The following is a 57,671-nucleotide window of genomic DNA, read 5'->3' on the forward strand; positions in this document are numbered from 1 at the left end:
TGTGACAAGTGGATCGGTAGCGTGGAATTTATATCGGATTATCGATTCTGCCTTAATGGGACTAAGAAAAGCACTTGAGATGTCAAATGTGATATCAGTGGCAATTGACAGTTGGGGGGTCGATTTTGGAGTATTCACAGTTTCGGGTGAATGTTCAGGGGTAGTTTCTTGTTATAGGAACCCAAAAAACGAAGAATACGTACAGCATATTCGAAGGAAAGTGCCAGAATCGTTGGTATACAAAAATACAGGTATACCTATTAGCGGCATTAACACTTCGACTCAGCTTGTGAGAATGCTTGATAATCATGAGGTGGTTGAGGGTAGAGTCCTTTTTATCGCGGGAATATTAGCAAACAAGCTGTGTGGAAGTTGGGCAGTGGAACGTTCGATTGCCAGCACTACTCAACTTTACAATCAGCATATAGGCGAGTGGGACGGGGCCTTGGTGAGCGCGTTGGGTATCCGAGACATCATACTACCGGACATCGTAACACCCGGCTCTGTCTTGGGTGAACTAACTATACCCGAGCAAAGGACTCGTGCTAAGGTCATCTCAGGGTTGGAACATGATACGCAAGCGGCGACGTTCTGTCTAGGGCCTGATTCCGAGGAGTTGTTCATCTGTTCCGGAACTTGGTCGCTCGTCGGAACGACCCTAAGTCGGCCTGTACTCTCTGAAGCCGCAATGAACGCGAAGTGGTCGAACGAAAGAGGGTTTTGGGGAATAGATTTCCTGAAAAATCTTCCTGGAATGTGGATCATGGAACGGCTGTTTTCAGAGATGTCTATGCCCCGCGAGGGGCTGGATGACATCATACTTAAAGCAGCTGCGTCCGATAAATTTCAGTTTTTATTTGACATTACAGATCCTCGCTTCTTTTCACCAAGCAGCATGATATCTGAACTGAAGCATTATGCGAAGGAAATGGATCTAGCGCTTCCTGACGAAATACCTGTTTTGTACAGATCTTTTTTAGAATCCTTAGTGATGACGTATAAAGACGCTATTAGAGAAATGATTGAACTTACAGGAGAGATACCCAAGAATGTAAGACTTATGGGAGGGGGTGCAAAGAATCGATTGCTAGCAAAGATGATCGCCGATGCGACGGGTTTGCCCGTCGTGAGGGGCCCGGCTGAGGCGAGCGTCGTCGGAAACGCATTGGTGCAGCTAGTCGCGAATGGGCTTGTCGATGCATCAGATGTTTCGGCAGTCGCATCGAGTGTTGGAGAATTGGAGGTTGTCGAGCCATCTCCTTCAGAAAAGCAGATTTGGGACGACATGTACGATAAATATTGGACAAAAAGGTATCGAATAGAGGGGTACCATGGATAACATAGACGCTCTGTGTACAGTACTGAGAGTTCTAGCGGACAATGGTTTCGTCTACGGGCCGGGAGGCAATGCAAGTATTCGACTAGACGACAAGACCATAGCGATCACCGCATCAGGATCCTCGTTCGACTCATTGGTTAGGGATAATTTTGTAAAGGTGAATCTTGAATCAGGTGAGTGCTGTGTAAGTGGGGCTCCTCGTCCCAGTTCCGAGACGTCTATGCATCTAGCGATTTACAGGACGCATCCAAAAGTGAATGTTGTTCTACACACACACCCTACCTACTGTATCGCTCTGTCCACGGTAAGTGATGAGTTGCCCATTTTATTCCCGGACCAGGCTGCGCTGGTAGGCAAGACGAAAGTGCTTCGATACATGTTGCCGACTACAGAGCAATTTGGGAGATCGGTGGCAATGGAGCTGGTGAAATCTAATGTTTGTTCATTGATTTTGCAAAACCATGGTCTAGTGGTGACCGGAAGCACTGTCCTGCAGGCTTTCTATCGAACACAAATTGTTGAGCAGGCATGTAAAATCTACTTAAGTGCGCTCTCTACCCGTGAGAAGGTGCGTGAGTTATCTCAGGAAGAAATTTTGGAGATACAAAACCTAGAAGCTGAGAGATATCGAAACCAAATGTTGACTCAGTACAAGCGGTTTTGGACCGAGGTGTGACAGGTGCTAAGAGGTGTGCCAGCTGCCTTGACTTCCGACGTAGTTTATGTGCTCCACTGCATGGGACACGGTGATGAATTGGCGATATGTGATGCCAATTTCCCAGCATATGCTAACGGCTGTAAAGTAATCGATACGGGATATTCGTCTGTTCCTGAGCTTTTAGGTTATGTCCTAAGGATCTTCCCATTAGATGATTATAGTCCAGTCAACAGCGCAGTGATGATGAAGGAGGAGAGGGATCGTCAGCTTCCTACTCCTGCGCGTGATCGGATTATCTCTCTGTTGCAAGAATACTGTGACGGTGAGTCACGAATTGAGGAGCTACCGAGAGAAGCATTCTATGAAAGATCGAGAAAAGCTTATGCCATCATTCGAACCGGGGATACCAGCTTGTATGCCAACGTGATTATCAAAAGGGAGTCCTTACTGAGGTATAGGCAGAGGAAGTGAACCGTGCGAATGCTCCCAGCCGAACGACAGCGAGCCATTCTCCAATACCTGAACGAACGCGGCAGCATCCGCGTGAAAGAACTCAGCCGCATGTTCTCCGTGACCGAAGAGACCGTGCGACGGGATTTACACATCCTCGAGATGGAGGGCAAACTGCGCCGCAGCCATGGCGGCGCAGTTCGCATTGACGACGATACGCCAGCGGAGACATCTTATTTGATTCGAGAGTCCGAGCACGTTCCGGAGAAGATGGCCATTGCGCGAACCGCCATCACGTATGTCGAGCCGGGCGACAGCATCATCCTGGACGCGAGCAGCACCGCGCTGCACGTGGCAAACGCGCTGCCTAACATTCCGATTACGGTCTTGACCAATTCGCTCAAGGTCGCGATGGAGCTCGCGTCCAAGGACAAAATCGAAGTGATTTCCACAGGTGGAATTCTTCGAGCGAGCTCTCTCTCGTACGTCGGGCCCATGGCGGAAGAGGCCATCAGCCGCTTTCACGTGAACAAGGCCTTTCTCTCGTGCAAAGGCGTCCACGTCGAGCACGGCTTCACAGAGTCGAACGCCCTTCAGGCTCTCGTGAAGCGGAAGATGGTCGAGATCGCCGACACGCTGGTTCTGCTCGCGGATCACAGCAAGATTCAGGCGCGGGACTTTACGAAGGTCGGCGATGTGGACGAGATCGATCTGCTCATCACCGACCAGGAGACGAGCGAGGAGGACGTGCGGACCTTCGAGGCCGCTGGGGTGCGCGTGGTGCGCGGCCGGATGGAGTGACGGGGCAGCAAACACAGCCGGGGGCGTCTTGCCAGCCTCCCGGCTGTCCCCGTTTATGGCGATGTGCGGTCGCGCAGAAGGAAACAGATCACACGGGCGGGGCCGTGCACGCCAATGGTCTGATCGTTCTCGATGTCCGAGGATCGGCTCGGGCCGCTGATGAAGTGCACGTACGCGGGGAGGTGCCCGCCGAGGGCGCGATCGCGGAGGCGTGCCATCACGTCGCCCAGGCTCTGCACAACCTGGCTCTCCCGCATCACCACGAGGTGAACGAGCGGGACCTGGTGCACCGTGCGGCCAGCCGCCCCGCCGGTCTCCACGACGATGGTCCCTGTGTCCGCGACGCCGAAGCTCGCGCCGGTGATGCCGACGTCGATCTCCACAACCGGGGCCTCGCCGAATCGCCGCACGCCCCACCGTTCGATCACGTCCTCCACATCCGCGGGCCAGGGCGCCTCCTTGCCCCAAGCGCCGACGGTCCGTGGGTTGAGAGCCTCCAGCGTCCGGTCGAGGGCCGCACACAGGGCCGCCTCGTCTTCGCAGCGGATCACCTCGCCCGCGAGCGCCTCGAACTTCGCGCAGAACGCCACGATCCGCTCCTCCTGGCTCGTCCTGCGATCCGCCCAGAATTCGGGCGCCCCGACGGCCTCGCGGGGCGCGGGGGCGGACCCGGGCTCGCGGCCGAGCCGCGCGGCGATATGCGCCAAAAATGCTGACTTATCCACGCCTCGTCCCTCTCTTTCGCGTCATCCACCATTCGCGAAACGTCTGGCTGCCAAGCGCGGGGAAGTCGCGCCTCTCCGTCCAGCCAGCGAGTGGACCAATTTTCGCCCGAATGACGCCATCGCGCGCGAAACCACCCTGCAGGCGCCGCGCCACGCGGATGGCGCCGAGGTAACGGCGGTGATCCGCAAACGTGACGGCGTAGGCGGTGAACGCCGCCTTTTCGCCCGTCTTGCCGCCGGTATTGGCCACGAAGCGCTGTCGCTCCTTGACGAGCATGTCGTGAAGCGGAATCTTGACCGGGCACGCCTCATAGCACGCGCCGCACAGGCTCGAGGCGTACGGCAGATCCTGATACGCCTCCCCGCCCTCAAGCAGTGGCGACAGCACGGCGCCGATGGGCCCGGGATAGACCGATCCGTACGCGTGGCCGCCGATCTGCCGATAGACGGGGCAGACGTTCAGGCACGCGCCGCAGCGGATGCAGTGGAGCACGGCCTGAAAGTCGGGATCGCCCAATTGGCGGGATCGGCCGTTGTCGAGGATGATGACGTGCATCTCTTCGGCGCCGTCGGCATCTCTGTCCCGGCGCGGGCCGGTGACCATCGACAGGTAGGTGATGGTGTTCTGGCCGGTCGCGCTCTTCGGCAGGAGATGGGCAAACACCTCGAGGTCCTCGAGCGTAGGCAGAACGCGCTCCATGCCCATGAAGACGATGTGCGTCTTCGGCAGGTTGGCGACCAAATCCGCGTTGCCCTCGTTCGTGAAGAGCGCGATGGAGCCCGTCTCGGCGATCCCGAAGTTGCAGCCGGTGATGCCGATGTCGGCCGTCAGGTACATCTCGCGCAGCCGCTGGCGGGCGAACGCGACGAGATCGCGCGTCTCCGTGGTGAGGTTCTGGCCGCCGTCGGCCTCGAACAGCGCCTGGATCTGCTCCCGCGTCTTGTGGATGGCGGGAATGATGATGTGGGACGGGGTCTCGCCTGCCAGCTGCACGATGTATTCGCCGAGATCGGTCTCGATGACCTCGACGCCGAGCGCCTCGAGGTGATGGTTGAGGTGGACTTCCTCGGTCACCATCGACTTCGACTTGACCACGCGGCGCGCGGACTTCGCGCGTACGATGTCCGTCACCACGGCGAGCGCCTCGCGCGCGTCGGCGCAGAAATGCACATGCGCCCCGAGCCGCTCGAGGTTGTCTGCGAACTGCCCGAGGTAGTAGTCCAGGTTTTCGATGGTGTGCCGCCGAATGGCCTCGCCGCGATCGCGCCAGGCCTCCCAGTTGCCAAAGTCTTCGGTGACGGCCTGCTTGCGGTTGCGCAGCCGATCCGTCGTGAAGTGAACGGCTCCGCGCAGGAAGTCGTCGCGGAGGGCGAGCTTCGCGCGATCGCGCACGGACGAGTGGGCGCTCATGCGGTCACCTCCTCGGTGAGGCCGGCCGCTTCAGCCAAGAGTTCGGCGAGATGCATCACGCGCACGCGCGCGCCGCGGCGGGAGAGCGTGCCGCCGATGTTCATCAGGCAGCCCATGTCCGTGGACACGAGCACGTCGGCGCCCGACGCGACGACGTTGTCTGCCTTCTCGTCCGCCATGGCGCTCGAAATTTCACTCATTTTCACCGAGAACGTGCCGCCGAAACCGCAGCAGTCGCGGGCGTAAGGGAGCTCGACGAGCTCCAGATCCCGCACGTGGCGCAGGAGCTCGAGGGGTTCCTCGCGGACGCCGAGCAACCGCGAGCCGTGGCAGGACGGGTGGAACGTGACGCGATGCGGAAAGCGGCCGCCGAAGTCCACCTTGCCCAGGTGGTTGACCAGAAATTGGGAGAGTTCATAGGTCTTCTCCGCCAACCGCATGGCTTCATCGGCGAGGGCTGGATCGCCCGCGAAGAGCGCCGGGTAATAGTGGCGAATCATGCCGACGCACGATCCGGAAGGGCTCACGACGGCGTCGGCGTCGGCAAACGCCTCGAGGAGCGTGCGAGCAACGTGGCGGGCCTCGTCAGCGTAGCCGCTGTTGAAGGCGGGTTGGCCGCAGCAGGTCTGCCCGATGGGGAATTCGACCTCGCAGCCGCTCGCCTCGAGGAGGCGCGTCGTGGCGATGCCGACCTTCGGAAACACGGCATCGACGATACAGGTGACAAACAAGCTCACTTTCATGGCGTAGGACCTCCATGACCGCGGCCGGACAAGCCGCGGTCGGTCACTTCACAGGATGTCTCATATCCAGTGTAGCGCTTACAGGCGCGGCGCGCACCGATAGAGACACGGGGTCGGATATCGTGACAAGGGTCATTATAGCGAAACAAAAAGAAATAAAGCAACGAAAATCAACAAGAAGCCAACGCACCGTCCTTCCTGGGATTTCCAAGTGAATCGATGTATACGCGGCGCCTGTGTTCGGAGACATTACGGTCCAGATTGGGGGGTGAAACCTGTGACCATCGCGCAGCAGGTGAAGACGACGCTCGCGAACCTGAAGAGTGCGCAGGCGAACCTCGAATCGTTTGCGCTCGCGACCGACAATCAAAAGGCCAAGCAGTTGTACACGCAAGCGGCTCAGCAGACACAGCAGGTGGTGCAGCAACTGCAGGCTCGGGTCGCCGAGATGGAGCAAGAGGAGCCTCAGTACAAGGGGTTCTAATCCTCGCTGGCGCCAGGGAGCATGCTCCCTGGCTCGCTTCACGTCGGTGGAGGTGACCGGGTGGCCGAGTGGTTGACCATCGTGATCCGATCGCTCATCGCGTTTGCTGCGATGTTTCTGTTCGCGAAGCTCATCGGCAAGCGGCAGCTTTCGCAGATCACGTTCTTTGAGTACATTGTCGGGATCGCCATCGGCGATATGGCGGCCATCATCCCGGATCAGTTGCAGGCGCCTCTGTATCATGGGTTGTTGCCCATGGCCGTGTACACGGCGCTGCCGATTTTGCTCAGCTTCATCGCGCTCAAAAGCAAAAAGGCGCGCGACATCCTCGAGGGCAAGGCGCGAGTGCTCATTCAGAACGGGAAGATCCTCGAGGACAACCTGCGCAAGGAACGCATGTCGACGGACGAACTGTTGGAGCATCTGCGGGCCAAGAACGTATTCCAGGTGGCCGACGTGGAGTTCGCCATCATGGAGTCGAACGGTTCGGTCAACGTCATGTTGAAGCCGGACGCGGAGCCGGTGACGCCAAAGCGCCTCGGGCTCAAGGTGCCCGCCGAGTCGCAGCCTCAGGTCGTGATCATGGACGGGAAGATCATGGACGAAGGGCTCGCCACCATTGGCTTCAACCGCAGATGGCTGAAAGGAGAATTGGACAAGCTCGGCGTGGCGGTGGAGAACGTGTATCTGGCGCAGGTGAACGCGGCCGGAGAATTGTACGTGGATCTGTACGACGACCGGATTCAGGTGCCCGAACCGAAGGCGCGCGAGCTGACGCACATCCTGCTGAAGAAGGCGCAAGCGGATCTGGAACTGTACGCGCTCGCCACGGAGAATGAGGGGGCCAAGCGGGACTACGCCGCCATGGCGAAACGAATAGAGTCCGTGCTGAACGAGACGGAGCCGTACTTGCGGCACTAGGGAGGGACGCGAGATTGCCGAAGGCACAGCTGAAGCGGGCGACGCCCGTGATGCAGGCGTATCAGGCGTTCGCGTCGGCGCGTGAACCGGCTCGCCCCATGGCGAGAAATCTCGCCATCGCGTTTGTCGCAGGCGGGTTGGTTTGCGTGCTGGGCCAGGCGGTGAGCGACTTTTTCGTGCACGTGTGCGGCTTCAGCCGCAAAGACGCCGGCAATCCGACCGTCGCAGTGCTCATCGCGCTCACCTGTCTGCTCACGGGGCTCGGCGTATTCGACAAGATTGCGCAGTTCACGGGCGCGGGCACGGCCATTCCGGTGACGGGGTTTGCGAACGCGATGGCCTCGGCCGCCCTCGAGTCGAAGACGGAGGGATGGGTGCAAGGCGTCGGTGCCAACATGTTCAAGCTGGCCGGGGCCGTGATCGTCTGGGGCGTCGTGGCGGCCTTTTTCATCGGACTGATTCATACGCTCGTCGCGCCGGGGAGGTAGAGCATGCTCAGAGGACACCAGAGCTGGGAGTTTGAGCACCGACCGATGCTGCTGTCGACGGCGGCCATCGGCGGGCCGACAGAAGCGAAGGGGCCGCTCGCCGACGACTTCGATCTGCTGCACGCGGACATCCGCATGGAACAGAAGAGCTGGGAGCAGGCCGAGCGCACGCTCTTGGACGAGGCGTGTCAGAAGGCTATCGAGAAGGCGGGCCTCACGAAAGACGCCATCTCGTTTTTCATTGCGGGCGACTTGATGAATCAGATCATCTCGTCCTCGTTCGCCGCGCGGACCCTCGCCATGCCCTATCTCGGGATCTTTGGCGCGTGTTCCACGTCCATGGAGGGTCTCGCTCTGGCGTCGCTGCTCGTGAACACCGGCTCCGCCCGCTACGTTCTCGCGGCCACCGTCAGCCACAACGCCGCCGCGGAGAAGCACTACCGGTATCCGACCGAGTACGGCGCGCAGAAGCCCCCCACCGCGCAGTGGACGGTGACCGCCGGGGCGGCCGCCATCGTCGCGCCAAACGACGGCAAGGGTGAGCATCCGGTCGTCACGCGGGCCACCATCGGCCGGGTCGTGGACATGGGTCTGTCGGATCCATTCAACATGGGCGCCGCCATGGCCCCTGCTGCGCTCGACACGCTTGTCAGCCACTTCCGGGACTTCGATTTGCCGCACGATTACTACGATCTCGTCCTCACGGGCGATCTCGGCCGCGTCGGATCCCGCATCCTCCGCGACCTCATGGTGGAGCACCGCGTGAACATCCCGCAGGATCGGTACCACGACGCGGGCGTTCTCATCTACGGCGACTTGCCGGAGGTGCTGGCCGGGGGCAGCGGGTGCGGTTGTTCGGCGTCCGTGGCGTACGGCCATGTGCAGCGCAGGCTTCGGGACGGTGAGCTCCGGCGCGTGTTGGTGGTGGCAACCGGGGCGCTCTTATCCCCCCATCTCGTATCAGCAGAAGGAGACCATTCCGTGTATCGCGCACGCCGTCGCCATGGAGTGGCCGAGCGCGGCTTGTGAAGCCGGGGGGAATACGCCATGACCTACCTGTGGGCATTCCTCGTCGGCGGCGCCATCTGTCTCCTCGGCCAGTTTCTCATGGACGCCTTTCGCCTTCAGCCCGCGCAGGTGGTCTCCATCCTCGTGGTGATAGGCGCCGTGCTCGGCGGACTCGGCCTGTACGATCCCGTCGTGCGCTTCGCGGGCGCGGGGGCGACAGTGCCCATCACCTCGTTTGGCAATGCGCTCGTCCAGGGTGCCATCGCCGAGGGCAAGGCGCACGGGCTTGTCGGCGTCATCACGGGCATCTTCGAGCTCACGAGCGCGGGCATTTCCTCGGCCATCGTGTTTGCCTTCCTGACGGCGGTCTTCTTCCGGCCCAAGGGATGACCCTGCCTCGTGTCGAATCCCGTCGATCGCGTCTCTTTCGTGTGGCGCATCCGCGTCGGCAAATTTCCATGAAACACAACGCCCAGTTGCATCGTCACCTAGATATAATCGAAACGGGGAATTTCGACACGGATTGCGCCGACGGGAGGAGTTACAGACAATGCCAAAGCCGATGGGCGGGCATGGCCGGTACATGCCAGGACTGGACGGATTGCGAGCGCTTGCGGTGCTCGCCGTGATCGCGTATCACGTCAATTGGGGCGGAGCTCCCGGAGGACTGCTCGGCGTTCAGGTCTTCTTCGTGCTCTCCGGCTATCTGATCACGGATCTCCTCGTGTCGGAGTGGCGAAACACGGGCCGCATCGATTTCAAACAGTTTTGGCTGCGGCGCGCGAGACGGCTCTTGCCTGCGCTCGTGGTGATGCTCATCGCTGTGATGATCTGGGTATATCTGGCGGATCGCGCGCAGTTTGCGCAGTTTTTTCAGGACGCCGTCGCGTCGTTCTTCTACGTGAGCAACTGGTGGTTCATCTTTCACAAAGTCTCCTACTTCCAAAGTTTCGGCCGACAGACGCCGCTCGGGCATCTCTGGTCGCTCGCCGTAGAGGAGCAGTTCTACCTCATTTGGCCGCTCCTGCTCCTGTTCGCGCTCAAGCTTTTGAAGCGGCGCGGGCGGATCCTTGCCTTCACCGGAGGGCTTGCCCTCGCCTCGGCCGTATGGATGGCAGTGCTGTATCAGCCGGGTATGGACCCGACCCGCGTCTACGATGGGACGGACACGCGCGCGTTCGGGCTGCTCATCGGCGCGATGCTCGCGTTTGTGTGGCCGTCGAGCGCGTTCAGTCGCCCGCTCGCGCCTCGCCGCCGCCTGTTGCTCGATCTCGTCGGCCTCTTGAGTCTCTTGTCGATTCTCTGGATGATCTGGCAGACCAATGAGTACGAGCCGTTTTTGTATCGCGGCGGCCTGGTGATTCTATCCATCGCCACGGCAGGTTTGGTAGCCTGTCTGGCGCATCCCAGCACGCTGCTCGGCCGCGCGTTCGGATCCCAACCCTGGCGCTGGATTGGCGTGCGATCGTATGGCATTTACCTTTGGCACTTTCCCATCATCGCTCTGACCACGCCGCTCATCGATGCGAACGACTTCAGTCCCTTGCGCGCGGCGTGGCAGGTGGCGCTGGCCGTGGTGATTGCGGCGCTTTCCTGGCGGATCGTCGAAGAGCCCATTCGGCGCCTGGGCAAGCGCCAGCGGGCGGAGAGTAGCGTCGTTCGAGATAGGTACCGCACGAGACGCGTTCGCAGCGGGCGGCGCCGCATGATGTATGGAACGGGCGCCGTGGCCGGGATCGCCATTCTGTTCTGCGCCGGCATGACGGCGTATCCCGTGGTGGCGTCGCTAGGCAAGGTGCACGCGAAACCGGTGACCGCGGCCGGATCGAGCGAAACGCCCTCGGCGCGTGACGCGCATGCGGCCCCGGGTGGTGAAGAGACGAAGGGTTCACCAATCGGGGCTCATCCAACCCAGGCATCTGCCACGCCACGGACCGGGACGGTGCGCACGATTGCGGACGCCAAGCCGAAGAAGGCGTCAGGCGTCGGCGTGACGGCGATTGGGGACTCGGTCATGATCGACGTGGAGGCGGATCTGGAGAAGCTCCTGCCCGGCATCGTGTGCGACGGACAGGTCGGGCGCCAGATGTACCAGGCACCGCAGGTGGTTCAGGCCCTGAAGGCGAAAGGAGAATTGGGTCACATCGTCATCCTCGAACTCGGCACCAATGGGCCCTTCAGCAAACAACAGCTCGTCTCCGTGCTCCAATCGCTCAGGCCTGTCCAGAAGATTATCTTGGTCAACACGCGCGTGCCGCGCCCGTGGCAGAACGCGGTCAATCAGACGCTGGCTCAGGTTGCCGCAAGCTATCCGCATGTGGTGCTCGTCAACTGGTATCAAGCGAGCGCAGGGCATCCGGAATATTTTTGGCCGGACGGTGTTCACCTGAATCCGACCGGTGCGATGGTGTACGCCAAGCTGGTGGCGCAGGCGGTGGAGCAATGACGCGGAGACGTTGAGGAGTGGGAAGAGGTTGCAGAGGCTCGTCGCGCCCGCGTCGCTGCACGCTTTTGCGCGCGCCTGCTTTACCGCCGCAGAAGGCGTTGCGCCGCGCGACGCGGATTGGTCCGTCACCGCGCTTGTCGAATCGGATCTCCGAGGAATTTCGAGCCACGGCGTCATGCGCTTGCCGTGGTATCTGCACGGATTGAAAAGCGGCAAAATGCGAAGCCGCATCTGGCGTGGATTCGCACCGGACCTGTCACGGCCGTGCTGGACGGGGACCACGCGCTTGGCTTCGTGAGCGCCAAAGAGGCAGCGGCGTACGCGGTGGAGTTGGCGCGCGAAACCGGGCTCGGCGCGGTTGCGGTGCGCCGGGCGAATCACTGTGGCGCCTTGTTTTTGTACGCCGAGTGGGCGACGTTGTACGGAATGGTCGGGGTTTGAGGTTTCATGTTCGCCGACGATGGCAAGTCCCCAGGCAACGGTTTCTTTTATCTGGCGCTACATCCGGATTTCTTCGTGGGCCAGGAGGAGTTCCTGCAGCGCACTGCGTCGCTCATCGAGGAGATTCATGATGCGCCGCTTGCGAAAGGCGCGCCGTCCGTTTCTGTACCCGGCGAACGGCGGCAGCGGGAGCGAGTTGCGCGCAGCCGCCGAGGCATTCCCATCTCCGACGAGGTGTGGGCCGATCTCGTCGAGTTGTCCGATGGCTACGGCATTCCGCTGCCCGAGGTGTGGGGATTTGAGTGAGCTTAGGCGCGGCGGATTGCGCACAGGCTGGCGCAGGTGCTCATCCTGAGCTCGGTTTGGCGCTCGCGGCAGGCACGAGTGTGCCCTGCAGATCCTGGGCCAAAAGCGATCCCGCCAATTCATGGCCGAGCGTGTTGGGGTGCCAGTCGTCCGCGCTGTACATCTGAATCGACTGGTGATGGGCCGCGAGGTAGCGCTTCATCTGGTTAAAGAGATCCACGACAATCACGTCCGGCGTCTTGAATTGCTTTGCCACCCGAATTTCGTCGGCCACGAGCTGGCTCTCCGACGTTTGGTCGTGGCCGTAGGATGCGCCGGTCGGCGGCGGCGTCACGACGATCACGTCCGCGTGCGCAGCGAGGGCCTGTTGAATTTCAGACTGAACGGCCTGTTCGAATGCGGAGATGGGCGTCTTGTTGGCGATGTCATCCAACATGCCCCACGAGATGACGACTACCTGGGGATGGACTTCGCGGAGAAATTCGGGATACTTGGCCGCCATCTGCGTGGGGCCGTATCCTTCGATGGATTTGTTGATGAACTGAAAGGTGATGGGGCCGGTCTTCGTCAGTTCCTGAAACGCCCGCACCAGATAGCCACCGCCGGTCTTGTCATCCCATCCGTGCGCGACCGAGCCGCCGACGCCCATCGCGACGACCGGCTGCGCGGATGGATGAGAGAAGAGGGGATAAGGACTCGTCTGTCGCGCCGCCGACTGCGCGCTCTCGGGCGCCGTGGGCGCGTTTTTGGCAGGATGGGTCCCGCAGGCGCTGACCGCACAGGCGATGGCGCATGCGCCGAGCGACGCCGCGACGCGGCGCCTTTTCATGTTTTTGGTGGGCATGCCGCGAACCTCACTTCGTGTGGCGTTGTGTCCTTTATTATACCGTTTTTCGCCATCGGACAAGGATCCGTCCTATCGCCAATCCCGAGTGGATGCCACATGGTCACAGCAGACGTGAGGTTTCCGCAGCGCGAGGATCCCTCCATGCGGGTTGCCATGGTCAGCGTGTTGCCGGGATTCCGATCATCAAAAAAGCGCCCGCGTCAGGCGCTTCTCTGTCGAAATCCTTTCAGGATGCCGATGGGTCCTCCGTGTGATCCGGCGAGGAGGACGAGTCCACCTTGAATACGGGCGCCGTAACTGGGAATTTCCCCAGGAGGTCCTTCACCAAAAGCTCGGCGGCGAGCGCATGGCCCTTCGCGTTGGGATGCCAGCTGTCGTGCATGAGCGGCTGGATGCTTTCGTGGTGCGCCTGAAGATACGCCTTCATCTGGTCAAACAAGTTGAAGACGTACACATTCGGATTGTGGAAGCTGTCTGCCACCTGAATCTCGCTCTCCATGAGCGCCTGTTGCGCCGCCCGGTACGTGGTATAGGATGCTTTGGACACGGGCGTCGTCACCAGCATCACGATGGCGCGATGGTCAAGAGCCTCTTGGATTTGCCAGTGCACTTGTTCGTCGTACACGCGAAACGGCGTGTGTTGATACAAATCATCCAGGCCGCCCCACGCGATGCAAACAATCTGCGGACGATACGTCTCGAGCCACGTCACGTACGTATTTCGAATACTCAGCACACCCTTGCCCGGCTCCGCCTTGTCGATCACGTCATACGTGATGGGCGTCAGCGCGGAGAGCGCCGAAAACGTCCGATGCAGGTAGCCTCCACCCTTGGGATCCTTCCAGCCGCGCGCAACCGACGAGCCGATGATGAGCACGCGCACCACGCGATCTTGCGCGGGCGCGTTCGGCGCGTTGGTCGAGCCGCTCGAATTGGCATCCGTCCCGCTCCCCGCCGGGTTGCCGGGCGCGTGCACCGGATTCGGCGCCACGCCGGACTCCGTCGGCGAGGCGTCTGAAGATGGGGAACCCGTGTCCGTGGACGCCGTGTACGCCGCCTGGCCGGGCGCTCCAGGCGTGCCTCCGTCCGCTGCGCGCGCCGTAATGGACGCCGGAACCCATACCGCGCTTGCGACGAGGGCAAATGCCAAAAACCCCATTTGCCAGCGCTGTTTCATCGCCACGACCCCCAGGATGTCTTTTCCTTCATCTTGTCATTTTCATCTCAAATCGCCCTTAAAATCGTAGTTTTTCGCCCATCTCGTCCGCAACCGGATGACTTCACAACCATCTTGACGCACCATGGTGACATCCGCCTTTGGCAACGATGGCGAAAGCGTGTTAAGGTGGCATTAAGCCTTTGATGAACTTTTGATGTTTTTCAACGAAGCTTCAAGCTCGCTCCCGTAAGCTATGCGATGTTCAAGTGCAAGTGAGGAGGGGTTCAGGTGAGCCAGGCCCAGGCGAAGAAGCCACATCTCTACGAGGTCGACCTGATGCGGGCCTGCATCATCTTAGGTGTCATCTGCGTACACGTCCTGTCGAGTTTCAACGTCCGCACCCCGGACGGATCGTGGATGGATGTGTCCTCTGGGATTCTGATGATGACGTTCCATTTCACGCGTGAAGCGTTCATGTTCATCACCGGCCTCGTTCTCTTCTACACCTATTACGACCGCCCGTTCACGGCCGCGTCGTTTTGGAAGAAACGGTTTCTGCTTATCGCCATTCCGTACATCGCGTGGACAGCCATTTACATTCTGTTTCAAGGGACGTTTCTCAAAGGGTTCGAGTGGACCGCGCCGTATTTGATCCACACGTTCCTCACAAGCCTGGCCACCGCGAATCAATATTTCCTGTATTTTCTGCTCGTGTCCATGCAGCTATACGTCGTGTTTCCGCTCATGGTGCGCTGGCTCAAGCGCTCGGAGAGGCATCATCGGGCGATTGTCGCGGCCGCCTTTTTCGTCGAGATTGGCATCATGATCTGGAATCAGGCCTCGCTGCAGTTCGTGAACGTATATCAGTTGCCTGAGTGGCTCCGCATCCTCGTGCGATATCGGGATCGCGACATCTTCACGTACGAGTTCTGGTTCATCGCAGGGGCGTTATTCGCCATCTATTATCCGCGCGTCAAGGCGTGGGCCATGTCGCACGCGCGTACGCTTTTCTGGACGTGGCTTGGCATGTGGTGCCTTCTCTTTGGCGTCTATTTTCTCAACCGGGATGTGTTCCACCTGACGGGAGGACAGATTGTCGACACGCTGCAGCCGGTCATGGTGCCCTACAGCTTGGCCGTGGCGCTCTTGCTCTGGCGGACAGGGCTGGAGTGGCAGGCGCAGCGCGCCAAGGGGCGCATGCCACGCGCGAGCCGAGTCATCCGCTTTTTTGGCAGCGTGAGCTTCGGCATCTTTCTCATTCACCCTATCGCGCTTCGCTTCGTGGAGCTCTTGGCGGACCAGGTTCACGCCTCCCTTGCCGTACAGTACGCGATGCTGCCCGTCTGGATTGCGCTGACCTACGTGAGCTCCGGCGTCGCCGCGTACCTCATTGGAAGGATTCCGTTCGTCGGATACATCGTCGGCGAAAAGACAGGTCTGCCAAAGTCCCCGGCGCGCAAAGCTGCGTCTAGTGCGGCGGGATGACACGCCCTGGATACGCGGATTCCAAATCATGAAATCGAGGTGTTTCTCATGTCGTCTCTGCAAAACACGTTGTCGCGCGCGCTCGCCGATCCTTCGCGATCCGTCCTCTGGGACGGCCGCTGGTATACGTGCGGCGAGCTCCGCGCACACGTTCAGGAGCTTCGGGCCAAGCTATCCGCCATTGGCGTGCACCCCGGGCATCGCGTGATGGTGGCGCTGCCGAACTCGTATGCATTTGTCGTCGGTTATCTCGCGTGCCTGGAACACGGTGCCATTTGCGTGCCGGCCAACAGCGAGATGCCAGCAGGCGAACTCGAACGAGCGCTTGCGCGATATCGGGCAGATTACGGCATCGTTTCGCCCGCAGCTGGTGAACGATGGAGCGAGGTGCTTCACAAGCATCGCTTCAACCGCGGGCTTTCCTTTGAGATGGATGCCGCTCAAGGCCAGGTGGTTCAAATCTGGCAACGTTCCTCCGCATCTGAACCCGAGGCGCGACAAGGCACCTCGGAACAAGAGCCAGCCGTGCTCATGTTCACTTCTGGCACCACGGGTGAGCCCAAAGGCGTGCTCTTGACGCACGGACACCTGTGGGCCGCCGTGCAGAACGTCATTCGAAGCCACGCGCTCACGGCTTCGGATGTGGCTTACTGCATCCTGCCGCTCTTCCACATCAACGGCCAGGTGATCGTCCTCTTGTCGACACTCGTGTCCGGCGGGCGGATCGTCATGCGCGATAAATTCCACGCCTCCTTGTTCTGGGACGATATTGGCCACCACGGCGTGACCTGGGTCTCGTGCGTCCCGACGATTTTATCGATTGTCGCCAAACGGCCGGCGCCAAAAGAGGCGCTCGGCACGCTTCGCTTTCTGCGATCCGCCTCCGCGCCGCTCACGCCGGCGGTGGCCGCGCGAATTGAAGCGGCGTTTGGGGTTCCGGTCATCGAGGCGTACGGGATGACCGAGGCGGCGGGGCAGATCTGCACCAACCCGCTGCCGCCTGGCGTGCGCAAGCCGGGATCGGTCGGGAAGCCCGTGGGGATGTCGCTCCTCATTGTGGACGCAGAGCGCAAGCCCGTCGCCCCGTATGAGCTCGGCGAAATTGCCATCCGCGGAGACAATGTCATCCATCACTATGTGGGCATGGAGCCGGCGCCGGATTACGGTTATGGCCCGGGATGGATTTACACGGGCGATCTCGGCTACATGGATGAGGATGGCTACGTGTACATCACTGGACGCGCGAAGGAGATGATCAACCGGGCGGGCGAGAAGATCTCGCCGCGGGAAATTGAGGACGTGCTGAACGCGCACGAGGCGGTGGCGCGGTCCGCCGTGGTGGGACTTCCGGATCCGCTTTACGGGGAACGGGCCGTCGCGTGGGTGGTCCCGGAGGAGCCAGACGGCGTCGATGCGGACGCGCTGCGCGCCGAGCTGGAGTCGTTCTGTGCGGCGCACCTTGCCAAGCCGAAGCGGCCGTCCCAGATCGTCATCGCGCGATCCCTGCCGGTGAACGCGACGGGAAAAGTGCAGAAGCACGTGTTGCGCAATTTGGAGCCGCGTGATAGGCTTGCTTGAACTGGGATGTATAGCCCAGGGTGCGGAAAGACTGAAGGAGGATGGAATTGAAGAAGGAACGGTGGATTTCCGGCATCGTCGGCGCAGCCGCGGGCGCGCTGATCGTGGGTGGTGTCTGGTTTGGCACGTACGCGGCGCATGGGGGCGGCTCGGTGGTGGCGATGGTCGGCAAGACGCCCATCACGAGGCAGGAGCTCGCGCAGCAGTCGGAGGCTTACGCCGGATCGGCGATGCTGGAGGAGCTCATTGCCAATGCCTTGATTGAGCAGGCGGCAGCCAGGGAACATGTCACGGCGACGAATGCGGAAATCAATCAGCAACTGACCGCCATCGAGATGCAGAACGGCATTACGTCTGACGCGCAGCTGAATGCGCTCCTGGCGCAGAACCACATGACGAAGGCGCAATTTCTGAGCCAGATTCGCGACAACATTCTCGCGACCAAGCTCGCCGAGGCGCAGGTCCACGTGACGGACAAGCAGATTGCGTCGTACTACAAGCAGAACCAGTCGATGTTCACGGTTCCGGAGACGCGCAAGATTGCCATCATCGAGGTGAAGACGAAGGCGGATGCGGAGAAGGCTCTTGTAGAAATCCGGTCTGGGACGCCCTTTGCGTCCGTGGCGAAATCCATGTCGACCGACGCGGCCACGCGCGCGAAGGGTGGGGTGATCGGAACCTTCACGATGAATGAGCTGAAGGCGGATCAACCCTCCATTGCCTCTGCGGCCTTCGCGCTTAAGGCCGGCGGAGTGAGCGAGCCGCTCAAGGTGCAGGGCGGGTACGACATCGTGCAGTGCCAGGCCATTACGCCGGAACACGTAGAGCCGCTGTCGGCCGTTCGGTCGCAGATCATCCAGGCCATCAAGCAGCAAAATGCCGAAAGCGAGACGAAACTCGTGGCACAGCTCGCGAAGTCGGCGGACATTCGCATTCTCGATCCGTCTTATGACGCGGTGCTCACGGCCATCAAGAATCCGACATCGACCTGACGCATGGCACCGCGCTGGATGGCCTCGCGGTGGCCGCCCGGGGCGGACGTCCAAGAATTTCTCTTCTCCTTGCGTTCCTCTCAAATTTCGTGTATCGTAACGTGTACATCGCATATCGTATCGCGATACAAGCGGCAGCGCTGAATTCCTCCTTCGGAGGAAACGGGGGACCCAACTCTCGGGGTGAAACGACTTTGGTCGTGGGGCGCCTTTCCGCCCTAACCCGTCAGCTAACCTCGTAAGCGCACGGAAAGGGGTCGATGCCATGTATCGCCGCTTTCTTCTCCTCGCTTTTCCCACCGGTGAGCCTCGTTGGTGTACCTCATCTGCGGATCCCCCTCGTGCGATATCGCGGCTTTGTGTCCGCTTTTACGCAGGCGGCGCAGTCGAGATCGCCATACCTTGAGGGGGGAAACCATGGAACTGCAAGCGACAAGGCCGGCCAATCCGGTCGAAGATGCGAAGTGGAGTCCATTTCACCTGAAGCTCACTATCTATTCGTCGGGCGGGCCTTTTCTTGACGGGTACATTCTGAGCATCGTCGCCGTGGCGCTCACGCAGTTGACGCCTGAATTGCATCTCGACGCCATGTGGAGCGGCCTGATTGGGGCATCGGCACTCATGGGCATCTTCATCGGCGGACTGCTTGGGTACGTGACGGATCGATTTGGACGCCAGCTCATGTACACTATCGATTTCGTGTTGCTCATCGTGGCCTCGGTTTTGCAGTTCTTTGTGCACAGCGCCTGGGAACTCTTTGCCTTGCGCGTCGTGCTCGGCATCGCGGTCGGGGCGGATTATCCCATCGCAACGTCGCTTTTGACCGAGTTCGCGCCGCGCAAACACCGCGGCATGATGCTCGGTGTGACGGTCATCGCGTGGTACGTGGGCGCCACGGTCGCGTATCTAGTGGGACAGTGGCTTCTGCCCATCGGGCCGGACGCATGGCGGTACATGTTGGCGTCGAGCGCGGTGCCGGGCATCGTGCTCGTGATCTTGCGGCTCGGAACCCCGGAGTCTCCACGTTGGTTGCTGCAGCACGGTCGGGCGCGCGAAGCGCTGAAGGTGCTTCGCGACATTTACGGGCCGGGAGCCAGCCTGAGGCACATCGCGGTGCCAGATGAAAAGCGAACGCGCACCAGTTACCTGACGCTCTTCAATCGCGCGTATTGGAAGCGCACGCTGTACGTCAGTGGCTTCTTCACGGCCGCGGTCGCGCCGCTCTTCGCGATGTTGACGTTCGGCCCGACGCTGCTTGACGACTACCACGTGCTCAGCGGATCGTCCGGGTACGGTTCGGCGCTCATCAGCGTGCTGTTCATCGTGGGTTGCGTGCCTGCGCTCTGGCTTTTGAACCGGCTGGGGCGCCGGGCAACGATGATTGTCTCGTTTGCCGTCATGACCGTCGGCATGTTGCTCCTTGGGCTGTTTCCGAAGGGGCCGCTCTGGGTCATCGGCGTCGGCTTTCTGCTGTACGCGCTGTTTTCCGGCGGGCCGAACATCATGGAATGGCTCGCCCCAAACGAGTTGTTTCCCACCGAAGTGCGCGGGACTGCGGTTGGCGTGACAACGTGCATCAGCAGGCTGGGAGCCGTGGCCGGCACGTATCTCTTGCCGTGGGCTTTGGCTCGTTATGGCGTGGGTCCGACCATGCTGGTGGGGGCGCTCGTGACCTTCGGCGGATTCTTGATCAGCCTCTTCCTGGCGCCGGAGACGCGCGGCCTCACCCTGAACGCGGCGAGCGTCGGAGAGGACGCTGAGATGGAGCGGACGTCGTCGTTGTCCGAACGCCGCTTGCGCGTCGGCCGCTAAGCACTTGGGGATGAACGGAGAAGCCCTGGCTCCTCGTCGGGTTGCCAGGGCTTTGCCTTGTTGTGCGCTTCACAACAGGTGTTATGTCCGCACGGCTTGACTTTTCACGAGCACAGCCACCAGTTGCCAAAGGGCGCCGAGCCCGACAAGCGCGTACACGAACTGCGAGAGCCACGTGGCGCCGAAGATGGCGCCCACGAGGTTGTAGTTGGCAAATCCGATCAGGCCCCAGTTGATGCCCCCAATGACGACGAGCGCCCAGGCAATCCAGTCCACGGGGTTCCAGCGCACGGTCTCACCTCCAAACCGAATCTGTCGCTAGGGTGTTCTAGCTTTGACCCCGCTATGCAATGGGCTTGACGCAATTTGCCGTTGCCCAGTGAGGCGCTGCACGTATATACTTGTGTCTGAATCTTTATTCAGGTCTTGGCACAGGTCGGGGCGCCGCGCGTCGTGAAAGAGAGAGACGATAGGAGTGGACGGAGTGAAATCAGAGCACCTGTTAGACGTGAGGCCGAAGGTGGACGCGCATTTTCCGCGAGACGAAAAGGGCCATCTTCTCATCGGCGGCGTGAGCGCGGTGGATCTCGTGGAACGGTTCGGCACGCCGCTCATCGCGTACGACGAGGGGCTCATCCGCGATACCATCCGGGCGTTTCACCGTGTGTTTCGAGAGGAAGGCGTGCCGTATCAAATTTCTTACGCCAGCAAGGCCTTCTGCACCATGGCCATGTGCCAACTCGCGCACGAGGAGGGCTTGGGCATCGACGTGGTGTCCGGCGGCGAGTTGTATACCGCTCTTGCGGCAGGCGTGCCAGCGAGCAAGCTCCACATGCACGGGAACAACAAGACCCCGGAGGAACTGCAGTACGCGGTTGAGAGTGGCATCGGGGCCGTGATCGTCGATAATTTCGACGAGATCGACCTCTTGGACGACATCCTTCAGGCAACAGGGCGCACGGTGGATGTCCTGGTCCGGGTAGCGCCAGGTGTCGAGGCGCATACGCACGACTATATCTCCACAGGGCAGCAGGACTCCAAGTTCGGCTTCGATCTCGCCAGCCAGCAGGTGGAGGAAGCCTTTTTGCGACTCAAGCAGGTGGAGCGCGCGCGGGTCGTTGGCGTGCATGCGCACATCGGATCTCAAATCTTCGATGTGGAGGGCTTTCGACTGCTCGCCGATCGAATGGCGGGCGTGTACGAAGACGGCCTGCGACGGTTCCGTTTTCCTTTTTCTGTGCTCAACCTGGGGGGCGGTTTTGGCATCCCGTACACGGATGAGGATGCGCCGCCGGTGGCCGATCTCGTCCGGGGGGTGATCCGCGCCGCCAAGGCGGCCTTTGCGGCTCGAGGCATGGACGTGCCCATCTTGTGGATTGAGCCGGGCCGCAGCATTGTCGGGCCCGCGGGGGTGACACTGTATCGCGTGGGCAGCCGTAAGGTCATCCCGGGCGTGCGGAACTACGTCGCCATCGACGGGGGCATGACGGACAACCCGCGCCTCGCGCTTTACGGCGCGAAGTATCATGCGTGTTACGCGAACCGCGCTGCGGATCCACCGGATCGCCCGTGGTCGGTGGCCGGCAAGTGTTGTGAGAGCGGCGACATGCTCATCTGGGATCTCCCGCTACCGGATCCAGAACCGGGGGATATTCTCGCCGTTTTTGCGACAGGTGCCTACACGTATGCGATGGCGAGTCATTACAATCGCATTCCCAAGCCCGCTGTCGTGTTTTGCCGGCATGGCGAGGCGCGCCTCGTGGCGCGGCGCGAGACGTGGGCGGACGTGGCGCGGCTGGATGTGCCGCTTCGGTGAGGGGCCTCGGAGGCCCTTTTTTCGTGCGCCGGCGGCGGTGACCGGCCGCGATTCCGGCTTCTCGGGCGGCGAGTGATATACTGAAAGAGGGCCACCAGGCACGTGCTGTGAAAGGGGTAGTGGCAAGTGGCGACGAAAGCGTTTGATAGTCTACTGGAACTCATCACGGAGACCTCGACGAACCTGCCGCCCGACGTGCGCCGGGCTATCAAGCGGGCGCAGCTTCAGGAGGAATTGGGCAGCCGCGCATCCATCGCCCTGAACACCATCATCGACAACATCATCTCCGCAGAGGAGGATGTGCAGCCCATCTGCCAGGATACGGGCATGCCGACCTTCATCGTCCATTGCCCGGTCGGTTTCAATCAAATCGAGTTCGAGAAAGAGATTCGGCGGGCCGTGGCCGAAGCGACGCGCCTTGGCAAGTTGCGACCGAACTCGGTCGACCCGCTCACCGGCAAGAACACCGGCGACAATCTCGGCGAGGGCACGCCCATCGTGCACTTCCACCAGTGGGAGAAAGACGAAGTGGAGGTGAAGCTGATTCTGAAGGGCGGGGGCTGCGAGAACAAGAACATCCAGTACGCGCTTCCCACTGAGCTTCCCGGCCTCGGCCGCGCGGGGCGCGATCTCGACGGTGTCCGCAAGTGCATCCTGCACGCGGTCTACCAAGCCCAGGGGCAGGGCTGCAGCGCGGGCTTCATCGGCGTGTGCATCGGCGGCGATCGGACGAGCGGCTACGAGGCGGCGAAGGAGCAATTGTTCCGCCCGCTGGACGACGTCAACCCCAATCCGCAGCTCGCAGAACTTGAGCAGTACATCATGGAGAAGGCGAATCAGCTCGACATCGGCACCATGGGCTTCGGGGGCCGTGTGACGCTCCTCGGGTGCAAGATTGGCGTGCGCAACCGGATTCCCGCGAGCTTCTTCGTCTCTGTGGCGTACAACTGTTGGGCGTTCCGGCGCCTCGGCGTGGTGCTCGATCCCGAGACGGGCGAAATCCGGCGCTGGCTGTACAAGGACGGCGAAGGCCAGCTCGAGCGGCCGAAACAGGCCTTTTCGACGGAGAACGCGATTGTCCTGCAGGCGCCCATCAGCGAGGAGCAGATCCGCAAGCTGAAGGTGGGCGACGTGGTGCTCATTCGGGGCGAGATCCACACGGGCCGCGACGAGCTCCACAAGTACCTCATGCACCACGATTCGCCGGTGGATCTCCGCGGCGGGATCCTGTATCACTGCGGGCCGGTCATGCTGAAGGACGAGAACGGCGAGTGGCATGTCAAAGCCGCGGGGCCGACGACGAGCTCGCGCGAGGAGCCTTACCAGGCTGACATCATCGAGAAGTTTGGCATTCGCGCGGTCATCGGCAAGGGCGGCATGGGCGAGAAGACGCTGCAGGGTCTCAAAAAGTCGGGCGCCGTGTACCTGAACGCCATCGGTGGCGCGGCGCAATTCTACGCGCGGTGCGTGACGAAGGTGAAAGGCGTGGACTTCCTCGAGCAGTTCGGCATCCCCGAGGCGATGTGGCATCTCGAGGTGGACAACTTCCCAGCTATCGTCACGATGGACGCACACGGCAACAGCTTGCACAAGGAAGTCGCCGAGGAGTCCATGGTCAAGCTTGAGGACCTCAAGGATCCTGTGTTTGTGTGATTGCGTGGAATCTACGTGCTTGGGTTTTCGGGGGCTGCCCTGTATCCGCTGGCGAAGCGGTGAACGGGCAGCTTTTTTCTGTGGAGCACCGCCGGTTTCCCCTTGATAGGCTCTTGCTCTCACTTGGCAGGACCCCGGACGATTCGCGAGAGCGACTGGATGGGTCGGTGCTGACTGCGGTAGCACGGTGCACAGATTCCTGAACACGATCGGACGAAGGTCTTGCATGCGCGGCTCCAGTTGGGCGATACGTGGTTGTTCATTTCAGACGTTTTTTCGAAAGATGGAATGCCTCTAGAGCGTGGGCCAGTCAGTTTGATGGTCGAGTTTTCGATTGAACCGGAGATGGATGCCGTCTATGCCCGTTTGATGAAAGAAGCCAAAGTTCACATGCCGCCGCAGAAGACGTTTTGGGGTGCGAAATAGATCGATTCAGGGTTACGTGGGACTTGAACTGTCCGCTGTGAAAGGGCTCGATACGGCGAAAGGAATCGTCGGTGATTTAGCCGCTTTGCTGCTACGTCCTCGACCACTCAGTCTCGTTTCAAGACAAGCCACGTGCGGGATGGCCCGCACGACCTTGTGAAGGGCAAGTTGTGCCCTGTTGCCGGCTCATTGGGCGGCTTTCCCGACTTCCACTGAGACGCCCCGCTCCGCACCGTGTATTTTCCCTCAGCCAAAATTTTTGCGTTAGGACAAATGTGTAGGTCACAAAATGCCGAGAGCGGCGTATAATAGGGTCAGAAAGTTTCCTTGAGCTAAAAATCTTACCCAAATACAACTCATGTCCGGGGCCCTGATGGAGGGGCAGTTCCCGGCGGAGGGGGCGATGAGGTGAGTGTGACGACCACGAGCTTGCAGACGTCTGACGCAAAGGCTGTCCGAGCGGCCAGGGCCGCCTTGGATCATCGCCGCAGAGGGCTGCGCGCGCTGCTCCCGTTTCTCGGCCCGGCGTTTGTCGCCTGCGTGGCGTACATTGACCCCGGCAATTACGCGACGAACATCCAAAGCGGTTCAGAGTTCGGCTATCGCCTGCTGTGGGTGGTGGTGCTCGCCAATCTGATGGCGATGCTCATTCAGCACCTGTCCGCAAAACTTGGCATCGCCACGGGCAAGAGTTTGCCCGAGATGTGCCGAGATCACTTTCCCAAGTGGCTGACTTACGTGATGTGGGCGTTCTCTGAAGTCGCGGCCATGGCCACCGATATCGCGGAATTTTTGGGCGCAACCGTGGGCTTGAATCTGTTGCTCCACATCCCCATGCTGTGGGGAACCCTTGTCACGGGCGTGGTGACGTATTTGATCCTGACCTTGGACCGCCTGGGCTTCCGCCCATTGGAGAAGTTCATCACGGCGTTCGTCCTGATCATCGCCCTGTGCTACGTCGTGGAGACCATTTTTTCGAAGCCCAATTGGGGCCAGGTGGCGTACCACAGCGTAGTACCGTGGCTGGGCAACCAAGCGGCAGTGCTGCTCGCCGTCGGCGTGATTGGCGCGACCGTCATGCCTCACGTGGTGTACTTGCATTCGAGCTTGACGCAAAACCGCATTCAGCCACGCGACGAAGAAGATAAGGTGAAAATCGCGCGCTTCAGCGCGAAAGAGGTCGCCATCGCCATGTCGCTGGCTGGACTCGTGAACCTGTCGATGATGTTCATGGCTGCGTCCGTGTTTCACAACACGGGTCACACGGGCATTGCGGATATCTCGACGGCGTACAAGACCCTGACGCCGCTCCTTGGCCCGGCGAGCGCCGCGGTGTTTCTCATCTCGCTCCTCGCCTCGGGCTTCTCGAGCTCAGCGGTCGGCACGATGGCCGGGCAGGTGATCATGCAGGGGTTCGTCGGCTTCACCATTCCGCTCTGGCTTCGGCGCGTCATCACGATGATCCCGACGGTCATCATTGTCGCTCTCGGGCTCAATCCGACGGAGACACTCGTGTTGAGCCAGGTGGTGCTGAGCATTGTTCTGCCGATGCCGGTGGTAGCCCTCATCTACTTCACGCGCAGGCCGGACATCATGGGGCGACTGGTCAACCGGCGGCTGACCACCTGGGTGGCGAGCTTCTGCGCGAGCGTGATCGTCGTCTTGAATATGATCCTTCTGTACCTGTCCTTCGGCGGCAGCTTCTGATGTCGCTCGTGTGCCCGGCGTTGCCGGGCCTTTTTTATGCCGTCCGGGTCAAGCGCGCGCGAACTTTGCGGACGAGATCGAGATACGGCGCGAGATCGCCGCGCGTGATGCGCCACAGCGCCCTGCTGTCGCGTCCTGAAGCCCGCCGATACCAGGTGACGTATAAAGCGAGCTCCAGCACGTACGAGAGCGTCGAGGCGATGGACGCGCCGTACATGCCGGCGATCGGAATGAGTCCTAGGCACATCAGGGCGTTGGCGGCGATCACGGCCAGGTTCACCCAGGTGAGCGCCGTGGGGCGCCCGAGCGCGTTGGTGAAGTACTGGGCAATCACATTGGCTGTGGCCTTGAGCACGAGACCTGGGAGGAGCACGTAGAACGGCCCGAGGCTTCCGCCGTACTTGTGCCAGCTATAAATGAGCACGATGATGGGCATCCCCAGGGCCAGGGCGCAGGCGGCGAAGATGGACGTGATGAGCGTCTGCCGCGAGGCGTTCTCCGTGATGGCCCCGGCGTCATCTACGCTCGCGGCCGTCACGCGGTGAAAGACCATGGTCGCGATGGTTTGGGTGAGGGTGTTGAGGATCTCCGCTGCGGCCACTGCCACGCCGTAAATGGAGAGCGTGGTGGCGTTGTGCATCAGCGCAAGCATCCAGAAGTCCGTGCGATAGTTGACGTACCCCGTGACAATGGCAAGCGAGGAAGCCGTGCCGTACCGATACAGCCCCCGCCATTCCGCCCGGTGGAATCGCCACTTGAGCGTCTCTCCGAACCCGAGCTTCTGATACGTGACGGCGAGCGTCAGCGCGACGCAAACGGCCCAGGAAACGAGCCAAATGCGAAACGTCCACACGAGACGGGGCCCAGGAGCCATGTGCCAGTGGAACGCAATAAAGGCCAGGTACAGCACGAGAAAAGTCACGGCTTGCGCGATGTTGACGCGGTTCAGCCACGAGATCTCTCCCAGTGAGTTGAGAAGCTTCGAGCCGTATCCGAACAGAAACGTGAAGGGAATCCCAACCATCGCATAGGCCATGGAGAGGGGCGGGTGCCAGAGCCAGATGGCGGCGAGGGCGCACAGCCAGACGGCGAGGCTGAACAAATACATCACAAAGTTTCCCATTTGCACAATCTGCGCCTTGTCGTGTGGCCTGCGGGGCAGCGCGTAGGAAAAATAATTGGTGTATCCGCCCGAGAACGACTGACCCAGGGTGGCCACGGTGGTGGAGAGTTGAAATTCGCCGCGACTCGCCGTCGGCAAGTACCGCGCGGCAATGGCGCTGTTGGCGAAGGTGAGAAATGAGGATAGTCCTCGATATGCGAAGCTGTACAGCGTGAGCTTTCGTCCCATCACGGTGGTTCGTCTCCATTTCCGGCTGAGCCGAGAATCGCGTGCAAATCTGCCACGTATCACTTTACTGGAGTCTGTCCCGTCCGTGAAGGGGCGTCGCACGGCTCGTTCCGCGCTGTGGTACCATGGACGCGAAAGAGCTCGAGACGAGAGGGTGGCTTTGCATGCGAGCGGTCGACGTGATCGACAAAAAACGCAGAGGGGAGGCTTTGGCGGAGGAGGAGCTTCGGTTTCTCATTGAGGGGTACGTGGCGGGGAGAATCCCGGATTACCAGATGAGTGCCTTTCTCATGGCGGTGGTCTGGCGAGGCATGACCCGCGAGGAGACGCTCGTGCTCACGCGGCTCTTGGCCGATTCCGGAGAACGGCTGGATCTCTCGGGCATCCCGGGCGTGAAGGTGGATAAGCATAGCACCGGAGGCGTGGGGGACAAGGCGACGCTCGTCGTGCTGCCCCTCGTCGCGTCCATCGGCGTGCCGGTCATCAAGATGTCCGGGCGGGGGCTTGGTCACACGGGAGGGACCATCGACAAGCTGGAGTCCATCCCAGGATTCCGCACGGATTTGAGCGTAGCGGAACTCGTGGCGCAGGTGAGGCAGGTGGGCATCGCACTGGGAGGACAGACCGCGGATCTCGCGCCGGCGGACAAGAAGCTGTACGCGCTCCGGGACGTCACGGGGACCGTGGAGTCGTTGCCCCTCATCGCGAGTTCCGTGATGAGCAAGAAGCTGGCGGGCGGCGCCGACGCCATCGTGCTCGACGTGAAGGTGGGCGACGGCGCGTTCATGAAGTCGCGCTCGGACGCGCGCAGGCTCGCGCGGCTGATGGTCGAGATCGGCGAGGCGGCGGGCAGAAGGACGGTCGCCGTCCTCAGCAACATGGATCAGCCGCTCGGGTGCGCCATCGGGAACGCGCTCGAGGTGGCCGAGGCCATCCGCGTTTTGTCCGGCGAGGGGCCTTTCGATCTCGCCGAGATCGCGCTCGCCCTGGCTGAGGAGATGACGGTATTGGCGGGCGTGGCCGCCACGCGCGAGGAGGCGCGGCGCATGTTGCGCCAGTCGGTCGCCGAGGGCCGGGCGCTCGAGACGCTTAGGCGCTGGATTGCGGCGCAGGGCGGCGATCCGGCCGTGGTCGACGATCCGAGCCGCCTTCCGCAGGCGCCGGTCCAAATGCCCTATCTGCCGAAGAAGGCCGGGTTTGTCGCCAAGCTGTCGGCGCTCGCGTTCGGGCTCGCGGCGATGCGGCTTGGCGCGGGCCGGGAGACGAAGGAAGAGGCCATCGATCCGTCCGTCGGGATCGTGCTGCACGCCAAGGTGGGCGATCGCGTCCAGACCCATCGCCCCATGTTCACCGTGCACGCGCGCACGGGGGAGGACGCCCTCCGCTGCATCCAGGAGCTCGAGGCGGCCATACAGATTTCGGACGATCCCGTCGAAGCGCCGCCGCTCATTCTCGCCCGGATCGACCGAAGCGAGGCCCTGCCCTACGCCGATCTGATGGACGCGGCGCGAGAGGCGCGCGATCGCGCATACGTGCCGTACTCCGGTTTCGCCGTGGGCGCGGCGCTTGAGCTTGCGGACGGGCGCATGGTGACGGGCGCCAATGTCGAGAATGCGTCGTATGGGCTCACCAACTGCGCGGAGCGGTCCGCGGTGTTTCGCGCTGTCGCCGAGGGTGGACCGGGGACGAAGCCCGAGATTCGCGCGGTGGCCGTCATCGCGGACAGCCCAGAGCCGGTTTCTCCCTGCGGCGCGTGCCGGCAGGTGTTGGCCGAGTTCTGCTCGCCCGACACGCCGGTCTACCTCGGGAATCTTCAGGGCGACGTGAGGGAGACGACCGTTGGCGCGCTTCTCCCGGGCGCGTTCACGGACGCGCAGATGGCAAACGTGAGGCGGCAAGACAAGGAGGCTTGAAGGTGGCATCACAGGTGATTTGGGCGCGCGACGTGCGCGGCAAGGCGAGGCAGGAGATTGACCCCGAGTATCGCTGGAACCTGGAAGACATCTACCCGGATCAAGAGGCGTGGCACAAGGACGCGCATCGCGCCCGCGCGCTCGCGGAGGCGTTCGCCGAGTTTCGCGGGCGGTTGAACACGTCCGGCGAGACGCTTCTCCAGGTGCTGCAGGCGCACGATGAACTTGGCCAGATCCTCGCGAAGCTCTTCGTCTACGCCAAGATGAAGCTCGACGAGGACACGACGGAGAGCTGGCGGCAGGCGCTCTTCGCGGAGGCCCAGCGGCTCGCCGCCGAAATCCAGGCGAAGACGTCGTTTTTCTATCCTGAACTCGTTCAGCTCTCCCCGGAGCAGGTCGAAGGCTGGCTCGAATCGGTCGAGGGACTCCGCTTGTACCGTTTCTTCCTTGAGGAAACGCTCCGCCAGCGCGATCACGTCCTCACCCCGGAGCAGGAGGAGCTTTTGGCGCAGTTCAGCGAGGTGCTGCACGCCCCGTCCGAGATCTTTGAGATGTACAACAACGCGGACACGGTCTTCCCGGTCATCCGCGACGAAAACGGGGAAGACGTGCAGGTGACGCACGCGCTGTATCACGAGCTGTTGGAGCGGCGGGATCGCGGCGTGCGGGAACGGGCGTTCCACGCGGTGTACGACACGTACAAAAAGCATCGCAACACCATAGCGGCGCTGTATGCGGCGAGCGTGAAGCGAAACGTCGTTAACGCTCGCGTCAGGAGGTACCCGTCCGCGCTCGACGCGGCGCTGGATGGGGACCGGATCCCGCGCGCGGTGTACGAAAACCTGATCCGCGCGGTGCGGGAGTCTGTGCCTGCGCTTCAGTCGTATCTCGCGCTGCGCAAGCGCGCGCTTGGGCTCGACGAACTCAACATGTGGGATTTGTACGTGCCACTCGTCGGCGAGATCGACTGGAAGGTCCCCTACGCGGAGGCGCGCGAGACCGTTCTTCGAGCTGTCGAGGTGTTCGGCGAGGCGTACGCGAGCGCCGCGCGCGAGGGGCTCTACGGGCGCTGGGTGGATGTGTATGAGACCCGGGGCAAGCGCTCGGGCGGTTATTCATGGGGAACGTATGGCACACATCCGTACATCCTTCTCAACTACACGGATTCGGTGCAGGACATGTTCACGTTGGCGCACGAACTTGGCCATTCCATGCACAGTTATTTTTCGCGGAAGACGCAGCCGTACATCTACAGCGATTACACCATCTTCGTGGCCGAGGTCGCGTCCACGGTCAACGAGGCCATTTTGTACGATCACCTGCTCGGTCGGGAAGAGGACCCGCTCCGGCGCGCGTACCTGCTCAACCGCCAGGTGGAGACGATTCGCACCACGCTTGTCGCGCAGACACTCTATGCGGAATTCGAGAAGCGCACGCACGAGCGCATCGAGTCGGGCGGCGCCATCACGGCGGATTGGCTGGACGAAGTGTTTTACGAGTTGAATCGAGCCTACTACGCGCCCGAGGTGACGGTGGACGACGACATCGCGCACGGCTGGATGCGCATCCCGCATTTTTATTCCGCGTTTTACGTGTACAAATACGCGACCGGGATTTCGGCCGCGCTTGCCCTGGTGGAAAAGATCCGGCGCGAGGGGGACGAGGCGGTGGCGCGGTATCTCCAATTTCTTTCATCGGGAAGTTCCAACACGTCCATCGATCTGCTTCGGATGGCGGGAGTGGATATGACCAGCGACGCGCCGGTCCGCCAGGCGCTCGAGCGGTTCGCGCGGCTGACGGCGGAACTCGGCGATCTTCTGGCGGCGCGCTGACTACGCGCGCCGCGCGCATTTCGGGATCTCCACAGTGACCGTGGTCCCTGCGCCGACCTGAGATCGGACGGAGATGGCCCCTCCGTGCGACTCGACGATGTGTTTGCACACAAACAGGCCGAGCCCCGTCCCTGTGGACTTCGTGGTGTAAAACGGCCGAAAGATCCGGTCCATGTGTTCGATCCCGCAGCCGTTGTCCACCACGTTCACCCGCACGCGATCGTCCTCGTCGTCGACTTCCAGTTTTACTGCCGCATGCTGCTGGCCGCGGCAGGCCTGAAGCGCATTCTGTACCAGATTGATGAGGACCTGCTTGATCTGAGCAGGACGCCCGGCAGTTCGGACGGGATGGTCGGGGACGTGAAGTTCGAATGCGATATCGCAGAGGCTTGCTTCGGGGACGAGAAACCGGTGAACGGATCTCGCAATCTCGGCCATGTCGATCTCGGCCGCCTCCTCGCGGTCCGGTCGGCACAGGCCCATGAAGTCCTCCAACAGTTCGCGAATGCGGTCCAGCTCGCTAATGGTGAGCTCAAGGTAGGCACGGTCCTTGGCGTCGCAGCGTTCTGCAAAAAGCTGCAAAAATCCGCGGGCCGTCGTGAGGGGATTCCGGATTTCGTGCGCGATCCCAGCGCACAATTGAGCTAATGCAGACACTTTCTCAAATTCCTGCAGTTTCTTTCGCATGCGTTGAATCACGCACTGACTTTTCCGCATGAGTGTGCGCTCGCAGCTTGTCCACGCCTGGGCGGCTGCGTGTGCGAAGTAAAGTGTGAGGCGCCCAAGGTTGTGAGGGTCTTCCTCGGATGCGCGCCGGACCACGGCGAGATGCCGGGCTCGTCCAACGGCCATCGGCAGCTGCGTCCACGCCGCGTGCCATTGCTCGAGGCGGAGCACGGCGACCGCCGCTTCGCTGACCTCGGTTCGCCGCGATGTCCGCATCTCCTGAGCAGTTGCTGGGCGGAGTTCGCGCAAGGCTGCGCTCAAGCACGCAGCCATGTCACCCGTCTCCCATTCGCCGTGCGCCGCGCTGGTCATGATGCCGCCCTCGGCGTCGAGCACCAGGCACAGGAACGGATCGGGGTCGGGGTGCGTCGCGGCGAGATCGCGCACGAACTCGAAAAAGGACATTTCGCGCGAGCTCGCGCGCGCATGGAGGTGCGGCGCCCTGGGGCGGGGCAGGGAGGTCGCGCCCGAGCCCTCATCAGGCCTGCAGCAGTCGTTGTCGTTTGAAGCCATGGATGCATATGCAGAGCCCAACGTGACAACCACCTTTAACGGCATTGCAAACAAATTTCTACACTTGTATTCATTATGCGACGCGGCCGAATGTCGCACAAGACGGTGAATTCCAGTTCACGCTCTTTCGACAAAGGTTCTAAAAATTCGAGACGTGGGGGGTGGCCTCGGCCTGAACGGATGGGCCTCAGTTGCCAAGGGGTGTCTCCGGTGGATGGCCGCGCGCAAAGCGAGCGGTGCGGCAGTGGAGATCGGCGAAGATATCTTCCGCCCCAGCAAAGGCTTCTAATCCGGCTTCCGTCACGCCGCCCGGCACGCAAACGGCGTCCAGGACTTCGTCGAAGGACCAACCGGCTTCGAGCAGGCGGGCAAACCCGACGGCCGTGTCGCGGATGAGTTCGGCCGCTTCTGTCGAACGAAGCGCACCTGTGGCCACGGCCGCGTTGGTCCAAGCGAGGCATAGGCGCGCCCAAAAGGCCGGTCCACAGCTCGTGAGATCCGACGCTACGCGCACTTGCCCGTCCGCGACGGAATACGGCCGGCCGATGGGGCGAAGAAGTTTCTCGACTCGACGCTTGATGCTTCGGTCCGCGGCGTCCGGGTAGATGACGAGGATGACGCCCGATTTAGTCCACTGCGTGAGGCTCGGCACCATCTTGACCGGGACGGCGGGGGTGAGGTCCTGCCAAGCGGCAAGATCGGCCGTCGAAATCGTGGTGAGCAGCAGGCTCTTGGGCAAGAGCCGCGGGCCGATGTCGCGGATCACCTGTTCTCCGTCCGCGGCGCGCGTGCAGAGGACCACCGTCTCGCACGCCTCGGCAATCTCGCAAAGTCCTCTGGCGACAGAGATGTGAGGGTGACGTTCAGCCACGAGGGCAGCCTTTTCCGGCGTGCGGTTGAACACGAGGATGTGCTCGCCTGCGGTCTCCGCGAGCAGGGCGGCCAGCATGCCGCCCATGTGTCCGGTCCCAATGATGCCGATGGTCATGGTGGGCCACCCCCGATGCAATCTCGCTCTTGCCATGTATATGCCTGCCCTTGCCCCTTTAGACGCGCGCGGGAGCGTCTGGTACAATACAAGCGGAACAGCACCCGAGATGAGACGATGCTTGGAGATGGGAGGATTTTTGTGCCTAAGAAGACCGTGGAAGATGTGGCGTGGCGGGGCAAGCGCGCCCTGGTGCGCGTGGACTTCAATGTGCCTATGGACGATGCGCATCACATCACCGATGACACGCGCATCCGCGCGGCGCTGCCCACCATCACATACCTGTCGGACCGCGGCGCTCGCGTCATTCTCATGAGCCACCTCGGGCGTCCGAAGGGTGAACCGAATCCGAAGTATTCCCTTCGGCCCGTCGCAGATCACCTGGCCTCGCTCCTTCCCAACAAGCGGGTGTCGTTTTGCCCGGAGGCCGTCGGTGAGGAGGCGCAGAAGGCGGTGTCGGCGCTTGCGGACGGCGACATTCTGCTCCTGGAAAACGTCCGCTTCTATCCCGGCGAGGAGAAGAATGACCCGGCGTTCGCCCGGCAGCTGGCCGATCTTGGCGACGTCTTCGTGAACGACGCATTCGGTTCGGCGCATCGCGCGCACGCGTCCACGGCCGGGATCGCGCAATATCTACCCTGCGTGGCGGGCTTCCTCATGGAGAAGGAGGTCGGCATCATGGGCAGGGCCCTCGCGAATCCGGAGCGGCCGTTCGTCGCGATCATCGGAGGCGCCAAGGTGTCGGACAAGATCAAGGTTCTGGAGAACCTGCTGCCTAAGGTGGACGCCCTCATCATTGGCGGCGGGATGGCGAACACATTTTTGGCGGTCGAGGGCCACGACATGGGCAAATCCCTCGTCGAGGAGGACGCAAAGGAGACGGCGCGTCGACTGCTCGATCTCGCCCGCGCGTCGAACCGGAAGCTCCTGCTCCCCGTGGACGTGGTGGCGGCCAAGGCGTTTGCGCCGGACGCCGAGCACACGGTGCGGCTCGTAAGCGAGCTTCAGCCGGACGAGATGGCGCTCGACATCGGCCCGGCCAGCGTGGAGATGTTCCGAAACGAGATCCTCGGCGCGAAGACGGTCATCTGGAATGGCCCGATGGGCGTGTTTGAGATGCCCGCGTTCGCAAAGGGGACGTTTGCCATCGCGCAGGCCATGGCGGAGGCGGACGCCACCACCATCGTCGGCGGCGGCGATTCGGTGGCTGCCGTGGAACAGGCGGGCGTGGCGGACAAGATGACCCACGTCTCCACGGGCGGCGGCGCGTCGCTGGAGTTTTTGGAGGGCAGGACCCTGCCCTGCGTGGCCGTGATTGAGGACAAGTGAGGAGGTCTTTTGGATGGCGAGGACGCCCCTTCTCATGGGCAACTGGAAGATGTACAAGACGGTGGCGGAGGCCCGGGCTTTCGCGGAGGCCCTCGGGCAGCAGTCGCAGAAGCTTGACCGCCGGGTCGAGTACGCCATTTGTGCGCCGTACACCTGTTTGCACGTCCTGCGCGTGATGTTGCCGGCCCAGGTGCGCTTGGGAGCTCAGAATGTTTTCCCAGAAAAGGAAGGTGCGTATACAGGCGAGATTGCCCCGGGTATGCTTGCCGAGTTCGGGACGAAATACGTCCTGGCTGGACACTCAGAGCGCCGGATGCTGTTCGGCGAGTCGGATCAGTTCATCAATCAAAAGGTGAAGGCCATCGTGGCGAACGGCATGACACCGGTTCTGTGTGTTGGCGAGAACTCGTCGCAGAAGGAGGACGGCGTGACCAAGGAAGTGGTCACGGGTCAGGTGCTGCAGGGGCTCGACGGTCTCAGCGCAGACGAGGTGGCGAGCGCGGTCGTCGCGTACGAGCCGGTCTGGGCCATTGGGTCCGGCAAGACGGCCACGCCCGAGGACGCGCAGGAAGTCGCGCGGGCGATTCGCGCGGCCGTGGCGGAGACCTGGTCGGACCAAGCTGCCGAGGGGCTTCGCATCCTGTACGGCGGCAGCGTGAAGCCTGAAAATGTGGCGTCGTTCGTCCGTGAGCCCGATCTCGACGGGGCGCTGGTGGGCGGCGCCAGCCTGGATCCCGTGTCGTTCGCGGCGATGGCGGAAGCCATTAAGGAGGTGCTCGCATGACCGAGTTTGTGCGAAAACCGCGCCCGAACGGCAAAGGCCCCGTCGCGCTCATCATCCTCGACGGCTTCGGCTTAAGTCCGCACCACGAGGGAAACGCGGTGTACCTGGCCAAGACGCCGAACTTCGATCACTACTGGGAGACGTATCCGCACACGACGCTACAGGCGTCCGGCGAGGCCGTCGGCTTGCCGGACGGGCAGTTCGGCAACTCCGAGGTCGGTCACTCGAACATCGGGGCGGGGCGCATCCTGTATCAGGATTTGACCCGGATCACCAAGGCCATCCGCGACGGCGACTTCTTCCAGAACGAGGTCCTGGTTCGCGCGATGGATCTCGCCGTGCGCCGCAAGAAGACCCTGCACATCTGCGGCCTCGTGTCGGACGGCGGCGTGCACAGCCACATCGATCACCTGTTTGCGCTGCTGCGCATGGCCGCGGGCCGAAAGGTTCCCCGCGTCGCTGTCCACGCGTTCCTCGACGGGCGGGACACGCCGCCGACGACGGGCGTCGGATATCTGACCGAACTCCAGCGGCTCATGGACGATCTCCAGACGGGGTTCATCGCGACGGTGATGGGGCGGTATTACGCGATGGATCGCGACAGGCGCTGGGAGCGCGTCAAGCTCGCGTACGACGCGATGGTCCACGGCGAGGGGAATCGCCGAGAGGACGTCATCGCGGCTGTTCAGGCGAGCTACGAGGCGGACGTCACGGACGAGTTCGTGAAGCCCATCGTGCACGTGGGCGCGGACGGCAAGCCGCTCGCGGCGGTGGAAGACGGGGATAGCCTGATCTTCTTCAACTTCCGGCCGGATCGCGCCATTCAGCTATCGCTCGCCTTCACCGATCCGGCGTTCGATGGGTTCGACCGCGGGCCCAATCCGCCAAAGGTGCACTTTGTCTCGATGACGAAATACAGCGACGATGTGAAGAGCGAGATCGCGTATCCGCCGGACTTCCCGACCGAGACGTACGGGGAGGTCGTGTCGAAGGCGGGGCTGACGCAGCTCCGCATCGCGGAGACGGAGAAGTTTCCGCACGTCACGTTCTTCTTCTCCGGCGGGCGCGAGGAGCCGTTCCCCGGCGAGGAACGCGTGCTCATCCCGTCGCCCAAGGTCGCCACGTACGATTTGAAGCCGGAGATGAGCGCGTACGAGGTGGCGGATGCGGCGGCCAAGCGCATTCGCTCGGGCGAGATCGACACCATGATCCTGAACTTCGCGAACCCGGACATGGTCGGGCACACCGGCTCGCTCGAGGCGGCCATCGAGGCGTGCGAGGCGGTCGACGAGTGCCTGAAGACCGTGATGGACGCCATCTTCGACATGGACGGCGTCGCCATCATCACAGCCGATCACGGCAACGCCGACATGATGATCTACCCCGACACGGGCGAGGTTTGCACGACGCACACGACCAATCCGGTGCCGTGCATTGTGACGGTCCCCGGCTTGAAGCTGCGCGAGGGCGGCGTGCTGGCCGATCTCGCCCCGACGCTGCTCGATCTGCTCGGCGTGCCCAAGCCTCAGGCCATGACGGGCACGACCTTGATTGAACACTGAATTCCTGTCAAACAAAGGAGAGGATCGCGATGTCCGAGATCTTTGACGTCCATGCGCGCGAGGTGCTCGATTCCCGCGGCAATCCCACGGTCGAGGTGGAGGTAGAGCTCGAGTCCGGCGCAAAGGGACGCGCCATTGTGCCGTCCGGCGCGTCGACCGGTGCTCACGAGGCCGTGGAGCTTCGGGATGGCGACAAGGGCCGCTATCAGGGCAAGGGCGTGCTCAAGGCCGTGAAAAACGTGAACGAGATCATCACGCCGGAGATCATCGGCGAGGACGCGCTGGACCAGATTGCCATCGACAACCTGCTCATCTCCCTGGACGGCACGCCCAACAAGGGCAAGCTCGGGGCAAACGCCATCCTCGCCGTGTCCATTGCGGTGGCGAAAGCCGCAGCCGCCGAGGTGGGGTTGCCGCTGTACCGCTACTTGGGCGGGACGTACGCGCACACGCTGCCGACGCCGATGATGAACATCCTGAACGGCGGCAAGCACGCGGACAATACGGTCGACATCCAAGAGTTCATGGTCGTGCCGCACGGCGCGCCGACGTTCCGCGAGGCGCTGCGCATGGGCGCGGAGATCTTCCACAGCCTGAAAAAGGTGCTCGCGGATAAAGGGCTGTCGACCACGGTCGGGGACGAGGGCGGATTTGCACCAAACCTGAAGACTAACGAGGAAGCCATTCAGGTCATTGTCGAGGCCATCGAAAAGGCCGGGTACAAGCCGGGCGAGCAGGCGTCCATCGCGCTCGACATCGCCTCGACGGAGCTTTACAAGGACGGCCAGTATCATTTTGAGGGCGAGGGCGTGACGAGATCGGCCGACGAGCTCATCCACTTCTACGAGGGACTGCTCTCGAAGTACCCCATCCTGTCCATCGAGGACGGGCTGGCGGAGGACGACTGGGATGGGTGGAAGAACCTCACCGCGGCCCTCGGCGGCAAGGTGCAGCTGGTTGGGGACGACCTGTTTGTGACGAACGTGGAGCGGCTGAAGATGGGGATCGATCGCGGCGTGGGCAACTCCATCCTCGTGAAGGTCAACCAGATCGGCACGCTGACGGAGACGTTTGCCGCAGTCGAGCTCGCCAAGAAGAACCGCTACACGGCCATCATCTCCCACCGCTCAGGCGAGAGCGAGGACACGACCATCGCGGATATCGCCGTGGCGCTCAACACCGGCCAGATCAAGACCGGCGCGCCGAGCCGGACGGATCGCGTGGCGAAGTACAACCAACTGCTGCGCATCGAGGAGGAACTGGGCGCGGCGGCGGCGTACGCGGGGCGCGGCGCGTTTGTGCAAGGTTGACAGCCGTGCTAGACTAAGTTTGGGATTTGGGGAGCGGAGGTGACAAGACCATGATGCTGGCGGCCAAGATTGCCCTCGTGGCGCTCTGTGCCTTGCTCGTGCTTGTCATCCTGCTCCAGTCGGGAAGAAGCGCGGGCCTGTCGGGCGTCATCACGGGCGGCGCCAACCAGTTTTCCAACCGCCGCCCAAAAGGGATGGATTCCCTGCTGGCCCGCGTGACCGTGGTGCTCGCCATACTCTTGTTCCTGGTGACGGGGCTCATCGCGGTGATGTACCACTACAACGTGCACTAGTCGTGCGACCCATCAAAAACAGATGAAGCATCAGATGAAGCGGGGCTCAGGTGCTCTTCTGCGGTGCAGAAGGGCTCCTTTTTTGCGCTCCGAGGAATGGAGGACATGGGGATGGGAAAGGCGCTCTCGCTCTTGGTGATGGCGGTGTTCGTGGTGTCACTGGACCTTAGGCCGCCTATCACGTCCATCGGTCCGCTGGTGCTCACCATTCAGCGCTCGCTCCACATGAACGCCGCGGAGGTCAGCCTGCTCACGTCCATTCCCGTGTTTTGCATGGGCGCCTTCGCGCCGCTCACGGGTGCGGTGGCGGCGAGGTTAGGCATGAATCGCGCCATCTTCGCGTGTGTCGGGCTGGTGGGCATCGCGACGCTGGTGCGATTCTTTGCGCATGCGGCATGGCTGCTCTTGGCATCCGCGTTTGCGGCAGGCCTCGGCATCGCCATCTGTGGGCCGCTGCTCTCCGGCTTCATCAAGCATCATTTTGGCCGCCGCGCCCCTGCCGTGATCGGCCTGTACTCGGTGGGCATCGGCCTCGGCGCGTTGGCGAGCGCCGCGCTGTCCATTCCTCTGGCGCAAGCGCTTGGATCGTGGCAGGCGTCGCTCGGCATGTGGACGGGACTCGCCGCGCTGGGGCTTGTCGCCTGGTGGCCGGTGCTCCGAACAGCGCCAGGGGGCGGCGAACGCAACGCAGGCGGATTGAACGCCGGTGGGCGGGATGCGCTGGCGTCGCCATCGCCTTGGCGCACGGGCAGGGCGTGGCTGTTACTCGCCGCGTTCGGCCTGCAATCGGGTATCTATTATTCGACGACGACGTGGCTCGCGCCGCGGGCGGAAGAGACGGGGTATTCGGCCAGTGGCGCGGGCGTGGTGCTCACCGTGTTTGCGCTTATTCAGATGTTCGCCAGCCTTGTCGTGCCGATGGCCCTGGGCCGCACGAGGAACCGGGCACCCTGGCTCGTCGCCTCGGCGTCCTTGACGCTCGTGGGGCTCGTCGCCTGCGCTCTCCCACTCCCTGCCTGGAGTTCTTGGTTGGCGGATGCGCTACTCGGCGTAGGGCTCGGGGGACTGTTTCCCATCTTGCTCATTCTGCCGCTGGATGAGACCAAAAGCGGAGACGATGCGAGTCGCTGGACAGCCATGATGCAGTGTGGCGGCTATCTCATCTCGGGCGTGGTGCCTATCCTGGCGGGGGCCATCAAGGACGCGACCGGAAACTTTTTGGACTCGTTCTGGCTGCTCGTCGCGCTCGCCGCCGGGCTCGTCGTCTGTTCGCTCTTCCTTCACAAGCGTCCGAGCCGGAAGGCCGTCTGACCCCACCTCCCGTTGGCCGCACCGCGCAATTTTCTTCTTCCTTTTGTGGCGATCTCGCCCGTTTGGGTTCATACTAGTAGCAACGCACGCGACAGAATCCGGTGCACTCGGCGGATGGACGATGGAGTGAAGCCTTCTTGTGGAAAGAGCGATTGCTTGAATACATGCGTTCGGAGGAATACAGGCCGAGCACGGTCCAGGAATTGTGCGAGCGGCTCGGCGTAGAGAGTGCGGCGGACTTTCGCGCATTCGTCCGCCTTTTGAACGAAATGGAGGACGCGGGGGATCTCGTTCGCACGAAGAACAACCGATACGCGTTGCCGGAGCAGATGAACTTCATCGCCGGCAGGCTTCAGCTCAAAGCGCGGGGTACGGGTTTGTCATCCCCGAAAACGAGGCGGAGGCGGACATCTATATTCCTCAGTCCGCGCTGAACGGTGCCATGAGCGGAGACCGGGTGCTTGTGCGGCTGCGCGAGGAGCGCGGCAAGGGCGCGCAGGCCCACCGCGAGGGCGAGATCGTCAAAATCCTGGAGCGCGGGAACGACCGCATCGTGGGCCAAATTTCCATTTACGCGCATCACGCCTTCGTCACTCCCCTCGACAAGCGGTTTCCGGAGGACGTCTTTGTCCCGAAGGACGCGGTGGCGAGTGCACACGACGGGCAGGTGGTGGTGGTCGAGCTGACGTCGTATCCCACGGCCACGCATGGGCCGGTGGGGCGGGTGGTGGAAGTCCTCGGCTATCCGGACGAGCCCGGCGTCGACATCCTGGCCATTGTGCGCAAGTATAACCTTCCGGAGGCGTTTCCCGAGGATGTGCTGGCCGACGCCGAGCGGATCCCATTGGAGATTGATCCGGCCGAGATCGCGCGGCGGAAGGATTTTCGCAGCGAGACCATCGTGACCATCGACGGGGAGGACGCCAAAGACCTGGACGACGCCGTACACGTGAAACGCCTGCCCAACGGCCATTACGAGCTCGGTGTGCACATCGCCGACGTGGGCTACTACGTCAAGGAACACAGCCCGCTCGACAAGGAGGCCTTTCGGCGCGGGACAAGCGTGTACCTGGTGGATCGCGTCATCCCGATGCTGCCGCCGCGCCTGTCGAACAACATCTGCTCGCTGAATCCGAAGGTGGATCGCCTCACGATGTCGTGCGTGATGGAGATCGATGGACAGGGGCGCGTCGTCTCCCATGAGATTGTGCCGAGCGTGATTCGGACGGCGGAGCGCATGACCTACAACGACGTGCGCAAGATCCTCGAGGAGGGCGACGAGGAACTGCGGGCGCGCTACGCGCCACTCGTGCCGATGTTCGAGCTGATGCGGGAGCTCGCGCTCATCCTGCGGGAGAAGCGGATGCGGCGTGGAGCCATCGACTTCGACTTTGACGAGATCAAGGTGCGCGTGAACGATCTCGGCGAGCCCACGTCCATTGAGCCGCGCCCGCGATCCATCGCGGAGCGGATCATCGAGGAGTTCATGCTCGCCGCCAACGAAACCGTGGCCGAGCACTTTCACTGGCTAGGCGTGCCGTTCATCTACCGCGTGCACGACGAGCCTGACCCGGATAAGATCATCCACCTCAATTTGTTCCTTCACAACTTCGGTTACCATGTGAAGGGTTCAGCCGGGGGCAAGGTTCATCCGCGCGCGCTGCAGGAAGTGTTGAATGAGGTCGAGGGAAAGCGCGAGGCGCGGATGATTGCGATGGTCATGCTGCGTTCCATGCAGCAGGCGAAGTATCGCCCCGAGTGCACGGGGCACTTCGGCCTCGCGGCGGAATACTACACGCACTTCACCTCGCCCATCCGCCGGTATCCGGACCTGGCCATCCATCGCATTATCCGCGAGGTGCTGACGCACGGATCGCTGTCTCCCAAGCGTGAGGAGCAGCTTCGCGAGTTTGTCGCCGAGGCGAGCCGGCAGTCGAGCGAGCGCGAGCGGATTGCCCAGGAGGCGGAGCGCGAAGTCGATCAGTTGAAGATGGTCGAGTACATGCAGGCGCACATCGACGAGGAATTTGACGGCATCATCTCAGGCGTCGTCCCCTTCGGCCTGTTTGTGCAGCTCGACAACGGCGTCGAGGGCCTGATCCACATCAGCGAGTTGTCGGACGATTACTACGTCCTGCACGAGCGCCAGATGGCGCTCATCGGCGAGCGCACGCGGCGCGTCTTTCGGATTGGCGATCCGGTCCGGGTGGTGGTGATACGGGCGGTCAAGGAGGATCTGCGCATCGACTTTGGGCTCGTGGAACATCTGCGCGAAGCGACGTACGTCGGTGGTGAAGGCCCGGGCGCGATTGTGTATGATGAGGATCTGACGCCGAAGGAACGGCGGGAAACCGAGCGACGAAGGCGCGAGGCGGCTTCCCGGGCCAGTGGCGGCCGCCGGGAGCGGGACGACAAGCGCCATCGCGCGCGGCGGGATCGAAGTGGGAAGGCGCGCGCGGGCGTCCGCTTGTCGGACTGGGATGACGGCGAAGAAGAGCGCTCAGCGGCTTTGGCCGACATGTTGCCGTCCGAACTTCCGTACGATGCCTGGGACGAGGAGTATCCGGATCCCCGTACTCGGCGAGGGCGGAAGCGGGGAGGTCGGAGCAAGGCGCTTGACGTGCAGCCGTCGGCAGATGGCCGGACAGCGGGCGGCCGCTTTGAGGCGGCTTCCACTCGGCGCGGTGGCTACCGGACTTGGCCGACTTGGGAGGCGGACGGCGGCAACGGCCGACGCGCGAGAACCCGTCGAACTGGGCCATCGCGGCCAGGCGAGAAAGCGGCCAAGAAGCGAAAGTCGGAAGCAGGGAAATCGGGCAAGCGCGGTTCGCACAAAAAGCGAAAACGGTGAGCCGGAAGTGCAGCGCCGTGCGCGTGGGCGGTGACAGGGTGCCCGGACGCACGGCCGCCAACCGCGCGCCCGTCGGAGCATCGGAGTGACGTGAGATGGCGAGATCGCAGGGGATTCGGTTGATTGCGCAAAATCGGAAGGCGTATCATGACTACTTCATCGAGGAGACGTACGAGGCGGGCCTTGTGCTGACGGGAACCGAGATCAAGTCCATCCGCAAAGGGTCGGTCAGCCTGCGGGACGCGTACGCGCGCGTGGACGACGGCGAAGTGTACATCTACAACATGCACATCGCGCCGTACGAGCAGGGGAATCGGTTCAATCATGATCCCCTGCGGCCTCGCAAGTGCCTGTTGCACAAGAAGGAGATCAACCACCTGTACGGCGCGGTCCGGCAGCGCGGGGTCACCTTGGTGCCTACCAAGATTTACATTAAAGATGGCTGGGCCAAGGTGGAATTGGCGCTCGCGAAGGGCAAGAAGCTGTATGACAAGCGCGAAGCCGCCAAGGAGCGGGACGCAAATCGGGAGATTCAACGCGCCCTCCGAGCGCGCATGCGCGGCGAATGACAACCGTTGCAACGCGCGGAGAGTTCATGGGCCGCTCATCGACAGGGACATGATGGAATTGGGTTGATCTGTCTTCAGAATGGTGTATAATAAGACGTGGTCTTGAACGATAGGCGATTCGCTTGAGGACATGCCGAACGGCTGTCGCCAAAACGCGGGGGCGTTTTGGATTCGACGGGGACTGTTCGAGCATGTACGGCGGGCCGTGGGGCTGCGACCACGTGATGCACGCAGGTCTAAATTTAACTGGCAAAGCGAATCGCTTTACCACTCAAAACAAGCTCGCTCTCGCTGCTTAATCCAGCGGGACCGTTACGTGATGCGTCGCCTGCGCGCGTCGCGTAACGTCATCTGAGCAGGCTGGCGGCTTCCCTCGTTCGCGGGGATGCCGCGAGACATGAGCGAACTTGCCTGTGCACCAGCGTGATCGTCCGCGGGTCACAGGGACTTCAGTAGACGGTCTACGCCCGTAGATGTACATGCGGCGAGGTCTTCGGACGCGGGTTCGATTCCCGTCGCCTCCACCATGCATGGATCACACGAAACATGAGGAAGCGGTTCGCCGGTTCCGTCCGCCGAAGGACGGGGCCGGCGAATTTGGTTTTGGGCGTTTCGATCAAGGGCATCTTGCGCACGCTGGTGTTCCGTATGGCGGGAAAGGGCTCTTGTCTGATGATGAAAGCGCTTCTACGATAGCCTTCGAAACCATCGCCGAGCGAGTCGCGTCGGCGAGAAATGGAGGCCACCATGCTGGATGTCAGGCAACTCTCACGACAATACATCGCCGGTGAGTGGCGCGACGGACGCAGTTCTCGCGTGCATCTCGATCAGAATCCGTTCGATGGCTCGACGGTCGCCGAGATTCGGCTTGCCACGGTGGAAGACATCGACCAGGCGTATCGCGCCGCCTCGGAGGCGCAGAAGACCTGGGCTCAGGTGAGTCCGTTCGAACGGCAGGCGGTCATGGAGCGAGCGCTGCAGATCTGGGAGGGCTATCGAGATGAGGTGATCTCGCTCGTCGCGGACGAGATCGGAGGCACGTTCATCAAGGCGGCGATTGAGTTCGAATTGGTGAAGAACTTCCTCCGCGAGGCGGCGACGTACCCGCTGCGCATGGAAGGGCGGCTCTTGCCGGCCACGATTCCCGGAAAAGAAAATCGCCTGTTGCGCCTGCCTGCCGGGGTGGTGGGCATTCTGAGTCCGTTCAATTTCCCGATGTGTTTGTCCATGCGCGCCTTGGCGCCTGCCGTCGCGTGCGGCAACGGTGTCGTCCTGAAGCCGCACGAAGAGGCTGCCATCACGGGCGGCACGCTGCTAGCGAAGGTGTTTGAGGAGGCGGGCGTACCGAAGGGGCTGGTCAACGTCGTCGTGGCTGACGTCGCGGAGATCGGTGATGCGTTTCTCGAGCATCCGATTCCGAGAATCATCTCGTTCACCGGCTCCACAGCGGTCGGGCGGCATATCGCGGAGGTGGCGGGTCGGCACCTGAAGCGGGTGACCCTCGAACTGGGCGGCAACAGTGCGCTTATCGTGCTCGACGATGCCGATCTCGACCTCGCCGTCGACGCCGCGATATTCAGCCGGTTCACGCATCAGGGCCAGATCTGCATGTGCGCCAATCGCCTGATCGTCGTCAAGGATGTGTACGAGCAATTTCTCGGGAAATTTGTCGAACGCGTCTCGAAACTGAAGATGGGCAATCCTCGGGACCCCGAGACGGTCATCGGGCCGCTCATCAACCGCCGTCAGGTCGAGCGGCTGCTCGCCGTCGTCGATACGAGCCTTGAACAGGGCGCTCGAGTTGCCTATCGGGGACCCGTGGAGGGGAACGTCGTGGGGCCAGTGGTGCTCGTGGATGTGCGCCCGGAGATGGCGTGTGCCCGAGAGGAGATGTTCGGCCCCGTGGTGGCGGTCATACCCGTCGAGAACGAGGAAGACGCGGTGCGCGTGGCCAACGACAGCGACTACGGCCTGACGGGGGCTGTCATCACTCGCGACGTGGAACGCGGTGTGCGGATCGCCATGCAGGTGGAAACAGGTATGTTTCACGTGAACGACGGTACGGTGAACGACGAGCCTCTCGTGGCGTTTGGCGGCGAAAGGGCTTCGGGCGTCGGGGGGTACAACGGACAGTGGGGGATCGAGGAGTTTACCACGCTCAAATGGATTTCCATTCAGCGCGAACGGCGCCAGTATCCCATTTGATCACGCGGTCACGAGCGTCATGAGTACAGCGGGCCCGAGGATATCTCCGGGCCCCTCGGCCATGTTCCCCTTGTCGCCACGCACATCCCCTTGTTACAATATTCACTGATGTCCAGCACGAGGCCGTGCAGCGACGGTGGATAGAGGGAGAGACACATGGCGGCATCCAAGCTGAAAGGCTGCATCGAGGCTGACATCTCGAACGCCTTGACGAAGTGGGAAAAGGACTATCTAGGGCGCGGCTCGGTCTCGGTCAAGACGGATATCCTGCGGGATATGATCATCGTTTCGCTGCATGGCATTCTTTCGTCCGCGGAGTATGCGCTCTGCGAGACATACGAGGGAATGTTGTCCGTTAAGCGGACGCGCACCAGCTTGGTGGAATCCGGTGTCGAGGATCTGAAAGAGATCATCCGCCGGATCACGGGCGAGGAAGTGAAGAGTTTCTTTACGGATTTGAGCACGCGGACGGGCGAGCGGATCATGGTGTTCCGATTGCATTCGGATCTCGAGCGGAAACTGGAGTCCGGCGAGTTCGAAGGCGGCCGCGAAGTCGTGGACGCGGGGCGGGACGCGTGACCGTCGCTTACGTGGGGTCATGTCCAGGCGAATGGCGGCGTAAAATCAATCGAGGAATGTCACCTATCTGTATCGGTGCGGCGAGCGCAGCGCACAGCCTCTGGAGAAGGGGTTGACGAGGCGGTCCCGTATCGCGAACGTGACCGGGTGTTTGTTCAACTGGCGTGAGTTGACGAAAAACCGGCGTGACTCGAGGGACGGAGGTTTGAAACCTCTCTTCCGTCGAGCGCGCCGGTTTTTGTCTGTCAATGCCGATTGGCGCGGCGTAGGAGGGGACACATGGATTTCGTGAATGTTCGAGAAGTTGTAGCGGCCTGGGTGTTGGCCTGGATTGCCGCCGGTATGACGGGAGCCTTGGTTCAGCCTCTGCGTGAACCTTCGCGGCGCATTGGGATTCACCTCGCGAGCCTTGGCCTCGTGAGCCTCGTGTCGGTGGTCGGTCTTGTGACGGGGGCGACGGGTGTGCCATTGGGCCCGCTTCATCCGACCGGCCTCGGCTGGGCGATTTCGTTGTACATCAGTGCGCTTGGCCTCGTCGTTCTGACCTTTTCCGCACGTCACCTGGCCGGAGACGAGCGGTACGGCTCCTATTTGGCTTGGATGACCTGGATTTTGTTTTTGCGAGTGCCGCTTGGATGGCAGACAATGTGTGGTTTTTCGCCGCGTGTTGGGTGGCGATGGACGCGGGGCTCATTCGGCTCATCGCGATGCAGCGTCGAAGCCGAGCCGCTCGGGCAGTGGCGCGGATGACCTGGGCGAGGCTCGCACCGAGCATGGCGGGCGTCATTCTTCTTTGCAGCATGGCGGCATGGGCTGGGCAAACGTCGTCGCTCGGTGCGGGGATCCGCGCGCTCGCCGCGCACCCTGGCGCTAGCCTGGTCGCGGGCCTTCTTCTTGACATCGTTGCGCTCGCTCAGGCGGGCAACTGGCCATCCGGGCGCTGGCTGCTCGACTCCGCCGTAACGCCGACGCCCGTATCCGCTTTGATGCACGCCGGGTTCGTGAACGCGGGAGGGCTGCTTCTCGCCAAATTTTCTCCCGTTCTCGCGGCAGGGGGAATCCTCCCTCGCGCGCTGCTTGTGGCCGTGGCATGGATTAGCATCGCCATCGGCACGGGGATCCTTATGATCCATGCGGACTACAAGCGCCAGCTCGTCGCGTCCACGATGGCCCAAATGGGGCTCATGTTGACGGAGTGCGCTGTGGGTGCGTACGCCGTCGCGATGGTCCACCTGTTGCTGCATGGGCTGTTCAAAGCGACGCTCTTTCTGCGATCCGGCTCGGCCGTGCCTCGCCCAGACGAGGTATTGGTGAAGGCGGAGGAGCCCTCCCTTCGCTTTCCGTGGTCGCTGCTCGCTGGCTCAGCGTTGTTCCTGCTGTATGCCCTGCCCCATCCGGCAGATGGGCTTCGCCTTCTGTCCGGTTTGCTGCTTGGCGCGGGATGTGCAGTTGCGCTCACTTCCGCGATGACCCTACGGGTTGGGCGATGGGCGGGTGCCGCCGCTGTAGTTTTGGCAGGCGCGCTTGCGTTGGCGCTTCGCGACGAATTGATCCGTGCGTGGGAGGTCCTTCTGGGAACTCCACGACCGGTGGACGAGCAGCTCGCAGTTGCGGCGGCGGGCCTGATGGCGCTTCAGGCCGCGCTCTACGCTTGGCTTCGCAGTCGTTCTCGCGGTCCATGTTCCGTGCGCGTCTATGCGTGGCTCGCGTATCTCGGCGATGCGAGCCCGCATGCCATCGAAGCGCACCCCGTGGCGCTTGAAACGCTGGGAGAGGAGGCGATACTTTCGTGACCTCGTCACTCACGTTGCGTCCTGATCCCTGGACTCCGACATCCGCCGCAGCTGCGGCCGAGATAGCGCTCGACGTGAGCGCCGTTCAATGGCCCCTCCCGGTGTGGATTGCGCGGCATCCCTGTCCGGAAATGGAACACACACCCTTTCTTGGGGCGATGCGGAGACTTCAGGCGCTCGGCGGGGTGCGGCTGTACCCCTCCTGGCGCCTGCTGCAGGACGCGTATTCCCGCGGAGAGATTGATCCAAACGCGCTCAAGGATCGTATGAATCGATACCTGGACCACCACGTCCCAGTGCCGCTGCGCGCGGCGTTTGCCCGTATTCAGCCCCGTCTTACGCAAGAGGAGGCCGAGCTTCCCATCACTGACGAAGCGGCGGCGCTCGCCGCGCGAACAGCTGCTCGCGTGGATCTGCCGCCCGAGGCGCTTCGCTTTGCGCTCCCGTCCGACGAGTCGCGATGGCGCGTCGATGCGCTCACCGCGCGTTACCTTCGCCTGTACCTGGACCGGGGGCAGGCGGCGTGGCCGATGCCAGGGCGAGGTCAGGGACTTTTCTCGGCTGCCCGCGCGCTCCTCATGCGCGATCCGTCGCTCGGCAAGGTGGAGAGGCGCCGAATGGAGGAGCTGCCGGAAGACCCGGACGCGGCGCTCGCGTTTGGGCTCGACCGGTTCCGCGTAGCGCCGCGTTTTGCGGCAGATTACTTTCGCGTGCATTATCTGCGCATGCCGGGCTTTGTGGGGGCGCTTCGGTATCGGGATAGGGAAGACAGAGGCCAAGGCCGCCTGCTGCGGGAGTATCTGGCGTTGCGAGTGCTCCTGGAGTGGGCTTTTGCAGGGCCGGATGGCGTCTTTGCGCCGCATCCCGATCTCACCGGCCTGGCTCAGGCGGCTGCGCATGTCGCCGAGGCGGAGCACGACATGGCCGATGATCTCGTCCTGGTCGTGCACCGATACTTGACCGCGGATCGGTACGCTGTGTGGCTCGAGGCCTGGGAGCAGACGCTCGATGCGCATCTTGTACAGTCTGGCGAGGCTCGCGTTCGCGAGCACGCAGTCGACGCCCAGTTGCTGTTCTGCATCGACGTCCGATCGGAGCCCTTGCGCCGTCACCTCGAGGCGCTTGGTCCATACGCGACGTACGGATGTGCCGGATTTTTAACCTGGCGGTGCAGACACAGATCTTGGAGAGCGCGTATGCGCACCCGAGCTGTCCGGCTATCGTGACACCTGTGGCCCACATGCGGGAGCGAGCGATGGAGCCGAGCGCTTATCATCGCCGCCTCCGCGTCACAGGTGCTCTGCGGGCGATGTCGCTTTCGTTCAAGAAGTTGAAACAGGCAAGCGCGGCATCCCTCGCTTTGCCCGAACTGTCGGGCGGATATCTCGCGCTGAACGCGCTTCTCCAGTCGTTTCCGCGCGCATCGGCCCGGCTTCGCGGCTTCTTGCGCAATGGCCTGCCGCCCGTGGCCACGCAGTGGGAGCCTGCGGGCGAAGCGGATGACTCTGCGGCTTCAAGGCATTCAGCGGTTGGCGAAACTGCGCAGTTGTTCGCGTCGGCAGCCGCGGACTTGTTTCGCTCGATTGGGCTGACCGCGTTCGCGCCCATTGTCGTTCTCTGCGGCCACGAGGCGCGGGTCGAGAATCATCCACACCGGGCGGCGCTGGAATGCGGAGCCTGTGGCGGACAATCGGGACGGCACAACGCGCGACTGCTCGCGATGGCGCTTAATCAGGCGGACGTGAGACGCTTGCTTCGTCATCATCACGGTCTCCATATTCCGGACGAGACGGTGTTTCTCGCAGCGGTGCACATCACGACGACGGACGAGATCGAGTGGATTGAGCTGCCGGGAATGTCTCCGGAAATGGAGCGCATGTGGCAGCAGCTCGACAGGGATGTGCGGCGAGCCGGAGCGCACGCGGCCGCCGAGCGCCTCGAGCAACTGCCCGGCGCAAAGGGGCGGATGGCTCGGCGTGAGGCCGTGCGCCGCGCGAGCGATTGGAGCGAAGCTCGGCCCGAGTGGGGTTGGCGCGCAACCGCGCCTTTTGGATCGGCCGTCTGCCCCATCTCGATGCAGAGCTGCGCGGCCAGGTGTTCGCGCACGACTACGACTGGCGGTGCGATCCCGACGGGGCCTACCTCCGCGCGATTGTGTCGGGTCCTGTGACCGTGGCGCAGTGGATCAATCTGCAGTATTACGCATCGACGGTGGCGCCGCACGTTCACGGAGGAGGCAACAAGGTCCTGCAGACGGTCACTGCCGGCGTGGGTGTGATGCACGGAAACGCGAGCGATCTGCTGCCGGGGCTTCCGTGGCAGTCGATTGCGGCCGACGATGGCCACCTGTACCACCGTCCGCTGCGGCTCACGGTGGTGATGGAAGTGCCTGTGGCGCAGGCGGCCACCCTGCTCAGAGAGCATGCGGACTTTCGACGAAAGGTGCAGAACGGATGGCTGCGGCTTTGGGTGCGGGATCCGCAATCGAAGAAATGGTGGCATGCAGCCGAAGTCCTCGGAGAAACCCAGCGGTGACATGGACGCGTGGTGGTTTGTCACCAGGCTGTCACGCTTGGTGGTAAGAACCCATTGCGTTACCCCTTGGTGTACCGTATGATCATGGCGCTAAGGGGTTCGTTCGTGCACAAAGGAATCGCGAAGTAACCGCGATACCACGGTGCGTTCACGATGGTGAAACTTCATCTTGAAGCGCGGGGTGAGTGTGTGGTCGAACAATCCGCACTGAGCTTCCATCAAGGCATGGAGCTCTATGCGATGGGAGAATACAGCGAAGCGCTGAACGCGTTTTTGGAAGAGGCGAGATCGCTCGAGGGGAAGGTGCCGCAGCGGGCCGGGGTCGCATACCGCCAGGCGGCGCTCTGCGCGCGACGCCTCGGACGGATGGACGACTTCGACCACTACATGCGGTTGGCTGGGCGGGAATTCTTGCGCGCGAGCGAGCTGCCGGATCAGCCCGCCCAGCATATCCGCGAGTACTCGCTTCTGGCGGCTCAATGTTTTCTCGCAGTTGAAAACCTGGACCTTTCCTCCAAAAGCGTGACGCGAGCCAAGACGGTCGAGGTAGCCTTGGAGGAGCCTATGTCGGAGGCGGTCGCCACGGCTGTGGAAGAAGGGCAAGAGGGACCGTCCGATGCTCGCGCCGGTTTCGGGATGGGCGCGGTCGAGCCCTTGGACGCAGCGCCGCAACAGGGAGCCATCGGGGCGCACGATGCGAGGCTTGGCGCGGATATCGGTTCCCTCCGCGAGGTGCCGACAGGAACGGAAGAGAATGAACTGCCGCGAGGTGAAGCGCGAGATCATCTCGCGCACGGCCTACGGGAAGTGGAAACGCGCTTGACAGGCGCAGTCGCCTTCGAGAGATCGGATGGCGCCCATGTTGGCTCTGCCGCGACCGGATGGCACGGACGGGATCTGGGGACGGGCCAAGATGCCTCGTGGAACGAGCCTGCTCAGGTGCCGCGCCGCATGGAGGCGAGTTGGGCGACTGAGGTGCTGGACGAAATTGGCGAGATCCACGCGCAGATGGTGGAGGCGGAGCGCCGCATGTTGGAACTGGAGCGGCGGCTGCACCGGATGCTGCGTGAACTGACCGCGGAGGGACGCCAGTGAGGTCGCGCAAGGCGCCTGTGTCGGACGTGTTGCTGGCCACCGAAGGCACGTATCCCTACACGCTTGGCGGTGTGAGCGCGTGGGCGGATCGGCTGATCCGCGGGCTTGCCGATCAGCGCTTCACCGTCTACGCAGTGGTCGCAAATCCTGGCGGGACGCCGCGCTACGCGCTGCCGGAAAACGTGGATCGCCTTCTCATGGTGCCGCTATGGGGGACGGATTGCCACGAAGAATTTTCGTGGAATCCGCAGATGTCGTGGAACCTCGGAGTGCGCAAATCGTTTCAGCGCGACTTTCTTCCAGCCTACGAGGCGTTTCTGACGGCCTGCCTTCGTGCAGCCGAGGCTCGGCTGGACGAAGCGCTGGAGGCGCTTCGGGTGATGGCGGCGTTCGCGGAGCGCGGAAACATGAAATACGCGCTTCGACACGCGAAGACCTGGGATATCCTGCGATCCCGCCTCTCGGAGCATCCTCTGTTTCGCCACCTCAACTTGTTCGAGGCGGTCGATATCGGCAAGCTCCTGTACCGATACTTGGCGCCGCTCGCCTTCCCGGTTCCAGAAGCTCGCATCTACCACGCGTCCGCGGCCGCCTTCTGTGCGCTGCCGCTCATGATGGCCAAAGAGCGGTATCACAGGCCACTGCTCGTCACTGAGCATGGGGTGTATTACCGCGAGCGGCTGTTGTCCATCGGGAGGATGGAGAGGGCTGCGCCCTACCGCTATTTCCTCTCGAGTCTCTACGGCCTAGTGGTGCGCTTAGTGTATCAAGCCGCGGACAGCGTCGCGCCGGTGGCGAAATTCAACGCGCTGTGGGAACAAAAGCTCGGCGTTCCCCCTGAGCGGATTCATCCCATTCCGAATGGCGTCGATCCGCGTGCGTTTCATATCACGCGCAATCCCGGATCAGGGAACCAGCCGCTTCGCCTCGTGATGATCGCGCGCATCGATCCGCTGAAAGACATTCACACCGCCATCCGCGCCATGCGTAGTCTTTATGAGATCCAGGGGAACCATCCTGAGCTCGCAGGCATCACACTCACCATCTACGGGCCCGCGCCGGACCAGGCTTATGAGGCCTCTTGCCGCGATCTCGTCCGAGCGTACCGGCTGGAGAACGTCGTTCGCTTCGCCGGGCCGACGGACGACGTGAACGGCGCCCTCAACAGCGGAGATATCGCGGTCATGTCGAGCTCGTCCGAGGGTTTTCCTTATGCCGCTGTGGAGGCGGTCATGGCGGGACGGCCCATCGTGGCGACCAACGTCGGCGGGATGAGCGAGATTGTCCAGCCGCCGTACGGAATCCTCGTGCCGCCGCGTCGACCTCGGGAGCTGGCAGATGCCATCACGCGGCTGGCGGCAAACCGCGGCCAACTGGCGGCGCTCGGGCGCCTAGGGCGAGAACGCATGCTGGCGGAATTTACACTTGATCGGTTTCTGGAACGGTATCGGGCGTGGTACAACGCTTGGGCGAGCGAAGGGGAGCGTGGGCATGAGCGCCGAGATCGAGAGACCGTTTGAAGGGTCGGGCGAGGACGAGATCCAGCAGCTGCACTCGCTCGCGTACCTCGTGGTGAGTCGACAACCCCATCCGCGCAACGTCCTCGAGGTGGCGGTTCACCTCGAGGACAGCGGCTATGGGAACGAGGCGGCCCAGGCCCTCGGCTTTCGCGATGTGTTCGACCTCGCCGAAGCGGTTTGGGAACGGATTCCGTTGTACCAGACGCCCGAGGAGATTGAGAAACCGAGTCCCATCGGCTGGTTTCGGAAGGCGGCGGAACAGTACTTCCGCGGGGTCGGCTACACGGCGCCGTGGATGATGAGCGTGTTGATGCTCTTCATCACGCGCGTGGCGCTTTGGTCGTCGCTCTCCGCCTCACAGGAGGTCGCGACGGCGGTCAGCCTCGCGTTTTTCACGGCGACGGTGTGCGCCGGCGCCGTCTCGCAGGTGTTCGCTCAACGCGCGCTGTTTTACCTGGGCCAGAACAACTGGATCCTCTTCCGCTGGATTTCGACGCGCGCCATTGTGCACGGTTCAGCCGTGTCCGCGCTCGTCATTGCGCTCGTCTTCCGGTTCGCCATTGCGCCGGCATACGGCCCAGCGTACGGAAACCTCTTTCTCGAATATGCGCTCGCCATCTACGTCTTTCAGATTGCGCTGGCGCCGCTCTATCTCCTGCGGCGCATCCTCGGGCTCGCCGTGACCACGGCCGTCGCGCTCGTCATCACCTGGTTCGCCATATGGAACATCGAGCGCGTGAACAGCGGCGCGTATTTCGGCCAGGCCGTTCAACAGGCGCAGATCCTTGGACTGGTGATTGCCGGCGCAGGCGCGCTCATCGGCGTGTACTCATACGCCGTGTTGCGATCGCGGCGCCAGCTTCGCAGGCTCCTTCCCGAGGAAATCGGCGACGGCCCGCACGATCGCGACGTGCGCCGTGCCCCTGTACGCGTGCAGATTCCAAGGTTTCTGCCAGTGTGGCGTCAACTCTGGCCGTATGCGCTGTACGGGACGGGCTATTTCTCTATGCTGTTTGTGGACCGCATCGTGGCAGGTGTGCACTTCGGCGCGCTGCAGGGCGTGCACCATTACGTCTATCCGCCGACGTACGAACTGACGACGGATCTTGCCACGCTCGAGCTGTTTCCTATGATGGGGTTCGTTTTCTACTTCATGACCGAGCTCTCGGATCGATTCCTTGGGTGGATGAGGCGCTATCGCGTCACTGAGGCTGAAGGGTTTCATCGCACGCTGCTTCGCTTCTTTATCACGCGCGTCGTACTGCTTTCCATCATCGGCATCGCGGTGGGGTTCGCGGCTCCCCCCGTCCTTTTGCACCTGCCGGCTACGCTCATCGCGCCCATTCTGGTGGCCGGTCCGCCGTATCAATGGGCGCTGCACCTCGCGGCCCTCACGTATGGCATTCTGCCCGTTGGGCTGTTCGCGAGCCAGTTCCTGTTCTTCTGGGGCGTGCGTTTCGCGTCTGCCCTCGCGGTGTGGGCCGGCACGCTCTTCGGCGGCCTGGTGGCGGCCGTGGCGGTGAATGGCAGCGATGCCTACGCCGTCTACGGCATGGTGACCGCCATCTTCGTGTTTTCGGCGGTCACGGTCATCGTAGGGATCCGAACCGCGCGAAGGGGAGATGTGCAACTGTATGCCAGCTATTGAAACTTCGCGCAGCGGGCGATTGCACTATCGCCCCTTGGAGCGCGTCTTTTTGGCAATCACGCTGGTCATCTCGCTCGCGGTCGCCGCATGGGGCGTTTGGGTTGAGCGGCGCCCGCAGACCATGACGCCGCTTGTGCGCGGCCCGGCCGGCTCGCTCGTTCCGGTCGTTTCGTCGGTAGTCACCGAATTTGATCAAGACTCGCAGGCGCCACACCAGATCCAGGGCTCGACCTCCTGGCTCGTACCTCCCTATTATCAGTGGGAGGCGAACGGCAGCGCGGGCGCGAAACTCGGTTTCGTCCGCGTGCGCGGAGGGTTGCTGACGGTGGGCGTGCGAGCTGCTACGCCGGACTTCCGCGGCTATTTCCTCACGACGAGGGATCCGTTCCCGGCAGGATGGTATGCGCACACCTGGGCTGTTTCTCCGCCCGCGGTTACGTCGGGCGTGGGAGAGTTGGTGTTTGCCGTGCAGACGGCGACGACGGACCAGACGGGGCTCATCAACTACGTGTTTGTGTCCCTCGTGACGACGCGCGTCCGCGGTCATCTTCGTTCAACGTGGGAGATTGGCTACGCCTACGGATACGAGAAAAACGCGCACAGCGTGATTCTGAAAAAGATTCCCGAGAGCGCAGTTCAACCTCAAGGCGGAATGTATCACCTGGTGATTTGGACGAATGGCTCCACGGCGTATCGCGCCTGGATCAACGGCGTGGAGGTGTACGCATCCGACACACTCCACATGCAGATTGCGCCGCCATTTGACGCGTACCTGGAGGTTCAGGAAAAGAACACGCCGTACGCGGTGCAGTACCGGCGTTTCGCCGCCGTGCAAGCAGGCGGTGTCCTTCTGCGCGGCCTCCCCGCCCGCGCGGAAGTCTTGTGGCAGGGACACGCGTATCGCCCGAAGAGAGGTATCGTGGTGTTGCCCGTGTCCGCGCAGGCGGGAGAGGCAACCGGGCGCCTGTCTATCGCCATGGATGGCAAGGAGACAGGTGGCGAAGTGACGCTCTGGTCCGGGCAGGAGCTCACGTACGAGTCGTGAGACCTTGGGGCAGTCTTGCGTCCGCTCTACAGGTGAGGCGGTTCCGGTTCCCTCGATGTGCCGCTCTGTTCGGCGCCCCCGTGCCCAGTCGCCGAGTTGCCTTGGCGTGCAACGCTCGACTCGAGTTCGGCGATTCTTCGCTCTCGTGACCGGATTTCACCGCGCAGGCGCCAGGCGTGGATGGACCAGAGGATGGCCATCAGGATCATGCCGAGCAGCACCGACAGGAGGATGACGAGCACCAGGTTGACGCGCGCCTGAGTGAAGACGAAGTTGACCGAGACGTCCGTCGAATTGGCGAGCGTGAAGACGACGATGAGAACCGCGAAGACGACTGCTCCAAGCACCTTCCACCGCATGAAAGCGCACCTCCTCGCGAGTTATTGCCAGTATACCATCCGGGGCATCGGGGCATGTAGAACTTGACAAACGGCGCGGTGTGCGCGACGCTCGGGGTACAAAGCAAGCTACCCTGGTGTCGCGGATGCCCGGGAGGGAGGAAATCACATGCCTCACGTGTTTCGACCTGAGCACGCTGCGCGCCTCGTGGGTGAAGAGCGCGAGCGGCTGCTGCCGCCGGATCGGATCATCGATGCGATGAAGATGGACGGACAAGAGGATGTCGTCGACATCGGCGCGGGGCCCGGCTTTTTTGCCCTGCCGCTGGCGCGCCGCACGCAGGGGACGGTGTACGCTGTCGATTTGTCGCCGGAGATGCTCGCCATGCTGAGCGAGCGTGCGCGACAGGCGGGACTTGACCATGTGCAGGTCCTTGAAGCGACGGCCGATCAGCTTCCGTTGCCCGACGAGTCCGTCCATCGCGCCCTCATGGCCTTCGTCCTCCACGAAGTGCCGGACCAAGCGGCGGCGCTCCGCGAGGTGTATCGCGTGCTTCGCCCAGGCGGGAGATTCCTGCTGCTCGAATGGGACAAGCGTCCCATGGAGATGGGGCCACCCGTCGAGGAGCGTTTGTCGATCCACGCGTGTGAGGAGGCGCTTCGCACGGCCGGTTTTGAGATCCTTCATCGCATTTTTCCGAACGACGTCCACTACGGAATTGTGGCCGAGCGCCCAGGCCGCCCGTCCACGCCGTGAGCACCCGGCTGCATGTAGGACAGCAGGGGAGACGCAGGCTCCGCGCAGCCGACCGCAGATGCCTAAATCTTGCGTAAAATCCACAACTTTTCCTCCAGCCGTGCTATACTGAGAAGAGCGAAGCCTGAAGCCCTGCATGCCCATCCGACTAGGAGAATGGAGTGGAAGGCGATGAGCGACATGGAGAAGCCTTGGAAGGAAGAGGAGAAGCGCGAGGTCCTCGCGGGACACGCTCGCAGGCAGGCGCCGCAGGCTGTCGATAAGGGACCGGTGACCGGGGACCAGCGGATTTTCGTTACGGTCGTGCTGCGCCGCCAACGAGGCGATGAACTCGAGGCGCATGTGGAACGCCAGGCCGCGCTCGCACCTCACGCGCGAGTGCATCTGGAGCGAGAAGCGTTTGCCGCTTCGCACGGCGCTTCGCTCGACGACTTTGCGGAGATTCGAAAGTTCGCGGAAGCGCACGGGCTCACGCTCGATCGCGCCCACGTGGCTGCGGGCACCGCGGTGCTGAGCGGCCCGGTGGACGCCGTTAACCAAGCGTTTGGGGTCGAGTTGCGCCATTTCGATCATCCAGACGGATCCTATCGAAGCTACGTCGGCGACGTGCGTGTGCCGGCTTCCATCGCGCCTCTGATTGAAGCCGTGCTTGGCCTCGACACGCGCCCGGTGGCGCGGCCCCACTTTCGGCTGCGACGGCGCGACGAGGGCGCGTTTGAGGCGAGGTCGCAGGCCGCGGCGCCGACCGCGTACACGCCGCTCGACGTCGCGCAGGCGTACCAATTTCCCGAGGGGCTCGACGGACAGGGACAGTGCATCGCCATCATCGAATTGGGCGGCGGCTACGACGAGACATCTCTCGCGCAGTACTTCGCATCGCTTGGTGTGTCCGCGCCGCAGGTGGTGAGCGTGTCGGTGGACGGCGCCACCAATCAGCCCACGGGCGATCCGAATGGCCCGGACGGCGAGGTCGAGCTCGATATCGAAGTGGCGGGAGCGCTCGCCCCGGGCGCGAAGATTGCCGTGTATTTCGCGCCGAACACGGACGCCGGCTTCCTCGACGCCATTACGACCGCCGTTCACGATCCGACGCACAAGCCGTCCATCGTGTCCATCAGCTGGGGCGGC

Annotated in this window: 47 protein-coding genes, 1 other RNA gene, 4 pseudogenes and 1 riboswitch (2 of these 53 cut by a window edge); of the genes and pseudogenes, 42 read left to right on the top strand and 10 right to left on the bottom strand. The window is 62.4% G+C overall.

The features are described 5' to 3' along the window. The 4 genes in view from TC41_RS03155 to TC41_RS03165 are tightly spaced (at most 15 nt apart) and all read left to right on the top strand, a layout consistent with a single transcriptional unit that may run on beyond the window. Positions 1-1,339 carry the 3' portion of a rhamnulokinase gene (locus TC41_RS03155; RefSeq protein WP_014463543.1) on the top strand. It extends 128 nt beyond the left edge of the window, so only the last 1,339 of its 1,467 coding nucleotides appear in the window; its start codon lies beyond the left edge, outside the window; its stop codon occupies positions 1,337-1,339. Beyond that, positions 1,332-2,015 (top strand): class II aldolase/adducin family protein, encoded by a 684-nt coding sequence (locus tag TC41_RS15635; RefSeq protein ID WP_041694966.1) that lies wholly within the window; start codon positions 1,332-1,334, stop codon positions 2,013-2,015. Before TC41_RS03155 ends, TC41_RS15635 begins: the two co-directional genes overlap by 8 nt. 15 nt (positions 2,016-2,030) lie before the next feature. Then, positions 2,031-2,468, top strand: coding sequence for an RbsD/FucU family protein (locus tag TC41_RS17205; RefSeq protein ID WP_374952863.1), 438 nt, complete (start codon positions 2,031-2,033; stop codon positions 2,466-2,468). 9 nt (positions 2,469-2,477) lie between these two features. Beyond that, on the top strand, positions 2,478-3,248 hold the full coding sequence (locus TC41_RS03165; RefSeq protein ID WP_041694967.1) for a DeoR/GlpR family DNA-binding transcription regulator: 771 nt from the start codon (positions 2,478-2,480) through the stop codon (positions 3,246-3,248). Between the two features lie 53 nt (positions 3,249-3,301). Here the strand turns inward: TC41_RS03165 and TC41_RS03170 are convergent, their stop codons facing one another. The 3 genes from TC41_RS03170 to TC41_RS03180 are packed head-to-tail and all read right to left on the bottom strand — an operon-like array spanning position 3,302 to position 6,127. After that, positions 3,302-3,973 (bottom strand): LutC/YkgG family protein, encoded by a 672-nt coding sequence (locus tag TC41_RS03170; RefSeq protein WP_014463546.1) that lies wholly within the window; start codon positions 3,971-3,973, stop codon positions 3,302-3,304. Then, complete coding sequence (locus TC41_RS03175; RefSeq protein ID WP_014463547.1) at positions 3,966-5,384, bottom strand: LutB/LldF family L-lactate oxidation iron-sulfur protein; 1,419 nt, start codon at positions 5,382-5,384, stop codon at positions 3,966-3,968. Before TC41_RS03175 ends, TC41_RS03170 begins: the two co-directional genes overlap by 8 nt. Beyond that, a complete protein-coding gene (locus TC41_RS03180) occupies positions 5,381-6,127 on the bottom strand; it encodes a (Fe-S)-binding protein (protein ID WP_014463548.1) in 747 nt (248 codons plus the stop codon). Before TC41_RS03180 ends, TC41_RS03175 begins: the two co-directional genes overlap by 4 nt. 277 nt (positions 6,128-6,404) lie before the next feature. Here TC41_RS03180 and TC41_RS03185 point away from each other — a divergent pair, with 277 nt between their 5' ends. From TC41_RS03185 to TC41_RS16705, 8 genes and pseudogenes are all read left to right on the top strand, one after another. Then, positions 6,405-6,611 carry a DUF1657 domain-containing protein gene (locus tag TC41_RS03185; RefSeq protein WP_041694968.1) on the top strand — a complete coding sequence of 69 codons (207 nt, stop codon included), beginning with the start codon at positions 6,405-6,407 and terminating at the stop codon, positions 6,609-6,611. Between the two features lie 60 nt (positions 6,612-6,671). Further along, positions 6,672-7,532, top strand: coding sequence for a DUF421 domain-containing protein (locus tag TC41_RS03190; protein ID WP_041694969.1), 861 nt, complete (start codon positions 6,672-6,674; stop codon positions 7,530-7,532). A gap of 14 nt (positions 7,533-7,546) precedes the next feature. After that, entirely contained in the window at positions 7,547-8,020 is a 474-nt protein-coding gene (gene spoVAC, locus TC41_RS03195; RefSeq protein ID WP_014463552.1) for a stage V sporulation protein AC, read from the top strand. 3 nt (positions 8,021-8,023) lie between these two features. Beyond that, a pseudogene (gene spoVAD, locus TC41_RS03200) lies at positions 8,024-9,071 on the top strand (stage V sporulation protein AD). After that, complete coding sequence (gene spoVAE / locus TC41_RS03205) at positions 9,068-9,418, top strand: stage V sporulation protein AE (RefSeq protein ID WP_014463554.1); 351 nt, start codon at positions 9,068-9,070, stop codon at positions 9,416-9,418. The pseudogene spoVAD and the gene spoVAE overlap by 4 nt, the downstream one beginning before the upstream one ends. A gap of 160 nt (positions 9,419-9,578) precedes the next feature. Then, positions 9,579-11,474 carry an acyltransferase family protein gene (locus TC41_RS03210; RefSeq protein WP_014463555.1) on the top strand — a complete coding sequence of 632 codons (1,896 nt, stop codon included), beginning with the start codon at positions 9,579-9,581 and terminating at the stop codon, positions 11,472-11,474. Then, positions 11,428-11,915: pseudogene (locus tag TC41_RS16700) on the top strand (Ldh family oxidoreductase). Before TC41_RS03210 ends, TC41_RS16700 begins: the two are co-directional and overlap by 47 nt. 6 nt (positions 11,916-11,921) lie before the next feature. After that, positions 11,922-12,221: an Ldh family oxidoreductase gene (locus TC41_RS16705; protein ID WP_014463557.1), complete on the top strand. Its 300-nt coding sequence runs from the start codon at positions 11,922-11,924 to the stop codon at positions 12,219-12,221. Positions 12,222-12,261: 40 nt separating this feature from the next. Here TC41_RS16705 and TC41_RS03220 read toward each other — a convergent pair whose 3' ends face one another. Both TC41_RS03220 and TC41_RS03225 read right to left on the bottom strand, forming a co-directional pair. Further along, positions 12,262-13,065 (bottom strand): SGNH/GDSL hydrolase family protein, encoded by an 804-nt coding sequence (locus TC41_RS03220; RefSeq protein ID WP_014463558.1) that lies wholly within the window; start codon positions 13,063-13,065, stop codon positions 12,262-12,264. Between the two features lie 229 nt (positions 13,066-13,294). Then, a complete protein-coding gene (locus tag TC41_RS03225) occupies positions 13,295-14,245 on the bottom strand; it encodes an SGNH/GDSL hydrolase family protein (protein ID WP_041694970.1) in 951 nt (316 codons plus the stop codon). Positions 14,246-14,515: 270 nt separating this feature from the next. Here TC41_RS03225 and TC41_RS03230 point away from each other — a divergent pair, with 270 nt between their 5' ends. The 4 genes from TC41_RS03230 to TC41_RS03245 all read left to right on the top strand — a co-directional run bounded on the left by TC41_RS03230 (position 14,516) and on the right by TC41_RS03245 (position 20,094). Continuing rightward, positions 14,516-15,712: an acyltransferase gene (locus tag TC41_RS03230; protein ID WP_014463560.1), complete on the top strand. Its 1,197-nt coding sequence runs from the start codon at positions 14,516-14,518 to the stop codon at positions 15,710-15,712. A 48-nt stretch (positions 15,713-15,760) separates the two neighbouring features. Next, the gene (locus TC41_RS03235) at positions 15,761-17,290 is read left to right on the top strand and encodes an AMP-binding protein (RefSeq protein WP_041694971.1); all 1,530 of its coding nucleotides are present in this window, start codon (positions 15,761-15,763) and stop codon (positions 17,288-17,290) included. A gap of 41 nt (positions 17,291-17,331) precedes the next feature. Continuing rightward, positions 17,332-18,282: a peptidyl-prolyl cis-trans isomerase gene (locus TC41_RS03240; protein ID WP_014463562.1), complete on the top strand. Its 951-nt coding sequence runs from the start codon at positions 17,332-17,334 to the stop codon at positions 18,280-18,282. Positions 18,283-18,410: 128 nt separating this feature from the next. Then, positions 18,411-18,543, top strand: a riboswitch (cyclic di-AMP (ydaO/yuaA leader). A 156-nt stretch (positions 18,544-18,699) separates the two neighbouring features. Then, on the top strand, positions 18,700-20,094 hold the full coding sequence (locus TC41_RS03245; protein WP_014463563.1) for an MFS transporter: 1,395 nt from the start codon (positions 18,700-18,702) through the stop codon (positions 20,092-20,094). 81 nt (positions 20,095-20,175) lie between these two features. On the opposite strand, the gene TC41_RS03250 is transcribed toward TC41_RS03245, so the two are convergent. After that, complete coding sequence (locus TC41_RS03250; RefSeq protein ID WP_014463564.1) at positions 20,176-20,385, bottom strand: DUF378 domain-containing protein; 210 nt, start codon at positions 20,383-20,385, stop codon at positions 20,176-20,178. Between the two features lie 193 nt (positions 20,386-20,578). On the opposite strand from TC41_RS03250, the gene lysA reads away from it, so the two are divergent. The 4 genes from lysA to TC41_RS03270 all read left to right on the top strand — a co-directional run bounded on the left by lysA (position 20,579) and on the right by TC41_RS03270 (position 25,696). After that, the gene (gene lysA / locus TC41_RS03255) at positions 20,579-21,910 is read left to right on the top strand and encodes a diaminopimelate decarboxylase (RefSeq protein ID WP_081462237.1); all 1,332 of its coding nucleotides are present in this window, start codon (positions 20,579-20,581) and stop codon (positions 21,908-21,910) included. A gap of 126 nt (positions 21,911-22,036) precedes the next feature. Then, the gene (locus tag TC41_RS03260) at positions 22,037-23,563 is read left to right on the top strand and encodes a fumarate hydratase (protein ID WP_014463566.1); all 1,527 of its coding nucleotides are present in this window, start codon (positions 22,037-22,039) and stop codon (positions 23,561-23,563) included. Positions 23,564-23,803: 240 nt separating this feature from the next. Continuing rightward, positions 23,804-23,989, top strand: coding sequence for a VOC family protein (locus tag TC41_RS03265; RefSeq protein ID WP_237700018.1), 186 nt, complete (start codon positions 23,804-23,806; stop codon positions 23,987-23,989). 408 nt (positions 23,990-24,397) lie between these two features. Further along, positions 24,398-25,696, top strand: a complete 1,299-nt coding sequence (locus TC41_RS03270; protein WP_148260110.1) for an Nramp family divalent metal transporter — start codon at positions 24,398-24,400, stop codon at positions 25,694-25,696. A gap of 34 nt (positions 25,697-25,730) precedes the next feature. Here TC41_RS03270 and TC41_RS03275 read toward each other — a convergent pair whose 3' ends face one another. Next, positions 25,731-27,047, bottom strand: coding sequence for a polysaccharide biosynthesis C-terminal domain-containing protein (locus TC41_RS03275; RefSeq protein WP_237700084.1), 1,317 nt, complete (start codon positions 27,045-27,047; stop codon positions 25,731-25,733). Positions 27,048-27,211: 164 nt separating this feature from the next. Here TC41_RS03275 and TC41_RS03280 point away from each other — a divergent pair, with 164 nt between their 5' ends. Both TC41_RS03280 and pepF read left to right on the top strand, forming a co-directional pair. Next, on the top strand, positions 27,212-28,960 hold the full coding sequence (locus TC41_RS03280) for a pyrimidine-nucleoside phosphorylase (protein WP_041695672.1): 1,749 nt from the start codon (positions 27,212-27,214) through the stop codon (positions 28,958-28,960). 2 nt (positions 28,961-28,962) lie between these two features. After that, entirely contained in the window at positions 28,963-30,792 is a 1,830-nt protein-coding gene (pepF, locus tag TC41_RS03285) for an oligoendopeptidase F (protein ID WP_014463571.1), read from the top strand. On the opposite strand, the gene TC41_RS03290 is transcribed toward pepF, so the two are convergent. Continuing rightward, on the bottom strand, positions 30,793-32,031 hold the full coding sequence (locus tag TC41_RS03290) for a sensor histidine kinase (RefSeq protein WP_237700019.1): 1,239 nt from the start codon (positions 32,029-32,031) through the stop codon (positions 30,793-30,795). Between the two features lie 187 nt (positions 32,032-32,218). After that, complete coding sequence (locus tag TC41_RS03295) at positions 32,219-33,019, bottom strand: pyrroline-5-carboxylate reductase family protein (protein WP_014463573.1); 801 nt, start codon at positions 33,017-33,019, stop codon at positions 32,219-32,221. A gap of 141 nt (positions 33,020-33,160) precedes the next feature. Between TC41_RS03295 and TC41_RS03300 the strand changes: the two genes are divergently transcribed. The 18 genes and pseudogenes from TC41_RS03300 (at position 33,161) to TC41_RS03375 (ending at position 55,448) form a co-directional block, all read left to right on the top strand. Beyond that, complete coding sequence (locus TC41_RS03300; protein ID WP_041694972.1) at positions 33,161-34,348, top strand: phosphoglycerate kinase; 1,188 nt, start codon at positions 33,161-33,163, stop codon at positions 34,346-34,348. Between the two features lie 13 nt (positions 34,349-34,361). Continuing rightward, a complete protein-coding gene (gene tpiA / locus TC41_RS03305; RefSeq protein ID WP_014463575.1) occupies positions 34,362-35,132 on the top strand; it encodes a triose-phosphate isomerase in 771 nt (256 codons plus the stop codon). Then, positions 35,129-36,694 (top strand): 2,3-bisphosphoglycerate-independent phosphoglycerate mutase, encoded by a 1,566-nt coding sequence (gene gpmI, locus TC41_RS03310; RefSeq protein WP_014463576.1) that lies wholly within the window; start codon positions 35,129-35,131, stop codon positions 36,692-36,694. Before tpiA ends, gpmI begins: the two co-directional genes overlap by 4 nt. Positions 36,695-36,723: 29 nt before the next feature. Beyond that, positions 36,724-38,004: a phosphopyruvate hydratase gene (gene eno, locus TC41_RS03315; RefSeq protein ID WP_014463577.1), complete on the top strand. Its 1,281-nt coding sequence runs from the start codon at positions 36,724-36,726 to the stop codon at positions 38,002-38,004. A gap of 50 nt (positions 38,005-38,054) precedes the next feature. Then, positions 38,055-38,297 carry a preprotein translocase subunit SecG gene (gene secG / locus TC41_RS03320; RefSeq protein WP_014463578.1) on the top strand — a complete coding sequence of 81 codons (243 nt, stop codon included), beginning with the start codon at positions 38,055-38,057 and terminating at the stop codon, positions 38,295-38,297. Positions 38,298-38,402: 105 nt separating this feature from the next. Then, positions 38,403-39,608, top strand: a complete 1,206-nt coding sequence (locus TC41_RS03325; protein ID WP_237700020.1) for an MFS transporter — start codon at positions 38,403-38,405, stop codon at positions 39,606-39,608. Positions 39,609-39,772: 164 nt separating this feature from the next. Further along, positions 39,773-42,459 (top strand): annotated as a pseudogene (gene rnr, locus TC41_RS03330) (ribonuclease R). A gap of 95 nt (positions 42,460-42,554) precedes the next feature. Then, positions 42,555-43,028 carry an SsrA-binding protein SmpB gene (smpB, locus tag TC41_RS03335; protein ID WP_008341088.1) on the top strand — a complete coding sequence of 158 codons (474 nt, stop codon included), beginning with the start codon at positions 42,555-42,557 and terminating at the stop codon, positions 43,026-43,028. A 156-nt stretch (positions 43,029-43,184) separates the two neighbouring features. Further along, positions 43,185-43,555: a transfer-messenger RNA gene (gene ssrA / locus TC41_RS15645) on the top strand. Between the two features lie 220 nt (positions 43,556-43,775). Then, complete coding sequence (locus TC41_RS03340) at positions 43,776-45,233, top strand: aldehyde dehydrogenase family protein (RefSeq protein ID WP_041694973.1); 1,458 nt, start codon at positions 43,776-43,778, stop codon at positions 45,231-45,233. Positions 45,234-45,389: 156 nt separating this feature from the next. After that, positions 45,390-45,812, top strand: a complete 423-nt coding sequence (locus TC41_RS03345) for a DUF2294 domain-containing protein (RefSeq protein ID WP_012810150.1) — start codon at positions 45,390-45,392, stop codon at positions 45,810-45,812. A 279-nt stretch (positions 45,813-46,091) separates the two neighbouring features. Continuing rightward, positions 46,092-46,562 (top strand): hypothetical protein, encoded by a 471-nt coding sequence (locus TC41_RS16715; protein WP_014463584.1) that lies wholly within the window; start codon positions 46,092-46,094, stop codon positions 46,560-46,562. Further along, the gene (locus TC41_RS03350) at positions 46,448-47,605 is read left to right on the top strand and encodes a proton-conducting transporter transmembrane domain-containing protein (protein ID WP_237700021.1); all 1,158 of its coding nucleotides are present in this window, start codon (positions 46,448-46,450) and stop codon (positions 47,603-47,605) included. Before TC41_RS16715 ends, TC41_RS03350 begins: the two co-directional genes overlap by 115 nt. 131 nt (positions 47,606-47,736) lie before the next feature. Next, positions 47,737-50,140 (top strand): annotated as a pseudogene (locus TC41_RS03355) (putative inorganic carbon transporter subunit DabA). 240 nt (positions 50,141-50,380) lie between these two features. After that, the gene (locus TC41_RS03360) at positions 50,381-51,235 is read left to right on the top strand and encodes a hypothetical protein (RefSeq protein WP_237700022.1); all 855 of its coding nucleotides are present in this window, start codon (positions 50,381-50,383) and stop codon (positions 51,233-51,235) included. Further along, positions 51,232-52,755, top strand: coding sequence for a GT4 family glycosyltransferase PelF (pelF, locus tag TC41_RS03365; protein ID WP_148260111.1), 1,524 nt, complete (start codon positions 51,232-51,234; stop codon positions 52,753-52,755). The genes TC41_RS03360 and pelF overlap by 4 nt, the downstream gene beginning before the upstream one ends. Continuing rightward, complete coding sequence (locus TC41_RS03370) at positions 52,727-54,403, top strand: hypothetical protein (protein ID WP_041695675.1); 1,677 nt, start codon at positions 52,727-52,729, stop codon at positions 54,401-54,403. Before pelF ends, TC41_RS03370 begins: the two co-directional genes overlap by 29 nt. Then, positions 54,390-55,448 carry a hypothetical protein gene (locus tag TC41_RS03375; protein WP_014463593.1) on the top strand — a complete coding sequence of 353 codons (1,059 nt, stop codon included), beginning with the start codon at positions 54,390-54,392 and terminating at the stop codon, positions 55,446-55,448. The genes TC41_RS03370 and TC41_RS03375 overlap by 14 nt, the downstream gene beginning before the upstream one ends. A gap of 26 nt (positions 55,449-55,474) precedes the next feature. Here the strand turns inward: TC41_RS03375 and TC41_RS03380 are convergent, their stop codons facing one another. Next, the gene (locus tag TC41_RS03380) at positions 55,475-55,807 is read right to left on the bottom strand and encodes a lipopolysaccharide assembly protein LapA domain-containing protein (protein ID WP_014463594.1); all 333 of its coding nucleotides are present in this window, start codon (positions 55,805-55,807) and stop codon (positions 55,475-55,477) included. A gap of 148 nt (positions 55,808-55,955) precedes the next feature. Here TC41_RS03380 and TC41_RS03385 point away from each other — a divergent pair, with 148 nt between their 5' ends. Further along, positions 55,956-56,543: a class I SAM-dependent methyltransferase gene (locus tag TC41_RS03385; RefSeq protein WP_014463595.1), complete on the top strand. Its 588-nt coding sequence runs from the start codon at positions 55,956-55,958 to the stop codon at positions 56,541-56,543. Positions 56,544-56,714: 171 nt separating this feature from the next. Beyond that, on the top strand, positions 56,715-57,671 hold the 5' portion of the coding sequence (locus TC41_RS03390; RefSeq protein ID WP_041695677.1) for a S53 family peptidase. 702 nt of this gene lie beyond the right edge of the window; 957 of the gene's 1,659 nt are visible here — the first part of the coding sequence; it begins with the start codon at positions 56,715-56,717; the stop codon falls past the right edge of the window.

The organism is Alicyclobacillus acidocaldarius subsp. acidocaldarius Tc-4-1, from assembly GCF_000219875.1.
Lineage (GTDB): Bacteria > Bacillota > Bacilli > Alicyclobacillales > Alicyclobacillaceae > Alicyclobacillus > Alicyclobacillus acidocaldarius_A.

Coding starts and splice junctions, on each gene's coding strand:
- TC41_RS15635 (WP_041694966.1), top strand. CDS start 1,332: ATGGATAACATAGACGCTCTGTGTACAGTACTGAGAGTTCTAGCGGAC.
- TC41_RS03165 (WP_041694967.1), top strand. CDS start 2,478: ATGCTCCCAGCCGAACGACAGCGAGCCATTCTCCAATACCTGAACGAA.
- TC41_RS03175 (WP_014463547.1), bottom strand. CDS start 5,384: ATGAGCGCCCACTCGTCCGTGCGCGATCGCGCGAAGCTCGCCCTCCGC.
- TC41_RS03180 (WP_014463548.1), bottom strand. CDS start 6,127: ATGAAAGTGAGCTTGTTTGTCACCTGTATCGTCGATGCCGTGTTTCCG.
- spoVAE (WP_014463554.1), top strand. CDS start 9,068: ATGACCTACCTGTGGGCATTCCTCGTCGGCGGCGCCATCTGTCTCCTC.
- TC41_RS03210 (WP_014463555.1), top strand. CDS start 9,579: ATGCCAAAGCCGATGGGCGGGCATGGCCGGTACATGCCAGGACTGGAC.
- TC41_RS16705 (WP_014463557.1), top strand. CDS start 11,922: ATGTTCGCCGACGATGGCAAGTCCCCAGGCAACGGTTTCTTTTATCTG.
- TC41_RS03220 (WP_014463558.1), bottom strand. CDS start 13,065: ATGCCCACCAAAAACATGAAAAGGCGCCGCGTCGCGGCGTCGCTCGGC.
- TC41_RS03225 (WP_041694970.1), bottom strand. CDS start 14,245: ATGAAACAGCGCTGGCAAATGGGGTTTTTGGCATTTGCCCTCGTCGCA.
- TC41_RS03235 (WP_041694971.1), top strand. CDS start 15,761: ATGTCGTCTCTGCAAAACACGTTGTCGCGCGCGCTCGCCGATCCTTCG.
- TC41_RS03240 (WP_014463562.1), top strand. CDS start 17,332: ATGGAATTGAAGAAGGAACGGTGGATTTCCGGCATCGTCGGCGCAGCC.
- TC41_RS03245 (WP_014463563.1), top strand. CDS start 18,700: ATGGAACTGCAAGCGACAAGGCCGGCCAATCCGGTCGAAGATGCGAAG.
- TC41_RS03275 (WP_237700084.1), bottom strand. CDS start 27,047: ATGGGACGAAAGCTCACGCTGTACAGCTTCGCATATCGAGGACTATCC.
- TC41_RS03280 (WP_041695672.1), top strand. CDS start 27,212: ATGCGAGCGGTCGACGTGATCGACAAAAAACGCAGAGGGGAGGCTTTG.
- TC41_RS03290 (WP_237700019.1), bottom strand. CDS start 32,031: ATGGCTTCAAACGACAACGACTGCTGCAGGCCTGATGAGGGCTCGGGC.
- TC41_RS03295 (WP_014463573.1), bottom strand. CDS start 33,019: ATGACCATCGGCATCATTGGGACCGGACACATGGGCGGCATGCTGGCC.
- tpiA (WP_014463575.1), top strand. CDS start 34,362: ATGGCGAGGACGCCCCTTCTCATGGGCAACTGGAAGATGTACAAGACG.
- gpmI (WP_014463576.1), top strand. CDS start 35,129: ATGACCGAGTTTGTGCGAAAACCGCGCCCGAACGGCAAAGGCCCCGTC.
- eno (WP_014463577.1), top strand. CDS start 36,724: ATGTCCGAGATCTTTGACGTCCATGCGCGCGAGGTGCTCGATTCCCGC.
- secG (WP_014463578.1), top strand. CDS start 38,055: ATGATGCTGGCGGCCAAGATTGCCCTCGTGGCGCTCTGTGCCTTGCTC.
- TC41_RS03325 (WP_237700020.1), top strand. CDS start 38,403: ATGGGGATGGGAAAGGCGCTCTCGCTCTTGGTGATGGCGGTGTTCGTG.
- smpB (WP_008341088.1), top strand. CDS start 42,555: ATGGCGAGATCGCAGGGGATTCGGTTGATTGCGCAAAATCGGAAGGCG.
- TC41_RS03340 (WP_041694973.1), top strand. CDS start 43,776: ATGCTGGATGTCAGGCAACTCTCACGACAATACATCGCCGGTGAGTGG.
- TC41_RS03345 (WP_012810150.1), top strand. CDS start 45,390: ATGGCGGCATCCAAGCTGAAAGGCTGCATCGAGGCTGACATCTCGAAC.
- TC41_RS16715 (WP_014463584.1), top strand. CDS start 46,092: ATGGATTTCGTGAATGTTCGAGAAGTTGTAGCGGCCTGGGTGTTGGCC.
- TC41_RS03350 (WP_237700021.1), top strand. CDS start 46,448: ATGGCAGACAATGTGTGGTTTTTCGCCGCGTGTTGGGTGGCGATGGAC.
- TC41_RS03360 (WP_237700022.1), top strand. CDS start 50,381: ATGGGAGAATACAGCGAAGCGCTGAACGCGTTTTTGGAAGAGGCGAGA.
- TC41_RS03370 (WP_041695675.1), top strand. CDS start 52,727: ATGAGCGCCGAGATCGAGAGACCGTTTGAAGGGTCGGGCGAGGACGAG.
- TC41_RS03375 (WP_014463593.1), top strand. CDS start 54,390: ATGCCAGCTATTGAAACTTCGCGCAGCGGGCGATTGCACTATCGCCCC.
- TC41_RS03380 (WP_014463594.1), bottom strand. CDS start 55,807: ATGCGGTGGAAGGTGCTTGGAGCAGTCGTCTTCGCGGTTCTCATCGTC.
- TC41_RS03385 (WP_014463595.1), top strand. CDS start 55,956: ATGCCTCACGTGTTTCGACCTGAGCACGCTGCGCGCCTCGTGGGTGAA.